The sequence below is a fragment of the Pseudoduganella sp. R-32 genome, from assembly GCF_049913245.1.
In the GTDB taxonomy this organism is placed as follows: Bacteria; Pseudomonadota; Gammaproteobacteria; order Burkholderiales; family Burkholderiaceae_D; genus Rugamonas.
Genome location: NZ_CP183987.1, coordinates 5,713,624 through 5,771,294 on the forward strand (window position 1 = coordinate 5,713,624; position 57,671 = coordinate 5,771,294).

Annotated in this window: 49 protein-coding genes and 1 other RNA gene (1 of these 50 running past the window's edge); 31 read left to right on the plus strand and 19 right to left on the minus strand. The window is 61.5% G+C overall.

Annotated features, from left to right (window positions below):
* The 5 genes from ACN9MU_RS26140 to ACN9MU_RS26160 all read right to left on the minus strand — a co-directional run.
* Nucleotides 1–232, minus strand: partial view of an EVE domain-containing protein gene (locus tag ACN9MU_RS26140; RefSeq protein WP_426343630.1) — the 5' end (the start) only. The gene continues 233 nt to the left of window position 1, outside the view; only the first 232 of its 465 coding nucleotides appear in the window; it begins with the start codon at nt 230–232; its stop codon lies off the left edge, out of view.
* 65 nt (nt 233–297) lie between these two features.
* Nucleotides 298–478, minus strand: a non-coding RNA gene (gene ssrS, locus ACN9MU_RS26145) — 6S RNA.
* Between the two features lie 57 nt (nt 479–535).
* Complete coding sequence (locus tag ACN9MU_RS26150) at nt 536–838, minus strand: cell division protein ZapA (protein ID WP_057260583.1); 303 nt, start codon at nt 836–838, stop codon at nt 536–538.
* A complete protein-coding gene (locus ACN9MU_RS26155; protein ID WP_426164108.1) occupies nt 835–1,056 on the minus strand; it encodes a hypothetical protein in 222 nt (73 codons plus the stop codon). The genes ACN9MU_RS26150 and ACN9MU_RS26155 overlap by 4 nt, the downstream gene beginning before the upstream one ends.
* Nucleotides 1,057–1,121: 65 nt before the next feature.
* Entirely contained in the window at nt 1,122–1,247 is a 126-nt protein-coding gene (locus ACN9MU_RS26160) for a hypothetical protein (protein ID WP_426164111.1), read from the minus strand.
* 133 nt (nt 1,248–1,380) lie between these two features.
* Between ACN9MU_RS26160 and ACN9MU_RS26165 the strand changes: the two genes are divergently transcribed.
* The 11 genes from ACN9MU_RS26165 to ACN9MU_RS26215 all read left to right on the plus strand — a co-directional run bounded on the left by ACN9MU_RS26165 (nt 1,381) and on the right by ACN9MU_RS26215 (nt 11,235).
* Nucleotides 1,381–2,061, plus strand: a complete 681-nt coding sequence (locus ACN9MU_RS26165) for a response regulator transcription factor (protein ID WP_426164113.1) — start codon at nt 1,381–1,383, stop codon at nt 2,059–2,061.
* The gene (locus tag ACN9MU_RS26170; protein ID WP_426319048.1) at nt 2,058–3,452 is read left to right on the plus strand and encodes a sensor histidine kinase; all 1,395 of its coding nucleotides are present in this window, start codon (nt 2,058–2,060) and stop codon (nt 3,450–3,452) included. The genes ACN9MU_RS26165 and ACN9MU_RS26170 overlap by 4 nt, the downstream gene beginning before the upstream one ends.
* A gap of 199 nt (nt 3,453–3,651) precedes the next feature.
* Nucleotides 3,652–4,392, plus strand: coding sequence for an N-acyl amino acid synthase FeeM domain-containing protein (locus ACN9MU_RS26175; RefSeq protein ID WP_426164118.1), 741 nt, complete (start codon nt 3,652–3,654; stop codon nt 4,390–4,392).
* Between the two features lie 5 nt (nt 4,393–4,397).
* On the plus strand, nt 4,398–5,291 hold the full coding sequence (locus ACN9MU_RS26180; protein ID WP_426319049.1) for a ThiF family adenylyltransferase: 894 nt from the start codon (nt 4,398–4,400) through the stop codon (nt 5,289–5,291).
* 324 nt (nt 5,292–5,615) lie between these two features.
* Nucleotides 5,616–6,428 (plus strand): flocculation-associated PEP-CTERM protein PepA, encoded by an 813-nt coding sequence (gene pepA, locus ACN9MU_RS26185; protein ID WP_426319050.1) that lies wholly within the window; start codon nt 5,616–5,618, stop codon nt 6,426–6,428.
* 247 nt (nt 6,429–6,675) lie between these two features.
* The gene (gene groES, locus ACN9MU_RS26190; RefSeq protein WP_028101749.1) at nt 6,676–6,966 is read left to right on the plus strand and encodes a co-chaperone GroES; all 291 of its coding nucleotides are present in this window, start codon (nt 6,676–6,678) and stop codon (nt 6,964–6,966) included.
* Nucleotides 6,967–7,004: 38 nt separating this feature from the next.
* Complete coding sequence (gene groL, locus ACN9MU_RS26195; protein WP_426164125.1) at nt 7,005–8,651, plus strand: chaperonin GroEL; 1,647 nt, start codon at nt 7,005–7,007, stop codon at nt 8,649–8,651.
* Nucleotides 8,652–8,815: 164 nt separating this feature from the next.
* A complete protein-coding gene (locus ACN9MU_RS26200) occupies nt 8,816–9,418 on the plus strand; it encodes a PEP-CTERM sorting domain-containing protein (RefSeq protein WP_426164128.1) in 603 nt (200 codons plus the stop codon).
* A gap of 102 nt (nt 9,419–9,520) precedes the next feature.
* Nucleotides 9,521–9,979: a hypothetical protein gene (locus tag ACN9MU_RS26205; RefSeq protein ID WP_426343631.1), complete on the plus strand. Its 459-nt coding sequence runs from the start codon at nt 9,521–9,523 to the stop codon at nt 9,977–9,979.
* Nucleotides 9,980–9,982: 3 nt separating this feature from the next.
* Nucleotides 9,983–10,612 (plus strand): glutathione S-transferase family protein, encoded by a 630-nt coding sequence (locus ACN9MU_RS26210; protein ID WP_426164134.1) that lies wholly within the window; start codon nt 9,983–9,985, stop codon nt 10,610–10,612.
* 2 nt (nt 10,613–10,614) lie between these two features.
* Nucleotides 10,615–11,235, plus strand: coding sequence for a hypothetical protein (locus ACN9MU_RS26215; RefSeq protein WP_426343632.1), 621 nt, complete (start codon nt 10,615–10,617; stop codon nt 11,233–11,235).
* Here ACN9MU_RS26215 and ACN9MU_RS26220 read toward each other — a convergent pair.
* Complete coding sequence (locus ACN9MU_RS26220; RefSeq protein ID WP_426343633.1) at nt 11,213–12,448, minus strand: MFS transporter; 1,236 nt, start codon at nt 12,446–12,448, stop codon at nt 11,213–11,215. The two genes, ACN9MU_RS26215 and ACN9MU_RS26220, sit on opposite strands and share 23 nt — an antisense overlap.
* Nucleotides 12,448–12,972 (minus strand): PadR family transcriptional regulator, encoded by a 525-nt coding sequence (locus tag ACN9MU_RS26225; protein WP_426164143.1) that lies wholly within the window; start codon nt 12,970–12,972, stop codon nt 12,448–12,450. The genes ACN9MU_RS26220 and ACN9MU_RS26225 overlap by 1 nt, the downstream gene beginning before the upstream one ends.
* 145 nt (nt 12,973–13,117) lie before the next feature.
* Between ACN9MU_RS26225 and ACN9MU_RS26230 the strand changes: the two genes are divergently transcribed.
* On the plus strand, nt 13,118–14,536 hold the full coding sequence (locus ACN9MU_RS26230) for a homospermidine synthase (protein WP_426343634.1): 1,419 nt from the start codon (nt 13,118–13,120) through the stop codon (nt 14,534–14,536).
* Between the two features lies 1 nt (nt 14,537).
* Nucleotides 14,538–15,845 carry an NAD(P)/FAD-dependent oxidoreductase gene (locus tag ACN9MU_RS26235; RefSeq protein ID WP_426343635.1) on the plus strand — a complete coding sequence of 436 codons (1,308 nt, stop codon included), beginning with the start codon at nt 14,538–14,540 and terminating at the stop codon, nt 15,843–15,845.
* Nucleotides 15,846–15,906: 61 nt separating this feature from the next.
* Here the strand turns inward: ACN9MU_RS26235 and ACN9MU_RS26240 are convergent, their stop codons facing one another.
* Together ACN9MU_RS26240 and ACN9MU_RS26245 are read right to left on the minus strand one after the other, a co-directional pair.
* The gene (locus ACN9MU_RS26240) at nt 15,907–17,781 is read right to left on the minus strand and encodes a glucokinase (protein ID WP_426319056.1); all 1,875 of its coding nucleotides are present in this window, start codon (nt 17,779–17,781) and stop codon (nt 15,907–15,909) included.
* 84 nt (nt 17,782–17,865) lie between these two features.
* A complete protein-coding gene (locus ACN9MU_RS26245) occupies nt 17,866–19,473 on the minus strand; it encodes an alpha-amylase family glycosyl hydrolase (protein WP_426336334.1) in 1,608 nt (535 codons plus the stop codon).
* A gap of 197 nt (nt 19,474–19,670) precedes the next feature.
* On the opposite strand from ACN9MU_RS26245, the gene ACN9MU_RS26250 reads away from it, so the two are divergent.
* The 14 genes from ACN9MU_RS26250 to ACN9MU_RS26315 all read left to right on the plus strand — a co-directional run bounded on the left by ACN9MU_RS26250 (nt 19,671) and on the right by ACN9MU_RS26315 (nt 34,391).
* A complete protein-coding gene (locus ACN9MU_RS26250) occupies nt 19,671–21,299 on the plus strand; it encodes an oligopeptide:H+ symporter (RefSeq protein WP_426164154.1) in 1,629 nt (542 codons plus the stop codon).
* A 102-nt stretch (nt 21,300–21,401) separates the two neighbouring features.
* Nucleotides 21,402–22,187 (plus strand): substrate-binding periplasmic protein, encoded by a 786-nt coding sequence (locus tag ACN9MU_RS26255; RefSeq protein ID WP_426319058.1) that lies wholly within the window; start codon nt 21,402–21,404, stop codon nt 22,185–22,187.
* A 180-nt stretch (nt 22,188–22,367) separates the two neighbouring features.
* Entirely contained in the window at nt 22,368–23,336 is a 969-nt protein-coding gene (locus ACN9MU_RS26260) for an ABC transporter substrate-binding protein (protein ID WP_426164159.1), read from the plus strand.
* A 13-nt stretch (nt 23,337–23,349) separates the two neighbouring features.
* A complete protein-coding gene (locus ACN9MU_RS26265) occupies nt 23,350–24,171 on the plus strand; it encodes an ABC transporter permease (RefSeq protein ID WP_426319059.1) in 822 nt (273 codons plus the stop codon).
* 1 nt (nt 24,172) lies between these two features.
* Nucleotides 24,173–24,970, plus strand: coding sequence for an ABC transporter ATP-binding protein (locus ACN9MU_RS26270; RefSeq protein ID WP_426319060.1), 798 nt, complete (start codon nt 24,173–24,175; stop codon nt 24,968–24,970).
* Between the two features lie 10 nt (nt 24,971–24,980).
* Nucleotides 24,981–26,672, plus strand: a complete 1,692-nt coding sequence (locus ACN9MU_RS26275) for a sensor histidine kinase (RefSeq protein ID WP_426164165.1) — start codon at nt 24,981–24,983, stop codon at nt 26,670–26,672.
* Nucleotides 26,669–28,210 (plus strand): sigma-54-dependent transcriptional regulator, encoded by a 1,542-nt coding sequence (locus tag ACN9MU_RS26280; RefSeq protein WP_426343636.1) that lies wholly within the window; start codon nt 26,669–26,671, stop codon nt 28,208–28,210. Before ACN9MU_RS26275 ends, ACN9MU_RS26280 begins: the two co-directional genes overlap by 4 nt.
* Nucleotides 28,211–28,272: 62 nt before the next feature.
* Nucleotides 28,273–31,008 carry an alpha-1,6-glucosidase domain-containing protein gene (locus ACN9MU_RS26285; protein ID WP_426343637.1) on the plus strand — a complete coding sequence of 912 codons (2,736 nt, stop codon included), beginning with the start codon at nt 28,273–28,275 and terminating at the stop codon, nt 31,006–31,008.
* A 26-nt stretch (nt 31,009–31,034) separates the two neighbouring features.
* Nucleotides 31,035–31,544 carry an O-acetyl-ADP-ribose deacetylase gene (locus tag ACN9MU_RS26290; protein ID WP_426164171.1) on the plus strand — a complete coding sequence of 170 codons (510 nt, stop codon included), beginning with the start codon at nt 31,035–31,037 and terminating at the stop codon, nt 31,542–31,544.
* A 42-nt stretch (nt 31,545–31,586) separates the two neighbouring features.
* Nucleotides 31,587–31,889, plus strand: coding sequence for a hypothetical protein (locus ACN9MU_RS26295; RefSeq protein ID WP_426343638.1), 303 nt, complete (start codon nt 31,587–31,589; stop codon nt 31,887–31,889).
* Nucleotides 31,890–31,909: 20 nt separating this feature from the next.
* A complete protein-coding gene (locus ACN9MU_RS26300) occupies nt 31,910–32,452 on the plus strand; it encodes a DUF488 family protein (RefSeq protein ID WP_426164175.1) in 543 nt (180 codons plus the stop codon).
* A 199-nt stretch (nt 32,453–32,651) separates the two neighbouring features.
* Nucleotides 32,652–33,113 (plus strand): GNAT family N-acetyltransferase, encoded by a 462-nt coding sequence (locus ACN9MU_RS26305; protein WP_426164177.1) that lies wholly within the window; start codon nt 32,652–32,654, stop codon nt 33,111–33,113.
* Nucleotides 33,110–33,562: an HAD domain-containing protein gene (locus ACN9MU_RS26310; protein ID WP_426164179.1), complete on the plus strand. Its 453-nt coding sequence runs from the start codon at nt 33,110–33,112 to the stop codon at nt 33,560–33,562. Before ACN9MU_RS26305 ends, ACN9MU_RS26310 begins: the two co-directional genes overlap by 4 nt.
* A 349-nt stretch (nt 33,563–33,911) precedes the next feature.
* Nucleotides 33,912–34,391 (plus strand): hypothetical protein, encoded by a 480-nt coding sequence (locus ACN9MU_RS26315; RefSeq protein ID WP_426164181.1) that lies wholly within the window; start codon nt 33,912–33,914, stop codon nt 34,389–34,391.
* Between the two features lie 300 nt (nt 34,392–34,691).
* Here the strand turns inward: ACN9MU_RS26315 and ACN9MU_RS26320 are convergent, their stop codons facing one another.
* The 5 genes from ACN9MU_RS26320 to ACN9MU_RS26340 form a co-directional block, all read right to left on the minus strand.
* Nucleotides 34,692–35,372: a hypothetical protein gene (locus tag ACN9MU_RS26320; protein ID WP_426343639.1), complete on the minus strand. Its 681-nt coding sequence runs from the start codon at nt 35,370–35,372 to the stop codon at nt 34,692–34,694.
* Between the two features lie 172 nt (nt 35,373–35,544).
* On the minus strand, nt 35,545–37,164 hold the full coding sequence (locus ACN9MU_RS26325; protein ID WP_426319068.1) for an alpha-amylase family glycosyl hydrolase: 1,620 nt from the start codon (nt 37,162–37,164) through the stop codon (nt 35,545–35,547).
* Nucleotides 37,165–37,174: 10 nt separating this feature from the next.
* Nucleotides 37,175–38,809 (minus strand): alpha-D-glucose phosphate-specific phosphoglucomutase, encoded by a 1,635-nt coding sequence (locus ACN9MU_RS26330; RefSeq protein WP_426343640.1) that lies wholly within the window; start codon nt 38,807–38,809, stop codon nt 37,175–37,177.
* 70 nt (nt 38,810–38,879) lie between these two features.
* Nucleotides 38,880–40,211, minus strand: coding sequence for an MFS transporter (locus tag ACN9MU_RS26335; RefSeq protein WP_426343641.1), 1,332 nt, complete (start codon nt 40,209–40,211; stop codon nt 38,880–38,882).
* A 104-nt stretch (nt 40,212–40,315) separates the two neighbouring features.
* Complete coding sequence (locus tag ACN9MU_RS26340; protein ID WP_426343642.1) at nt 40,316–42,649, minus strand: TIM-barrel domain-containing protein; 2,334 nt, start codon at nt 42,647–42,649, stop codon at nt 40,316–40,318.
* Between the two features lie 92 nt (nt 42,650–42,741).
* Here ACN9MU_RS26340 and ACN9MU_RS26345 point away from each other — a divergent pair, with 92 nt between their 5' ends.
* On the plus strand, nt 42,742–44,559 hold the full coding sequence (locus ACN9MU_RS26345; RefSeq protein ID WP_426343643.1) for a M2 family metallopeptidase: 1,818 nt from the start codon (nt 42,742–42,744) through the stop codon (nt 44,557–44,559).
* Between the two features lie 46 nt (nt 44,560–44,605).
* Here ACN9MU_RS26345 and ACN9MU_RS26350 read toward each other — a convergent pair whose 3' ends face one another.
* Nucleotides 44,606–47,341: a TonB-dependent receptor gene (locus ACN9MU_RS26350; protein WP_426343644.1), complete on the minus strand. Its 2,736-nt coding sequence runs from the start codon at nt 47,339–47,341 to the stop codon at nt 44,606–44,608.
* Between the two features lie 314 nt (nt 47,342–47,655).
* Here ACN9MU_RS26350 and ACN9MU_RS26355 point away from each other — a divergent pair, with 314 nt between their 5' ends.
* A complete protein-coding gene (locus ACN9MU_RS26355) occupies nt 47,656–49,479 on the plus strand; it encodes a glycoside hydrolase family 13 protein (RefSeq protein WP_426343645.1) in 1,824 nt (607 codons plus the stop codon).
* Nucleotides 49,479–52,652, plus strand: coding sequence for an alpha/beta hydrolase-fold protein (locus ACN9MU_RS26360; RefSeq protein WP_426343646.1), 3,174 nt, complete (start codon nt 49,479–49,481; stop codon nt 52,650–52,652). Before ACN9MU_RS26355 ends, ACN9MU_RS26360 begins: the two co-directional genes overlap by 1 nt.
* Here ACN9MU_RS26360 and ACN9MU_RS26365 read toward each other — a convergent pair.
* The 4 genes from ACN9MU_RS26365 to ACN9MU_RS26380 all read right to left on the minus strand — a co-directional run bounded on the left by ACN9MU_RS26365 (nt 52,649) and on the right by ACN9MU_RS26380 (nt 56,746).
* A complete protein-coding gene (locus ACN9MU_RS26365) occupies nt 52,649–54,280 on the minus strand; it encodes a methyl-accepting chemotaxis protein (protein WP_426164201.1) in 1,632 nt (543 codons plus the stop codon). The two genes, ACN9MU_RS26360 and ACN9MU_RS26365, sit on opposite strands and share 4 nt — an antisense overlap.
* A gap of 105 nt (nt 54,281–54,385) precedes the next feature.
* Nucleotides 54,386–54,892 carry a GNAT family N-acetyltransferase gene (locus ACN9MU_RS26370; protein WP_426343647.1) on the minus strand — a complete coding sequence of 169 codons (507 nt, stop codon included), beginning with the start codon at nt 54,890–54,892 and terminating at the stop codon, nt 54,386–54,388.
* Nucleotides 54,889–55,410, minus strand: a complete 522-nt coding sequence (locus ACN9MU_RS26375; protein ID WP_426343648.1) for a GNAT family N-acetyltransferase — start codon at nt 55,408–55,410, stop codon at nt 54,889–54,891. The genes ACN9MU_RS26370 and ACN9MU_RS26375 overlap by 4 nt, the downstream gene beginning before the upstream one ends.
* Before the next feature lie 34 nt (nt 55,411–55,444).
* Nucleotides 55,445–56,746 (minus strand): amidohydrolase family protein, encoded by a 1,302-nt coding sequence (locus tag ACN9MU_RS26380; protein WP_426343649.1) that lies wholly within the window; start codon nt 56,744–56,746, stop codon nt 55,445–55,447.
* Nucleotides 56,747–56,920: 174 nt separating this feature from the next.
* Between ACN9MU_RS26380 and phaP the strand changes: the two genes are divergently transcribed.
* A complete protein-coding gene (gene phaP / locus ACN9MU_RS26385; RefSeq protein ID WP_426343650.1) occupies nt 56,921–57,541 on the plus strand; it encodes a TIGR01841 family phasin in 621 nt (206 codons plus the stop codon).
* Nucleotides 57,542–57,671: the final 130 nt, after the last annotated feature.

Consider the following 57,671-nt stretch of genomic DNA (forward strand, 5'->3'; position numbering starts at 1 on the left):
GGGTCGCGTCGGGATAAGGCCCGCTGGCCACTTCCGCGATGCCGGCAATACCGGGCTCGGGACAGGAGGAATGGTAGAACAGGACACCGTCGCCAACTTTCATCGCATCGCGCATGAAATTGCGGGCCTGGTAATTGCGCACGCCGAACCACGGCACCGTCTTGCCCTTGGCAGACATCACATCATCGATGCTCACTTCGTCGGGCTCAGACTTCATCATCCAGTATTGCATGGCTCTCCTCTGGGCGTAAAAAAACGGTTGCGCACCCTTGGGTGCTGGCAACCGCTTTTATGGAATGAGGCCCCGCCTGTGCCGTTATGCCGGCATCCCGAACCTTACGGTTCAAGGTGGTTGCAGTTAGTTCAACTTCGGGTTCATCAGACTAGTGACGCTCACGCCCGTCGAACAAATTTCCGCAACCGATGCGTGTAAATGGTTCAAGGAATATATGGCAAATCTCGAACACCGCAGGGTGACACGAAGTTTACTCCTCAAACGTTTTGCGGGAAAGGCCTTTAAGACAATTTTTGGGAATTAGAAGAGATTCTCTTGCGGGGTCAGCGCGTTGTCGAGCACCTTGTGCATGGCGCCCAGCTTCTCCTGCACTTCCAGCATCGACGGGCCGCCGTTGGCAGTTTTCGATGCCAGGAATTCCGCCGCCATGCCCAGCGCCGCCATCACGGCGATGCGGTCATTGCCCTTGACTTTGCCGGCGTCGCGGATGGCACTCATCTTTTTGTCGAGCAGGTTGGCCGCTTCGCGCAGCGCGCGTTCTTCATCGGCCTTGCATGCCAGCTTGTAGGGCTGGCCCATGATGGTCACGTCGACATGGATCATTGCGCATCCTCAGGAGTGTCTGCTTCGGCAGCGGGGATTTTGTCCAGCAGCGCCATCACGCGGGCATGCGCTTCGCCCAGGCGGCGTTGGTATTCAAGATTATCGGCTACCAGGGCTGCATTTGCCTGGCGCAACTGAGCGTTCTCACGGCGCAAGGTGTGCGCGAGTTCCGCCAGGCGGTCGATTTTATCGGAAAGTTCTTGGAAGTCTGCGATCATCCCGAAACTATATGGCCGTACGGTTGCACGGTCAACTTGGTGTTAAACATTCTTACGATTGTAGCTCATTTGAAAGGATGGCCCGCAATCTTGCGCGCCGCCGCTGCGATGTCGATGCACACGTCCTTGAATGCGCCGCCGATGTCGGCCAGGTCATTGCCTAGCTCCCTGAACCAGATGCCAAGGCTCATGATCCGTCTCCCGTGATTGAACCCCGCCATTACACCAAACGAAAATGACAGCTGGCCCACGCTTTGATTACAAAGCTGTAATCGAGCGCCGTTCGCATTGACGGCGCTTTGGCATTTCCTGACAATGCTGGGCATGAAAGCCCTACTGGTAGAAGACGAACAGCGGATCGCGAGCTTTGTATGCAGCGGATTGCGCGAACAAGGCATCCTGGTGGACCATTGCGAAGATGGGAACCAGGGCTATGACTACGCGCTGTCACGCCAGTACGACATCATCCTGCTCGACATCATGGTGCCGGGCCGCGACGGCCTGGCGATCCTGAAAGCCCTGCGCCGCGACGGCCGCGATACGCCGGTGATCCTGCTCACCGCGCGCAATGAACTGGACGACCGGCTGGAAGGCCTGAACCTGGGCGCCGACGATTACCTGGCCAAGCCGTTCTATGTGGAAGAACTGATTGCCCGCATCCACGCCCTGCTGCGCCGCGTGAGCGGCGAGCGGCAGAACGTGCTGACCGCCGGCCCGCTCAAGCTGGACCGCCTGTCGCGCGTGGCGGAACTCGATGGCCGCGAAGTAGAACTGACCAGCCGCGAATTCAACCTGATGGAATACCTGATGCGCGCCCCGGGCCGGGTGTATACCCGCACCCAGATCCTCGAGCATGTTTGGGGCTACGATTTCGACCCGCAAACCAATATGGTCGACGTCTGCATCCAGCGCCTGCGCAAGAAGCTGGCCTTGCCCGAACACGTAGCCATCGAAGCAGTGCGCGGCGTCGGCTACCGCCTGCGCAAGCCCGACGGCGAAGCATGACGCCGTCGCACCGCCCCTTCATCCGTTCGTACCGGCTGCGGGTGGCGCTGACGACCGGCGGCCTGGTCACGGCGGTGGTGGCCGTGCTGTTTGTCGCCGCCGCCCTGACCTTGCTAAACCGGCGCGCAGCCATCATCGACCGCGTCATGCTGGCCCAACTGGCCGGGCCGGGCTTCGGCGCTTCGCCGGTCCCGCTCTGGAATGCCATCGACGCCCACCTGAACGCCAGCTTCAGCGGCTTTGCGCCGGAAGGAGACGACGAGAAATTCGCCATCCTGCGCGCGGCGGACGATGCGCGCGGCGTGATTTACCAAAGCCCCAACTGGCCCGCTTCGCTGCTGGTGCCGGAAGCGAACGACAGGCAGCTGCGCACTTACTACGGCGGCGGCAGCCAATGGCGCATCGGCCAGGTCCGGCGCGGCAGCGTGCTGGTGCAGATGGGCGTCAACACCACCCTGTCGGAAGCGCAGCTGGCCGTGTCGATCAAGCGCTTCGGCGCATTCGTGGTCGTGCTGTGCCTGATCGTATGCGGCGTGGCCTGGTACCTGGCCGGGCGCGCCATGCGTCCGATCGAGCACCTGAGCAGCGTGATGGAGCGCATTCGCGCCAGCGATTTGCGCCAGCGCGTGGCGGCCGACGAGGAGGTGCAGGAGTTCGAGCGCCTGGTCACGGTGTTCAACGACATGCTGGACCGGCTCGAGCGCAGCTTCCTGCAGTCGGCCCGCTTCTCCGGCGACGCCGCGCACGAACTGCGCACGCCGGTCTCGATCCTGCAGGGCGAGCTGGAACGGGCCTTCGAACGCGCCGCCGCCTATCCGGAACTGGAACAGTCGCTGGCCGACATGCTGGACGAAGTGCGCCGTCTCGACAACGTGGTGCGCAAGCTGCTGATGCTGTCGCGCGCGGACGCCGGCCAGCTCCAGATACCGATGCAGGCGCTCGACCTGGTGCCGGTCCTGCGCGAACTGGCCGACGACCTGGACCTGATGGCGCCCGAGCGCCCGCTGCGGCTTGACATGCCGCCGCGCATGCAGGCGCAAGGCGATGCGGACCTGCTGCGCCAGGTACTGCAAAACCTGGTCAGCAATGCCGTCAAATACGGCGTGCCGCAAGGCTGGATCGCCATCACCGGCCGCCGCACCGCCAGCGGCTGGCAGATCGACGTGGCCAACGCCTCCGCCGGCATCGCCATCGAGCAGCGCGACCGCCTGTTCGACCGCTTCTACCGCGCCGGCCATGCCTACAACCGCCGCGTGGCCGGCGTGGGACTGGGCCTGGCCCTGGCGCGCGAGATCGCCCGCGCCCACGGCGGCGAACTGCGCCTGTCCGACTGCACCTCCAGCGAGGTGACGTTCAGCCTGTCCCTGCCTGCAAGCGCAAGCGACAACTGACTAGCATTTCAGGCATATCAAGCTCCCAAGAAATATAGCCGTCCGGAAATGCCAAACACCCTTCGTTCATAGAGAGGACGTGCCGGCACGCCCTTCCCGCGCACGCTTGCATGAGCTCCCGTTGCGACAGCAAGCTGAACTTGTCATTATTTATTTACGAAAAGACCACAAATTCTGACAAGTTTTGCTGGGAGGGACTATGCAGTACAAGCAGGTCGAACGGGTCGACGCTGCGCTGGACGCAACACGCACCGACGACCCCTTTCGCGATGACCGCTTGCTGGCGGAAATGCAGGACATCGTCACCGGGGAGAACACCTTCGGCATCAGATTAGTCGACACGCCCGAAGGGCGTAGCAAGGCTAGCATGCTGATCCACAAGATGTACGCCTGGCGTGGCCTGGAGGGCACCCATGCACTGACCGATGACCCGAACCGCGTCACGCTCATGGCGCACAACCGCGACGAAGCAGTCGGCACGCTGACCCTGGGGCTGGACAGCCCATCCGGCATCCTGGCCGACCAGCTGTTCCGCGCCGAGATCGACGCCTTCCGGGCGCGCGGCAAACGTGTCTGCGAATTCATCAAGCTGGCCTTCGACATGGGGCCAAAATCGAAGAGCTACCTGGCAGCGCTGATCCACCTGGCCGTCATGTATGCCTACGACATCCACCGCTACGACGTGCTGTTCATCGAAGTCACGCCGCGCCATCGCCAGTTCTACCAGCGCATGCTCGGCTTTCGCCAGCTTGGCGAAGAGGTCGTCAATCCGCGCGTCAACGTGCGCGGGGTGCTGATGCACATCGAACTGTCGTACATGAAGGAGCAGATCCGCCTCCATGGCGGACAGCCCGATTCCGAGGAACGTTCCTTCTATCCCCTGTTCTTCTCGCAGCATGAAGAAGCGGGAATCATCAACCGCCTGCGGGAACAGGAATAATCGCCATGGCCGAATCCAACACCGAACGCCGCTTCGATTACGAGCAAGCCTTCTCGCGCAATATCGGCTGGGTCACCGAAGCGGAGCAGCAGGCACTGCGCAACAAATGCGTGGCGATCGCCGGCGTCGGCGGCGTGGGCGGCGTGCATTTGCTGGCCTTGGCGCGCATGGGCGTGGGCGCCTTCCACCTGGCCGACTTCGACACCTTCGACATCCCCAACTTCAACCGCCAGGCCGGCGCCTTCATGTCGACGCTGGGCCAGCCCAAGGTGGAGGTGATGGCGCGCATGGCGCGCGACATCAACCCCGAAGTCAAGATCCGCACCTTTCCGCAGGGCGTCAACCAGGGCAACCTGCGCGATTTCCTGCAGGGGGCGGACGTGTATGTCGACGGGCTCGACTTCTTCGCCTTCGAGGCGCGCAAGCAGACCTATGCCATGTGCGAGGCGCTGGGCGTGCCGGCCACTTGCGCGGCGCCGCTGGGCATGAGCGTGGCGGGCCTGAACTTCGTGCCGGGCGGGACGACCTTCGAAGAGTACTTCGGCTGGGGCGACCTGCCGGAGCTGGACATGGCAATCCGCTTCCTGGTCGGCCTAGCGCCGGCCGCCCTGCATCGCAGCTACCTGGTGCCGGGCGGTATCAACCTGGCGGAGCGGCGCGGCGCCTCGACCTCGATGGCTTGCCAGCTTTGCTCGGGCGTGGCCGCCACCCAGGCCGTCAAGATGATGCTCAAGCGCGGCAAGATCCTGGCCGCACCGCATGGCTTCCAGTACGACGCCTATCGCGACAAATTCGTCTACACCTGGCGACCGGGCGGCAATAGCCATCCCCTGAACTGGCTAGCAATTCAGTTAGCCAAGCGCAAATTCTCGGCAATGCTTGCCGCGCAGTCGAAATAAATGCAGTTTAATTTTAAATTAATACTCACGCCGAGCGCGGCATAAAAAGTCACACAAAATATCAAAACATGCGAATGCTCACCAAATATATCATCCAAGTCATTGAATTTGCTACTTAATCTTGAGAAGCTACATGTCGGAATATTTTACAGAGCAGGCCGCGCAGCGCAAACAACATGGTTTGAAAGTTAATACTAAGTTTTTGTTTTTCGGCCGCATTTTAAATGTGGCATATGTATTGCTTTGATAAAGATCATGACCTGAACAAATTTAATGCTCAGTCATCCCAAAACTGGTGCTTTATCCTCTCAACGGAGAAATGTAATGAAGATTCTCACACCTAGCGTTCGCGGCCTGGCCGCCAGCATGCTGCTAGCGTTTGGCGCTCTGGCAACTGGCAGCGCTGCCGCTGCACCCTCCTTCCAGGTGGACCCAACGGGACTGGCACCTGCCGGCAACATCTTCACCGCCGACGCCATCAACGGCGTGTCGTCCGCGCGCGTGGCCTATACCGGCGTGGGCAACAATTACGTGTCCAACGGCTACATCGTGTTCAGCGGCTTTTCGCTGAATTCGAACAACGTGTCGACTACGGATACCCGCGTCAACTTCGACTATGGCTTGTATGCCACGTTCCACCAGGACTTCTCTTGCAGCGGCATTCTTGGCCCGGGCGTTTCCTGCACCCCGACCGCGCTGTCGCTGCAGCTGTGGGCCGACGTCGGCAACGACAACACCTATAACCAGGCCGTGGTCGGAACCGATCCGTCCATTAACTTTGCCGGCGCCCAGACCCAGCTGGCCTGGTCCGACTTTGCCTACAATGGCGTAGGCGGCATCGACAACCTCGGCGGCGTGTTCCAGAACGTCACCATGAGCTGGTTCCTGACTGCGGAAGGCAAAGCCTACTTCTTCGACCCGGATCCGTTCTACACTGCCTCGTTCGCAGCATTCAACAACACCACGCAAGGCGTCGATTGCGATACCGTGGATTGCACCAACGCCCTCGACATTGCCATCACGCAGGAAGGCGGTATCCTCGATTTTGTCGCCCCCGTCCCTGAACCGGGCGTGCTGGGGTTGCTCGGCATCGGCCTGCTCGGCATGGCCGGCGTGCATCGCCGCAAACAGCATTGATCTGCGTGCGTGACCATGATGGGACCGGCGACGGTCCCATTTTTCTTTTATAACTGCCCCGCTTTACCCCCTCCCCGCCACTCGCGCGCCATGCCGTTGCATCTCTGGCATGATTGATATCAATTCAACGCTTGACCAAGCGCAAAGAAATTCCCTTGAAAAGGGAAAGTGTCGTCCCTATAATTGTTGGCACTCGTTAGCCGAGAGTGCTAACAACTGTCAATAAACCGAGTAAAAGGAGTTTTGTATGAACCTTCGCCCTTTGCATGACCGCGTCATCGTCAAACGCCTGGACCAGGAAACCAAGACCGCGTCCGGCCTGATCATCCCTGATGCAGCCGCTGAAAAGCCGGACCAGGGTGAAGTGCTGGCAGTTGGCAACGGCAAAGTTGCTGACAACGGCACCGTGCGTGCTCTGGAAGTGAAAGTGGGCGACCGCGTTCTGTTCGGCAAATACGCCGGCCAAGCCGTCAAGGTAGACGGCCAGGAACTGCTGGTAATGCGCGAAGAAGACATCATGGCCGTGGTACAGAAGTAATCACAGCCCCCTAGATACAGAATTCAGGAGAAACAAACATGGCAGCTAAAGAAGTCATTTTCGGCGATTCCGCACGTTCCAAGATGGTCGAAGGCGTGAACATCCTCGCCAACGCAGTGAAAGTCACCCTGGGCCCGAAAGGCCGCAACGTGGTGCTGGAGCGCTCCTTCGGCGCCCCAACCGTCACCAAGGACGGCGTTTCGGTCGCCAAAGAGATCGAACTGAAAGACAAGCTGATGAACATGGGCGCGCAGATGGTCAAGGAAGTCGCTTCCAAGACCTCCGACAACGCCGGTGACGGTACCACCACCGCAACCGTGCTGGCCCAGGCCATCGTCCGCGAAGGCATGAAATACGTTGCCGCCGGCATGAACCCGATGGACCTGAAGCGCGGCATCGACAAGGCAGTTGCTGCCACCGTCGAACAGCTGAAGTCCATCTCCAAGCCATGCACCACCTCCAAGGAAATCGCCCAGGTTGGCGCGATCTCCGCCAACTCCGACGCATCGATCGGCGAGCGCATCTCCGAAGCGATGGAAAAAGTGGGCAAGGAAGGCGTCATCACCGTTGAAGACGGCAAGTCCCTGCACGACGAGCTGGACATCGTGGAAGGCATGCAGTTCGACCGCGGCTACCTGTCCCCATACTTCATCAACAACCAGGAAAAGCAAGTTGCCGTCCTGGAGAACCCATTCGTCCTGCTGTGCGACAAGAAGATCTCCAACATCCGCGACCTGCTGCCAGTACTGGAGCAAGTAGCAAAAGCCGGCCGTCCACTGCTGATCATCGCTGAAGACATCGAAGGCGAAGCACTGGCGACCCTGGTGGTCAACAACATCCGCGGCATCCTGAAGACCTGCGCAGTGAAAGCTCCTGGCTTCGGCGACCGTCGCAAGGCCATGCTGGAAGACATCGCCATCCTGACCGGCGGCCAGGTAGTGGCTGAAGAAGTCGGCCTGACCCTGGAAAAAGCCACCCTGGCAGAACTGGGCCAAGCCAAGCGCATCGAAGTGGGCAAGGAAAACACCATCGTCATCGACGGCGCAGGCGAAGCTTCGGCCATCGAAGGCCGCGTGGCACAGATCCGCACCCAGATCGAAGGCGCGACCTCCGACTACGACCGCGAAAAACTGCAAGAGCGCGTGGCCAAGCTGGCCGGCGGCGTTGCCGTGATCAAGGTTGGCGCAGCCACCGAAGTCGAGATGAAAGAGAAGAAGGCCCGCGTTGAAGACGCACTGCACGCAACCCGCGCAGCTGTGGAAGAAGGCATTGTGCCAGGCGGCGGCGTAGCCCTGCTGCGTGCCCGCGCTTCGCTGAACGTGAAAGGCGACAACGCCGACCAGGACGCCGGCATCAAGATCGTGCTGCGCGCCATGGAAGAGCCACTGCGCATGATCGTCACCAACGCCGGCGAAGAAGCTTCGGTGGTTGTGAACGCCGTCCAAGCCGGCACCGGCAACTACGGCTACAACGCTGCCAACGGCACCTACGGCGACATGGTTGAAATGGGCGTGCTGGACCCAGCCAAGGTAACCCGTTCCGCTCTGCAGAACGCAGCCTCCATCGCTGGCCTGATGCTGACCACCGACTGCATGGTTGCCGAAGTCGTAGAAGACAAGCCAGCCGGCGGCATGGGTGGCATGGGCGGTATGGGCGGCATGGGTGGCATGGACGGCATGATGTAATCGCCGACAGCCTCACAGCTGACTAAAAAGCCTGCAAGGTTTGCGCCTTGCAGGCTTTTTCTTCATTGAGATACATCATTTCCCCTATGCGCAAAAAGAAGCCGGCAAATAACCGTGCTACAATCACAATAACTTTTACGCAACCTTCATTTAATTTCGACAATATGAAGAAACTTCTGACCGCCCTCCTGTTTGCCGTCGCAGGCACCGCCTATGCGGGCCCGATGGAATTGATCACCAATGGCAGCTTTGAAAAGAACGGCGTCGCCGCTGGTTCCTGGACCATCAAGTCCGCGCTGGACGGATGGAGCGTCGGCTCAAAAGGCGTTGAAGTGCGCAATAACGTGGCCGGTACGGCCCAGGACGGCGGCAACTTCCTGGAACTGGATTCCTCGGTCAATAGCTGGATCAGCCAGACCATCGACACCGTCGCCGGCGGCAGGTACAACCTGTCTTTCTACTACGCCCCGCGCGAACACACATCGGCCGCCACCAACGGCATCGACGTGCTGTGGAACGGCAATCTGCTGAAGCACGTCGAGCAGGACAACTTCACCTCGAAGACCAATTGGTTCAAGATTGAGTTGTCGATGTTTGCCGTCGGCAGCCTGTCGAACCTGAGCTTCCAGGCTTCCGGCATCAGCGACAGCATCGGCGGTTCGCTCGATAACGTCTCGCTGAAAGCCGTACCGGAGCCTGCAACCATCGCCTCGATGCTGCTCGGCCTGGGCATGATGGGCCTTGCCCTGCGCCGCCGCAAGCAGTAAGCGTCCACTCTGCGTATCCCGAAAGCCTGCCTGGTTCACGCCTCGCAGGCTTTTTAATTCTGTTAGTATTGGCGCACTTTCACCGCATGGTCGTGCCAAGCAATGTCTTCCTCCCGTAAATCCGCCATCGCCGGCGCCGTTGCCGGCCTGCTCCTTGCAGGTATCGGTGCCTGGTATGCAAGCAATCACAACATCCATGCAACTGCTGCGCCGATGGCCGCTGCGGCGCCTGTGGCCATGCCAGCAGCGAAAGCAAACCTGAGCCGCGACCAGGCGGTTGAAAAACTGATGGCGCTGCCGGAGCTGAAACGGCTGGCGGACGCCATCGAAAAGCGCAGCGGCGGCGAGCGCCATGGTGCGCTGCTTGAAACCGATCCGGCGCCGCGCGACGTGAACGGCAGCCCTTATTACCAGCTCATTTTCGTGGAGAACGGCGACGACATGGCGCAAGCTGTGGCCAGCTTTCTGGTCTCGCACGTGAACGGCGATATCCTGGTTGAAGACGATATCAGCGGCGAGCTGATGTCGCTCGATCAATGGGGCAAAGGCTTGAAGGACTAGACCATGTACACCCTCTATTACGGCAAAGGTGCAGCCAGCCTGGCGATCCACGCGGCGCTGAAAGAGATCGGCGTGCCTTACGAACTGGTGGCAATCGACCTTGAAGCGGGCCAGCAGCGCAGTCCTGAATACCTGCGCATCAACCCGCAAGGCAAGGTGCCTACCCTCCTCATCGACGGCAAGCCCTTCGCCGAATCGGCGGCCCTGATGCTGATGCTGGCCGAACGCCACCCGCAATCGAACCTGGCGCCGCCTGCCGGCTCGCTGGCACGGGCCGAATGGTACGAGTTGATGGTGACGCTGGCGAACAGCCTGGGCAACAATTTCCGCCTGTGGTTCTACCCGTCCGACCTTGGAAGCACGAATGACGACAGCGCGCTGCGCAGCGCAATCCGGCAGCGGATTGAAGCGACGTGGGCCACGCTCGATGCCCGCCTGGCCGATAATGGCCCCTACCTGCTGGGCGAAACGTTTTCCGGCGCGGACCTGATGCTGACCATGTACATGCGCTGGTCGCGCAACATGCCGCGTCCTGCAACTGCCTGGCCGGCATTGCAACAATATGCCGACATGATGCGCGCGCGCCCAAGCTGGCGCCACATTACGGAAGTTGAAGCATTAACTGGATGGTAAAGATGTTCAAGAAGTTGTTTGCGGCGTTCAGCGCCAAGTCAAAAGTCCGCGCTGACGCGCCGTACGGCACGGAAGAGTTAAACACCGTGCACAAGATGCTGTTCGCCGACGATGCCGGCCAGCTCTTTGGCGAAGCTCCCGACGCGCGCGTGGTGCAAGCCATCGCACAGGACGCAAGCGAAGAATCGCGCGTGCGGCTGCTGGCTGCGCACTGGCTGCGCGCCAACGGCCATGCCCCGGCCGCGCCGGAAGTGCTGGGCGTGGTGATCGAAGTGCCGCTGGACGGCAGCATGGACACCCTGGCGGCCTACGCCGACGGGCGCGTGCGCTACATCAACCAGACCGGGCGCACCGCTGTTTTCGAAGGCGCGCCGGCCGACGTGGCGGCGCAGGCGAAAACGCTGGTGGCAAGCGCCATCCCGGCCTTCATCAAGGCTTCGCCGCAAAGACCGGTGTATGCGCCGGGCCCGGGCCAGTTGCGCTTCACCTTCCTGTCGCAGGACGGCAATCGCGTCACCGACGGCTTCTTCAGCGACGTCGTGCGCGATGAACTGGCCAAGCCCGTGCTCGAGCAAGGCCAGCGGCTGCTGGACCTGGTGGTCAAGCAGGGGAACGCGCAGTAAGCGGGACGTGCGCGCTCTGCACGCGCCCGATCCACCACACCGAGAACACGATAAGCACCGAGGCAATGACGCCGATGGTGCCGTATCCCAGCAAGCGCCCTGTCGCATCGGTATGCACCAGCAGGCCGCCGGCAAAGGCGCCAATCCCCGTTCCCATCTGCTGGACCGCCGCGTTCGCGCTGAGGAAAGCGCCGCGCCGCTGCGGCTCGGGGATGGTGGTCAGCAGCGCCTGCAACGGCACGAAGCGGCCCGACATGGCGACCATGAAGAATGGGAAGAACAGCATGATCGCCAGCAGCGGGATGTGCGGCATATGCGTCATGAACAGCGTCGGCGCAATCGAGAACAGCGCTACCCAGCGGAATACGCGTTGCTTGCCGGCCTTGTCGGACCAGCCGCCAATCAGGCGTGAGCTGAACAGGGTCGCAATGCCGCCGCACAGGTAGACGTAGCTGATCTGCGCCGGTTCGATGCCCAGGTTCCCGACCAGCATGGGCGAAATGAAGGGGATCACCATCATGCCGCTGACCGTCACCACAAAGCACAGCAGGAAACCGCGCAAGTGGGCGCCCACCGTGAACAGGCCAAACAGCTCGGGCAGCACGCGCGCCAGCGGTACCGGCGCGTTGGCCAGGTGCGCAGTCATCGCAGGCAGGGTGCGCGCAGCGACCAGCCACACGACCATCGACAGTACTACCAGCAGATAGAACGGCGACTGCCAGCCGAAGTGCGCGCCAAGCATGACGCCGATCGGCACGCCCGCGATCGCGGCCATGCTGAAGGAAGTCATCACGACGCCGGTGGCGGCGCCGCGGCGTTCCTGCGGAATCAGGTCGGCGATGATGGACATGCTGATCGCCCCCAGCACGCCGCCGGTCATGCCGGCAAAAGCTCGCGACAGCACCAGAACATGGAAGTTCGGCGCCAGGGCGCAGGCCAGGTTCGACAGGTTGAACAGCATGAACACGGTCAGTTGCAGCTTCTTGCGGTCAAAGCGGTCGGCATAGGTTGCCGCCAGCAGGCCGGAAAGCCCGGCGCACCAGGCGTAGGCCGATACAGCGCCGGAAACCTGGGCGGCGCTGATGGTGAATGCCTTCATCAATTGCGGAGCAAGCGGCATCATGACCATGAAGTCCATGATGACGGTGAATTGTATGAACGCCAGCAGCCACAGGACTGTGCGTTCGCGTTGCGGAGTGAGTGTCTGGGTCATCAGCTGAGTTGGTTAATGTCGTTGATGGCGCGCTTGAGGATAGCGCGAATTGCGTCGACGTGCTCGCGGCTGGCACGCGGGCCGCGGCCGCGGGTGATGACGGCGTCTTTCAGGGCATGCATCAGGGTGCGCAAATCGCCCCCGTCTTCCCCCCTCGCGTTTTCCACCAGGCGCGCCATGTAGGCGTCCACCATATTGCGGTTCTCGTCGAGGAACTGCTGCCCTTCCGGCAAGACCGAATACAGCTTCTTGTTGCCATCCTTGACGATGTCCACATGGCCCATGTCGGCCATCATCGACAGCAGCGGGTAGATCGCGCCCGGGCTGGGCGAGTAGCTGCCGCCGGTCAGCGTTTCCAGTTCCTTGATGATTTCGTAGCCGTGGCGCGGCTTGTCGGCGATCAGTTGCAGCACGACGTAGCGCATGGCGCCAGCGTCAAACATCTTGGGCCCGCGGCCGCCGCCGCGCTGGTGATGGTGGTGTTCATGGTGCAGCCGGTGGTGGCCGCGGAAAAAATGGAACATGGCTTTCTCCGGGAAAGTTAAGATATATCTCAGTAAGACATATCTTAACTCATTTTTTGCAAAATGCAAGAAGCTTGAAATGTTAAATCCCGCATGGAAGCCAACCGGCATGCGCCCCACAATGGCCTCACTTAGGGGAGATAGGATGGAAAACCATAAACAACACGGCGTATTGCCAGGGCGCCTGCTCATGCTCGGCTTCGGCAGCATCGGCCAGGCCGTGGTGCCCTTGCTGTTTCGGCATTTCGGGCTGGAGCCGTCCCAGCTCACCGTCGTGTCGCGCGGCCCGGACAAGAGCGGCGTCGCCGAGGAATATGGCATCGACTACCAGGCTACGCCGCTGCAGGAGGGGAGTCTCGAGAGTATCCTCGATCCCCTGCTGCGCAAGGGCGACTTCCTGCTAAACCTTTCGGTCGACGTGTCGAGCCTGGACCTGATCCGCTATTGCTGGCGGCGCGGCGTCCTTTATCTCGACACATGCACGGAACCATGGAAGGGGTTTTACGATGACGAAGAGCTATCGTTGTCGCAGCGTTCGAACTACGCGCTGCGCGAGGCAGTGCTGGCCTTCCGCCTCGACAAGCGCCACGGCGCGACAGCCGTGGTGACGCAAGGCGCCAATCCGGGCCTGGCCTCCGTGCTCGTCAAACAGGCGCTGATGAATATGGCGCGCGACCAGCGCCTCGAAGTGGCGCGTCCCGACTGCTACGAAGACTGGGCCAGGCTGGCGCACCAGCTGGATATCAAAGTAATCCACATCGCCGAACGCGACACGCAAGTCTCCAGCCGCCGCAAGGCGCGCGACGAATTCGTCAACACCTGGTCGGTGGACGGCTTCGTCAGCGAGGGCTTGCAGCCGGCGGAGCTGGGCTGGGGAAGCCATGAGAAGCATTGGCCGGCCGATGCCGCCCGCCACGGCTACGGCAGCGACGCCGCCATTTATCTGAAGCGCCCCGGCATTGCCACGCGCGTGCGAAGCTGGACGCCGCTCGAGGGGCCTTATCACGGCTTCCTCGTCACGCACGCCGAGTCGATTTCGATCGCCGACCACCTGACGCTGCGAGAAAACAATGAAGTGGTATACCGCCCTACCGTACACTATGCCTACCATCCCTGCGACGACGCAGTGCTGTCGCTGCACGAAGTGGCCGGCAAGAACTGGCAGCAGCAAAGCGAACAGCGCATCATCGGCAAGGAAATCGAAAGCGGGATGGACGAACTGGGCGTGCTCCTGATGGGTAATTCGAAAGGCGCCTACTGGTTCGGTTCGCGCCTGGGCATCGAACAGGCGCGCGAACTGGCGCCGCATAACTCGGCGACTTCGATGCAGGTGGTGGCGGGCATCCTGGGCGGCATGGCGTGGGCCCTGCGCAATCCCGATAGCGGCGTGGTGGAGCCGGACGACATCGACGACCAGCTGGTCATGGAAATCGCCGCGCCCTACCTGGGCGAGCTGGTTGGCGTATATGGCGACTGGACGCCCCTCAAGGAGCGCAGCGGCCTGTTCGACGAGCCGCGCGACCTGGAGGATCCCTGGCAGTTCCTGAACTTCCGCGTCACCTGATATGGGCACGCTGCTGCGCAAAGAACTGGGCGTCATCGAGAACTCATACTATGAGGCGAGCGTGCAGCGCGCCGCTGCCCTGCCCCCGTTGGCAGGCAGCACCAGCGCGGACGTCTGCGTGATTGGCGGCGGCCTGGCCGGGCTGTCCGCCGCACTGGAGCTGGCGGAACGCGGCTATTCCGTGGTCTTGCTGGAAGCGCAGCGCCTGGGCTGGGGCGCGTCGGGCCGCAATGGCGGGCAGGTATTGCCCGGCTTCGGCAACGACGGCGAGTCCGCCATCGAGCGCCAGTTGCCGCGCGAGGATGCGCGCCGCGCATGGGACGCCTCGGTGGCAGGCGTGCAGCTGCTGCGCAAGCGCATCGACAAGTACGGCATCGATTGCGACTACAAGCCCGGCGCACTCAGCCTGGCCGTCAAGCCGGGCAAGATGCGCGCGCTGGAAGCCTGGGGGCGGCATGTGGAAAAAGCCTACGCTTATCCGCTGCACTGGATTTCGCCGCACGAGATCGGCCGATGGATCGACAGCCCGCGCTTCCATGCCGGCGTGGCCGACATGGGCGGCGGGCATGTGCATCCGCTCAAGTACACGCTGGGTCTTGGTCGCGCGGCGATGGCAGCCGGCGTGCGCGTCTTCGAGGATTCCCCGGTATTCCTGCTGGAGCGCGGCAATACGCCGCTTGTGCACACCGCCCAGGGACAGGTGGCCGCGCGCTTTGTTGTGCTGGGCGCGAACGTCTATCTCGCCGAGTATGGCAACCTGGTGCCGCAGGTGAGTGCGCGCATCATGCCGGTGGGGACGTATATCGTCGCCACTGAAGCACTCAGCAAGGAACATGCAGACAGCCTGCTGCCGCGCCGCAGTGCCGTGTCGGACACCAATTTCGTACTGGATTACTTCCGCTTCAGCGCCGACCACCGGCTGCTGTTCGGCGCCGGCGACAGCTACAGCGCCAAGACGCCGGCCAACCTGGTCGAACGCATCCGGCGCCGCATGGTCGCCGTGTTTCCGCAACTGGCGGACGTGGGCATCGATTACGCGTGGGGCGGCTTCATCGACATCAGCATGAACCGCGCCCCGGACCTGGGGCGGATCGGCCACAACATCTATTACATGCAAGGCTTCTCAGGCCACGGCTTGGCCTTCACCGGCATGGCCGGCCTGCTGGTGGCGGAAGCGATTGCAGGACAGGCCGAGCGCTTCGACATCTTCGCGCGCATCAAGCACGCCCCCTTCCCCGGCGGCACGCTGCTGCGCACGCCGGCGCTGGTCTTGGGCATGCTCTACTTCCAGATGCGAGATCTATTTTGAAAGTCGGGGTCAGGTCTGGCAATCCGCCAAAATGGCGGATTGCCAGACCTGACCCCGACTTTCAATTATCAAGGTGGGAGATTTGCAGGCGGCGGCTTTCCTGCACCACGCCGTTGGCTTTGTGCTCCAGCACCAGTTCGGCGTTTTGCTCGTCCAGCGAGATGCCGACTGACAGGATGTCGATCAGCAGCAGCTGCAGGATGCGCGAAATCATCGACAGGAAGGCGCTGCTGTCTTCCGTGTGGTCGACCGCCAGGCAAACCGTAGCCTTCTTGGCCAGCGGCGATTGGCTGCTGGTGATGGCGATGACGTCGGCCCCGGCGTTGCGGGCTGATTCCACCGCTTCAACCAGCTCCGGCAGCTTGCCGGAATTGGAAATCGCGATCACCACGTCCCCCGGCTTCAACAGTTCGGACGCAAGCTTGAACAGGTGGGAGTCGCCGTAGGCGGCGGTCGGAATGCGGAAGCGGAAGAACTTGTGCTGGCCATCCAGGGCTACCACGCGCGAGTTGCCCATGGCGTAGAACTCGACCTTCTTGGCCTTGGACAGCAGCTCGATCGCGCGGTCCAGCGAGTGCACGTCCATCTGGTCGCGGAACTTCAGGATCGCGGAGACGGTATTGTCGATCACCTTGGCGCTCAGGTCGTGCGTGCTGTCGGATACGCGCACCTGGCTGTGACGCACCGGAATGGCGCCGGTCAGGCTGGACGCAAACTTCAGCTTGAAGTCGGCCAGGCCCTGGAAGCCCAGCGAGCGGCAGAAGCGGATCACGGTCGGCTGCGATACTTCCGCCAGCCGTGCAATGTCGGCGATCGGTTCGTTCAGCACCAGGCGCGGTTGCTCGATCACCAGTTGCGCAACGCGCTGTTCGGCCGGGGTCAATTCCGACTTCAGCGACTGCACGCGTTCCATCAGGGTGTTGGCGCCGGTGCGGCCGCGCAGGTGTTCGGACAAGATCGTGGCGACGCCGTAGAACGCCGGGTTCGGCGTGGTGATGACATACGTCGGAATGTCGGCCAGGTAGGACGAGAAACGGCCCTTGGCTTCGAAGCGGCTGCGGAACGGCGACTCCTTGAACCATTCGCCCATGCGAGGCACGATGCCGCCGCCGATGAAGATGCCGCCAAACGAACCGAGCGTCACCGCCAGGTTGGCTGCGGCGCCGCCCAGCATGGCGCAGAAGCATTCCAGCACTTCGAGGCAGAGCGCATTCCTGTCTTTCAGCGCGCCGGCGATGATCTGCTGCGAGGTCAGGTCGCGCACGCTTAGGCCGTTGCGGCGCGCCAGCGCACGGTAGATGATTTCCATGCCGGGGCCGGAAATCAGGCGTTCGTTCGACACGTGCGGCCAGGTCTGCCAGGCGTATTGCAGGATCGCGTATTCACGTTCGTCGGCCGGCGCAAAGTTGGTATGGCCGCCTTCAGAACCAAGGGTCACGAAACCGTCGGTGGTCGGGATCACGCCAGAGCAGCCCAGGCCAGTACCGGGGCCGAGCACGCCGATCACCGAGTTCTGCGCCGGCGAGCCGCCGCCAACCTGCATCAGGTCTTCCGCCTTGAAGCCTGGGATCGCCATCGCCAGCGCCGTGAAGTCGTTCACCACCAACAGGGTATGCAGGCCCAGTTCACGCCGCACTTCGTCGGTGGAGAACTGCCAATCGCGGTTGGTCATGCGGATGTAATCGCCATGCACCGGGTTGGCCAGCGCCAGCGCGCCGTGATTGAGGTTGATGTCGCCGTGATCCGCCAGGTAGTTGCGCAATAGCGGGACGATGCCGGTGAAGTCGTCGCACTGCAGCACCCGCACTGCCTGGAACTCGCCAGGTGCGGTTTGCAGCGCCAGGCGCGCATGAGTGGCGCCGATGTCAGCCAGCAGGCGGGGGCCGTCCGCAAAAGCGGATCGGTTAGCTTTTGGGTCTGCCTCTATCTGTTTCATTGTCTTTTAAGTATTAGATAACGCCTTAAAGGCGGGAGGATACCCGAAAAACAAGGCCCCGTGCGTAGACGGGGCCTCTTATATTTATACTACGTAGCCAAACCAGGCGCCGTAGCCTGGCAACTGGACCTCTTCGCCGGCCACTTCGCCCGGAAGGCCCGGCTGCTCCAGCTTTTGCGCCCCCTTGGCTGCCGGCAGCGCGAAATTGACCGGCGCCGCGCCGAGGTTAAACAGCGCCAGCACGCTGCGCTGCCCTTCCAGGTCGCGCCGCAGTGCCAGCACCGGCTCCGGCGCGTCGTAGAACACGATGTCGCCGCGCGTCAGCTGCGGCATGGTCTTGCGCCAGGCGATCATTCGGCGCGCGAAGTTCAGCGGCGAATCCGGGTCTTCTTCCTGCACCGAGGCGGCGATGGCCCTGTGCTCCTCCGCCACCGGCAGCCACGGTGTGCCTGAAGTGAAACCGCCGTGCGCGCCAGTGGTCCAGGCAATCGGGGTGCGGCAACCGTCGCGCCCCTTGAACTCGGGCCAGAAAGTCTTGCCGTAAGGGTCCTGGATCAACTCGTACGGTACATCGGCTTCGCTGAACGCCAGCTCATCGCCCTGGTACAGGCAAGGCGTGCCTTTCAGCGACAGCTGCATGGCCAGCACCAGCTTGGCGAAAGCTGCCTGGTTGCTCATGCCGTTCCAGCGCGTCACCACGCGCACGGCGTCGTGATTGCCGACCGACCAGGATGGCTGGCCGTCCTTGACGCGCGCCTTGAAGTCTTCCACCTGCTTGCGGATATGGCCTGCGCTGCTGTCGGCAGTCAGCAGGTTGAAGCTGTAAGCCATGTGCAGCTTGTTGCCGCCGGCGGTGTATTCGGCCATCACGGCCAGCGAATCGTCGGCGCCCACTTCGCCGATCGCCACCGCGCCGTATTCGTCCAGCAGCAGGCGCAGCTTTTCCAGGAAGGCCACGTTTTCCGGCTGGCTCTTGTCGTGGATGTGCGCCTGCATGCCGTAGGGGTTGGCGTCGCTCACGGTGGAAGTGTCGCGCACCAGGGCCGGCGGGTTGCTGCGCAACTGGCGGTCGTGGAAGTGGAAGTTGCAGGCATCCATGCGCACGCCGTCGACGCCGCGCTTCAGCCAGAAGCGCAGCGCGTCGAGGTGGGCCTGTTGCACTTCCGGATTATGGAAGTTCAGGTCCGGCTGGCTGACCAGGAAATTGTGCATGTAATACTGCTTGCGGCGCGAGTCCCACTGCCACGACGAGCCGCCGAACACGGACAGCCAGTTGTTGGGCGGGTTACCGTCCGGCAGCGGATCGGCCCAGACATACCAGTCGGACTTGGGATTGTCGCGCGAGGAACGGCTCTCCTTGAACCATGGATGGTCTTCGGAAGTGTGCGACATGACCTGGTCGATCATGATCTTCAGGCCCAGGCTGTGGGCCTTGGCGATCATGCGGTCGAAGTCGGCCAGTGTGCCGAACATCGGGTCCACATCGCAGTAGTCGGCCACGTCGTAGCCGAAATCGCGCATCGGGGATTTGAAGAACGGCGAGATCCAGATGATGTCCACGCCCAGCTTGGCGATGTAGTCGAGGCGATCGGTAATGCCATTCAGGTCGCCGATGCCGTCACCGTTGGTGTCCAGGTAACTGCGCGGATAAACCTGATAAATGATTGCTTCTTTCCACCAAGGTGTGCTCATATTCCTCATCCCGAGTCAAAAACAGTTATGTAGATAATATACATGATGACTGCGGGAAGTTCAAATACTATGAATCCTTAAAAATCAATGACTTACAATTTTTCTCGTAGTTAAACTACATGTAAGTGAAACCTGTAGTTGCCAACACAGATGCGTTCGCATAGCATCGCGCCCATTATTTGAAATCGGGAGACCTCATGTCGACGCAAGAACTGGAACAGGGTAACGGGCCAATGCCCCGGCAAATCCCGTACATCATCACCAACGAGGCTTGCGAGCGTTTCAGTTTTTACGGCATGCGCAACATCCTGGTGCCGTTCCTGATCAGCACCCTGCTGCTGTTCATCCCTTCCGAGCATCGCGCCGGAGAAGCGAAGCATGTGTTCCACACCTTCGTGATCGGCGTGTACTTCTTCCCGCTGCTGGGCGGCTGGCTGTCGGACCGCTTCTTCGGCAAATACAATACGGTATTCTGGTTCTCGCTGATCTACTGCGCAGGGCACGCCTGCCTGGCGCTTTTCGAGAGCAACCTGAATGGCTTCTACTTTGGCCTGTTCCTGATTGCCTTCGGCTCGGGCGGCATCAAGCCGCTGGTAGTCTCCTTCGTCGGCGACCAGTTCGACCAGACCAACAAGAAGAAAGCCAAGGTGGTATTTGACGCCTTTTACTGGAGCATCAACTTCGGCTCCTTCTTTGCGTCCCTGCTGATGCCGATCTTCCTGAAGGACTTCGGCCCGGCCGTCGCGTTCGGCATCCCCGGCATCCTGATGTTCGTCGCCACCCTGGTGTTCTGGGCCGGCCGCAGGAAGTATGTCCACGTGCCGCCGTCGGAGCCAAGCAGCGAATCGTTTTCACGTGTCACCCGCACCGCGCTGATGTCGGCTGCACCGGGCCAGTCCCGTCCCGGCTTGACCGTCGCGGTCATTGGCGTCATTGCCGCGCTGGTGTCGCTGGCGATGACCCCATCCTGGGGCTTCGTGATCGCGGCCTGCACAGCGCTGGTGCTGCTGATCTCTTTCGGCGGCATCGGGACCTCGATGCAGCTCGAGCGCGCACGCGGCAAGCATAGCGATGAAGCGGTGGACGGCGTGCGCGCCGTGCTGCGCATTTTCATCGTGTTCGCCCTGGTGACCCCGTTCCACTCCCTGTTCGACCAGAAAGCGTCAACCTGGATCGTTCAGGCGAACGATATGGTGCACCCGACCTATGAACTGCTGGGCTGGTCCTTCAGCTTTGTGCCGGCGCAGATGCAGGCGCTAAATCCGCTGCTGGTCATGCTGCTGATTCCATTTAATAACATCGCGCTGTTCCCGCTGCTGCGCAAGCTGGGCATCGAACCGACGCCGCTGCGCCGGATGGGCGCCGGCATATTCTTCGCCGCACTGGCCTGGGTGGTGATCGGCACGCTGCAGGTGCTGATGGATGGCGGCTCGCCGGTGTCAATGGCCTGGCAGATCCTGCCTTATGCATTGCTGACCTTTGGCGAAGTACTGGTGTCCGCAACGGGCCTGGAGTTCGCGTATTCGCAGGCGCCCTCCTCGATGAAGGGTGTGATCATGGCACTGTGGTACCTGGCGATCACCGTGGGCAACCTGTGGGTGCTGATTGTGAACGCGGGCGTGAAGAACGACGCCGTGTCCGCCTACATCAAGACCACCGGCTTCTCGGTGATGGCCTTCCAGATGTACTTCTTCGCCGTCTTCGCGGCACTGGTGGCCGGCTGCTTCGCCCTTTACGCGATGCGCTACAAGATGGTGGATTTCTACCGCAAGGATACGGAACCGCAGGTCTGCTACGGCTCTGCGCCCGAACCGCAAAAGGCATGAGCAAAGGGGCGCAGCGCAGCGCCGTACTAGCCAGCAGTCTCTTTGCCTTGTATGCTGTCTGCTACAAATTGAAGGATGGTGGACTTTTACCGGCTGATACGGATGAGCATCCTGCGCGCCCTGGTTCTATGCCTGGCCATGACGGCCTCCCTCGCCCACGCACAGGTGGTCGAACTGCGCGTAGCCTTCGAGGATAAGGATACTTACGACCATACCGGCGCCGGCACGGCAATTCCTGATAATCCGGGAGTCGCAGTAGAAATGGTGGCAATGCTGCCTTCCCGCGTGCCTCGCCTGAAGATTCAATTTTCGCGCAAACCATGGGCACGCTGCCTGGCGGAACTTGAGGCCGGCGCCGTGGATGCCGTGTTCTCCAGCAGCTTCAAGCCAGAGCGAACGAAGATGGGCGTCTACCCGATGCGCGATGGCAAGGACGACAGGCGCTTTCGGATCGACACCAAGACGTACAGCCTGTACCGCCTGATCGATTCACCGCTCCATTGGGATGGCAAGCGCTTCTCGTTTCCACCAAGGCTGGTCGCCATGCGCGGCTACGCCATCGTTGACGACCTGCGCAAGATGGATATCCAGGTGAACGAAATCAGCAGCTCCGAGGACGCCTTCCGCATGCTGCTGGCCGGCCGTGCCGACGGCTTGGCGCAGTTGAGCGACGTGGGCGACTACGTGCTGCGCAAGAATCCCGTGTTCGCGCGCATTGTCAAAGTCTCCCCGCCGCTGGCCAGCAAGGATTACTACTTGCAGTTCAGCCACCAGTTCCAGCAAAAATATCCTGAGCTGGTCACCGAGGCCTGGAAGGCACTGGCCGATATCCGCCAGGGTGAACATGAACGGCTGACGGCGAAGTACCTGAAGCAGTACGCCGACTAAGCATTGGCGAAAATCCGCACAAGGCGCGGATGGAATTCCGGAATTCCGCCACGCCACAGCGGGCCCGCGCCAGCCGCCAAGGGCTGCGCACCAATAAAATCAAGCACTTGCCGAATTCCAATTTTCTGGCACGGAAGCTGCTATTAGCTGGTCAAAACACCCCTTATCCAGGAGACCAGCATGACCAAGCTTAAACTCGCATCCCTCTTCGTGGCCGCAGCATTCGCTTCCGCCGCCAACGCCCAGGAAGTTGTCCGCCTCGGCAACCTGAAATTCGCCCACTACGGCGCCGTCTCGTACATCAAGGAAATCGCACCGAAGTGCGGCATCAAGGTCGAAGAACACGTCTTCGCCAAGGGTCCTGACGTGATGCAGGCGATCCTGGCAGGCGAGCTCGATGTCGGCGCCACCGCATCGGAGGCCGCCATCCAGGGCCGCGCCAATGGCGCCCCGATCTATGTCGTCGCCGGTTTCGCCAAAGGTGGCGCGCGCCTGGTCGCGCGCCCCGACAGCGGCATCAAGGCGATCAAGGATTTGAAGGGCAAGAAAGTCGGCGTGACCCGTGGCGGCATCCACGAAGTGCTGCTGGCTGCCGAACTGGCGCAAGCCGGACTGACCTTCTCCGACCAGCCGGGCAAGGACGTGCAACTGGTGTTCCTGGCCTTCGCGGACCTGAACCAGGCCCTGCTCGGCAAGAACCTGGACGCGATCATGCAATCCGAACCGCAATCCTCGCAAGCCATCAACAAGGGCTTTGGCGTGGAAGTCATGAAGCCGTATGACACCCCGATCGGCGAACCAGTCCGCACCATGGTCATGAGCGAGAAGTTCTACTCGACCCGCCGCGCTACCGCCGCCAAGTTCATGAACTGCTTCGTACAGGCCACCAAGACCTTCATCGACGACAAGCCAACCGCAGAAAAATACGTGCGCAACGTGATCTTCAAAGGCCAGATCACTTCCGACGACTTCCAGGACGCGATTGCCAACTCGCCGTACACCTACGACATCTCCCCGCAGCACATCCAGGTCACCACCGATGTGATGAACAAGACCGGCGTGGGCAAGATGCGCAAGGCGCCCGTGGCTTCCGAGTGGGTCAAGACGGACCTGCTGGACGAAGCCAAGAAGAGCCTGAACATCAAGTAAGGCGAGGCACATCATGGCAAAACTGAATTTGCGCCAGATCGCAGCGGGCTCCGTGGTGCCCGTGCTGGTGATCGCATTGTGGCAGGCTAGCGCATCGCTGGAGTGGATCAACCCGCAAGTGCTGCCCTCGCCATGGGCAGTGGTCACCAAGTGGGTGGAATACCTGCTGCCGCTGCAGCCTTACGACCCGGCTGCCAGCTCCTGGTTCGCCTGGGCGCTGTCCGGCGAGCTGATTGGCGACACCATCAGCAGCATGTACCGCGTGCTGGTCGGCTTCGCTGTCGGCGCCGGCCTGGCCTTGCCTTTCGGCCTGGTGATGGGCTCGAGCAAACGGATGTACGACTGGCTCAATCCCCTGCTGCAGGTGCTGCGTCCGATTCCGCCCATCGCCTACATCCCGCTGGCGATCCTGTGGTTCGGGCTGGGTAACGCGCCAGCTGTGTTCCTGATTGCGCTGGGCGCCTTCTTCCCGGTGCTGATGAACACCATCGCCGGCGTGCGCCACGTGGACGGCATTTACATCCGCGCCGCCCGCAACCTGGGCGTCAGCCAAAGCACCATGTTCATGCGCGTGATGCTGCCGGCAGCCGTGCCTTACATCCTGTCCGGCGTGCGCATCGGCATCGGTACCGCCTTCATTGTGGTGATCGTTTCCGAGATGATCGCCGTGAACAACGGCCTGGGCTTCCGTATCCTCGAAGCACGCGAGTACTTCTGGTCGGACAAGATCATCGCCGGCATGATCAGCATCGGCCTGCTTGGCCTGGCGATCGACATTGGCATGAACAAGCTGAATAACCATCTGCTGCGCTGGCACCGCGGCCTGGAGAACTGAGATGAGCGCAACCCATATCGACGTCAAGGGCGTCAACAAGGTATTCAAGACCGACAACCGCGAAGTGGTGGCGCTGCGCGACATCAACCTGCAGATCCCGCAAGGCCAGTTCGTCTGCCTGCTGGGCCCATCGGGCTGCGGCAAGTCGACCCTGCTGAACGCCATCGCCGGCTTCTCGCTGCCGTCGAGCGGCGAGATCACCGCCGACGGCCAGTTGATCACCGGCCCGGGCCCGGAGCGCGGCATGGTGTTCCAGGAATACGCCCTCTTTCCATGGATGACGGTGGAAAAGAACATCGCCTTCGGCCTGGAAGTCAAAGGCATGGCGCAGGCGCAAATCAAGCAGCGCGTGGACCAGCTGCTGCAGATGCTGTCGCTGTCCGACTTCCGCAACCGCTATCCGAAAGACCTGTCGGGCGGCATGCGCCAACGCGTGGCGATTGCGCGCGTGCTGGCACTGGACTCCCCGATCATGCTGATGGACGAGCCTTTCGGCGCACTGGATGCACTGACCCGCCGCAACCTGCAGGACGAGCTGCTGCGCATCTGGTCGGAGCTGAAAAAGACCATCATCTTCGTTACCCACAGTATCGAAGAAGCGATCTACCTGGCCGACCGGATCGTGGTCATGACCTATCGCCCTGGCACCGTCAAGCGCGACATGATCGTGGAGCTGTCGCGCCTGCGCGATCCCGCATCGGCCGACTTCAATGCCTTGAAGCGTGAACTGGGCGCGCTGGTGATGGAAGAACAGCAGCGCCACCACAGCGACGAACTGCGCATGGCTGCGGTGGACTAGAATTGCGCTTATGCGCAAACCTTTCCTCTTGCTGTTAACCCCGGCGGCCGCGATTATCGTGGCCGCCTACCTGCTCGGCGCCTATCGTGCCGGCAACGAACAGTTGGCGCAGGGCCAGCGCCAGCTGCAGCTCATGGCGCCGGAACTGCAGTCGGTGCTGGAACGCTTTGAAACCCTTCCCTTCGTCCTGGCGCAGCAACCCGACCTCACCAACGCCCTCGCCAACCCGAAAGATCCTGAAGCGATCGCCCGGCTGAACGAAACGCTGCAAACCATCCAGCAGCAAGCCAAGGTCGGTGCGCTGTACCTGATGGACCGCAACGGCCTCACGCTGGGCGCCAGCAACTGGGACCAGCCGCGCGGCTTCGCCGGCAAGAATTTTTCCTACCGTCCGTATTTCCAGGCCGCGCTGCGCGGCGATGCGGGCCGCTTCTACGGCATCGGCACCAGCACCAGCGAAGCGGGCTACTTCATCGCGCAGCCGGTGCGCCGCCACGGCGAGATCGACGGCGTAATCGCCGTCAAGATCAGCCTCGCCGAACTGGAACGCAACTGGAACAGCAGCGAAGATCCGATCCTGCTGGCCGATCGCCATGGCGTGATCTTCCTCAGCAACCGTCCGAATTGGCGCTACCACAGCCTGGAGCCGCTGCCGGCCAGCGCGCTGGCCGAACTGGCCCGCACGCAGCAATATATCGGCCGCGACGTCACGCCGCTGGCCCGCAATCCCGGCCCGCGCGTCACGCAGGAGGTGGGACGGCTTGGCTGGCAGCTGATGATCTTCCCGAGCCAGTTGCGCGTGGTCCGCAGCGGCATCAACTGGGCGCTGGCAACTGCCCTGCTGCTGGCCTGCGGCGGCGTATCGTATTGGGCCATGCACCAGCGCCGCCGGCGGCGCGAGGAGCGCCTGGCCTTCGACCGCGAACTGGAGTCGCGCATCGCCCAGCGCACGCAGCAGCTGAGCGAAACCAACCGCATCCTGCGCACGACGCAAAACGAACTGGTGCAGGCCGGCAAACTGGCCATGCTGGGTCAGATGGCGGCTGGCATGACGCATGAACTGAACCAGCCCCTGGCAGCGATCCGTGCCTTTGCCGACAACGCCCGCACCTTCCTGGAGCGCGGCCAGCCGGAACAGGCGGCCAGCAACCTTGGCCACATCGGCGATGCCAGTGCGCGCATGGGCGCCATCATCAGCCAGCTGAAAGGTTTCGCGCGCAAGGACGAAACCGTCGGCCCGGTGGATTTTGGGCGCGCCGTGCGCAGTTCGGCCTTCCTGCTGGAGAGCGAGAGCAAGCGCCGCAACGTGGCGATGGAGATCGATACCGGCGCCGCACCGTTGATGGTGGCGGGCGATACGGTGCGCATCGAACAAGTGCTGATCAACCTGCTGCGCAATGCCCTCGATGCTGTCGAGAGCACCGCGCAGCCGCGCGTCTCCGTCGTGCTGTCGCGTGAAGGCGGCGACGGCGTGGCACGCATCAGCGACAACGGCCCAGGCATCCCGCAGGAAGTGGCAGCGCACCTGTTCGAGCCCTTCTTCACGACCAAGCCTGCCGGGAAAGGGCTGGGCCTGGGGCTGGCGATTTCCTCGTCGATCGCGCAGGCAATGAACGGCCGCCTGTCGGCCCGCAACCTGGACGGCGGCGGCGCGCAGTTTGAGTTACGCTTACCGCTTATCAAGGAAGGAGCCGCCCCATGAAGGCGCTATTGGTTGAAGACGAGGCCGCGCTGCGGCTGGCCACCTCGCAAACGCTGGAACTGGGCGGTTTTGCGGTGCAGGCTTGCGCAAGCGCCGAGGAAGCACTGCCGTTGTTGCTGGCGAACTTCGCGGGCGTGGTGGTGACCGACGTGCGCCTGCCGGGGCTTTCAGGCCTGGACTTGCTGGCGCGCGTGGCCGCTCTGGACGCCGAGCTGCCGGTCATCGTCGTCACCGGCCATGGCGACGTCAGCATGGCCGTCGAAGCCATGCGCGCCGGCGCTTACGACTTCATTGAAAAGCCGTTCGCCTCCGAACGCCTGATGGATGCCGTCAAGCGCGCCCAGGAGCGCCGCAACCTGGTGCTGGAAAACCGCCGCCTGCGTTCCGAGCGCGCGCAGCATCCCGACATGCCGGACCTTATCGGGCGCTCCGAGGCCATCGAACACCTGAAGGTCGTGGTGCGCAACGTGGCGCCGACCGGCGTCGATATCCTGGTCAATGGCCAGACCGGTACCGGCAAGGAAGTGATGGCACGGCTGATTCACGCGGCCAGCGGGCGCAAGGGGAATTTCGTCGCGATCAACTGCGGCGCCTTGCCGGAGTCGGTATTCGAGAGCGAGATCTTTGGCCACGAAGCGGGGGCCTTCACAGGCGCGCAAAAGCGGCGCATCGGGAAGCTGGAATTTGCCAACGGCGGCACGGTTTTCCTCGACGAGATCGAGAGCATGCCGATGGCCTTGCAGGTCAAGCTCCTGCGCGTGCTGCAGGAGCGACGCCTTGAGCGGCTGGGCGGGAACGAGTCGGTCGCGCTGGATTGCCGGGTAGTCGCCGCCAGCAAGGCCGACTTGCTGGCGCTGTCGGCGCAGGGCCTGTTCCGCGAGGACCTGTATTACCGGATCGGCGTGATCAGCATCGACTTGCCGCGCTTGCGCGACCGGCGCGAGGATATTCCGCTGCTGCTGGCGCACTTCGTCGCCGAGGCAGCACAGCGCTACCAGCGGGCGATGCCGATGTGGACGCCGGAGCAGATGGCTGCGTGGCAAGCTGCGGATTGGCCGGGCAATGTGCGTGAACTGCGCAACTTCGCGGAACGCCTGACGCTTGGGCTGGTACCTACTGCGCCGGTCGCAGCGCCGCACAGCATCCCGGCTGGTGTCGCCGCCCCAGCCACGCCCGGCAGCACTGCCGGCCCGGCTTTTGCCACTGGTGCGGGCATTTCGTCGCCAGCGGGCGCCGCGACGGGTGCCGGCATGGAATGGGCCGCCGGCGCTGGAGCATCCGGCAGCGCCGCGATGAGCGCCGGCGCTGCGTCGGCTGCCGGCGTCGTGATGGCGGCCGGCGTTCCCGCCGCGGGCGCTGCGGGGACGGAGGCCGAGCAGCCCTCCCTGCCGCAGCAAGTCGACGCTTTCGAGCGCGACCTGATCCTGCGCGCCCTGGCAGCGGCCGATAATAATGTGGCACTGGCCGCCGACCGCCTGCTCCTGCCCCGCAAAACGCTGTACGACAAGCTGAAAAAGCACCAGATCCAGCGCGACTGAAATGTAGTAAAGCTACAGATTTTGCGGTAAGATTTTCGTAGCATCACTACTACGGAGACAAAATGAAGCAGCGCACCCTGGTCGCGGCCCTGCCGGTGGTTTTTGCGGCAGTTTCCGCCGCGGCAGCACCAACCACCGCCCTCACCGCAGCGCCAACTGCTGCGACATCGCACACGCTGGCCTCTTGCGAAGGCCCGCACGAAACCGTGCTGGCCCGTACGCAAGGCTTCGACGCCCGCGCCCTGTGGCTGGATGGCAGGCTGGCGAAATGGACCGGCGCCCAGGCCGAAGGCAGCTTCAAGCTCTATTACGCAACCGCAGCCGGCATCAGCGCCCCGCAAGGCGCCACCGTGAGCGGAGCCGATGGTGCGCTGCAGCTCAGCGCAACGACAGAAGCGCTGCCCCCGCAACTGGCCGAGCGCTTCAGATATACCGGAGACGGCGTGCTGCTCGCGCTGTCCGCCGCCGACCGCGCCCGCCTGCCGGCGCTGCTGCCGAAACAACTCGTGCTGGTGCAGGAGAACGCCGACGGCACCGTGCGCGACGCCACGGCTTTGCAAGTCCCGGGCGTGCTGGATGACGTCTACGCCGCTGCAGAACAAACGACCGACCTTGGCGCTAGCATCGCCAAAGGCGGCACCACATTCAAGCTGTGGGCGCCGACCGCGCAACGCGTCTCCGTCTGCGTCTTCGACTCCGGCAGCAGCAAGCCGAAATCCATCACCACCATGCATGCCGATGCGAAAACCGGCATCTGGTCCGCCAGCGCGCGCAGCGACCTGTCCGGCCGCTACTACAAGTACGTGGTGGACGTGGTCGCGCCGAAAACTGGCCTGGTGCGCAACGCCGTTACCGACCCGTATTCCGTCAGCCTGACCGCCGATTCCGCCCGCAGCTACATCGCCGACCTGGCCGACCCGCGCCTGGCGCCCGCCGGCTGGAACAAGGACCAGCCGCCTGCCACAGTGAAGGCGCAGCCGGACATGTCGATCTACGAGCTGCATGTGCGCGACTTCTCGATCAACGACCTGTCGGTCAGCACCATGAACCGCGGCAAATACGCAGCTTTCCGCGAGACCGGTTCCAACGGCATGAAGCATCTTGCCATGCTGGCCAAGGCCGGACTGACCGACGTGCACCTGCTGCCGGTATATGACCTGGGCAGCGTGCCGGAAAAAGGCTGCATTGCCCCCGTCGTGCACGGCGCGCCGGACAGCGACCAGCAGCAGAGAATCGTCAGCGACAACGCGCTGAAGGACTGCTACAACTGGGGTTACGACCCTTGGCATTACAACGCACCTGAAGGCAGCTACAGCACCGATGCCGCCGACGGCGCGCGCCGGATTATCGAGCTGCGCGAAATGGTGATGGCGCTGCACAAGACCGGTTTGCGGGTCGGCACCGACGTGGTCTACAACCACACCTACCGCGGCGGACAGCATGAGCGTTCGGTGCTGGACCGCATCGTACCCGGCTATTACCAGCGCCTGAACCTGAAAGGCGAGATCGAGAACTCCACCTGCTGCTTCAACACCGCCACCGAGAACCGCATGGTGGCCAAGCTGATGATCGACTCGGCCGAACTGTGGACCAAGCACTACCACATCGACTCCTTCCGCTTCGACCTGATGGGACACCAGCCGCGCGCCGCAATGGAAGCGCTGCAGGCGCGCGTCAATAAAGCGGCCAGGCGACACGTGAACCTGATCGGCGAGGGCTGGAACTTCGGCGAAGTAGCCGACGGTGCACGCTTCGTGCAGGCTTCGCAACTGTCGCTGAACGGCAGCGGCATCGGCACATTCAGCGACCGCGCGCGCGATGCGGTACGCGGCGGCGGCGCTGGAGATTCGGGTGCGCAAATGGTCGCGCAGCAGGGGTTCGTCAATGGCCTGGTGTACGACCCGAACGCCGGCGCCGGCCTGCGTCCCGTGACGGACCTGATGAAGGCATCCGACCTCGTGAAGGTCGGCCTGGCAGGCTCGATCCGCAGCTACCGCATGCAGACCTTTACCGGTGAAACCAAGGAACTGCAGGCCATCGTGTACGGAGGCAACCAGCCGGCCGGCTATGTGAGCCAGCCCAGCGAAGTAGTCAACTACGTGGAGAACCACGATAACCAGACGCTGTACGACATCAATGCCCTCAAGCTGCCCATATCCACGACCAGCGCCGACCGCGCACGCGTGCAGATGCTGGCGGCTGCAATCAACGCCTTCTCGCAGGGCGTGGCGTATTACCACGCCGGGTTTGAAATCCTGCGTTCGAAATCGATGGACCGCAACAGCTTTGAATCGGGCGACTGGTTCAATCGCCTCGACTGGACCTACCAGACCAACTATTTCGGTTCCGGCCTGCCGCCTGCTGCGGACAATGGCAAGGACTACGCATTGCTCCAGCCCTTGCTGGCCAATCGCGCGCTGCAGCCAACGCCCGTCGATATCGCATTCGCACGAGACACCTTCCGCGACCTGCTGCGCATTCGTGCCAGCAGCACCCTGTTCCGGATGCGGACCGCGGACGACATCAGGAAACGCCTGCACTTCCTGAACACCGGGCCGGAACAGGTAGCAACCGTCGTCGCGGCACGCCTGGACGGCGCTGGCTACGAAGGCGCGGGGTTCAAGACGGTGGCTTATTTTATCAACGTGGACAAGGTGGAGCAGACTATCGTCGCCGCTGGAGAAGCCGGCAAGGCTTATCGCCTGCATCCCGTCCAAGCTGGCGCGGCGGCTCGCTACGACGCAGCAACGGGCAGCTTCACCATTCCGGCGAGGACGGCTATAGTGTTCGTTGAATAAACTCAAAGGCCGCCGGCCGCCCAGCCATGACAATCACCCTTCGCGCGATTCAAGGCGATATCACCACACTTTCGGTCGACGCAATCGTCAACGCTGCAAACTCCTCGCTCCTGGGCGGTGGCGGCGTTGACGGCGCAATCCATCGTGCTGCCGGGCCGGAGCTGGTCCACGAATGCCGGCTTCTCGGCGGCTGCAAGACTGGCCAGTCGAAGCTGACCAAGGGCTATCGGCTTCCGGCCAAGTACATCATCCATACCGTAGGACCGGTTTGGCGCGGCGGCAACAGCGGCGAGCCGGAGCTTTTGGCGGCCTGCTATCGCGGCAGCATGGCGCTGGCGGCCGAGCATGGCGTAGCCACGCTGGCATTCCCCAGCATCAGCACCGGCATCTATGGCTACCCGATCGACTTGGCCGCAACACTCGCCGTCGCGACAGTCCGCGCTGCGGCCGAACAATTTCAAGGAATTAAAGAAATCATCTTCTGCTGCTTCTCCCAAGCCGACCTGGCTGTCTACGAAGAGGTCCTTACTCAGTGACTCTTCCAGGAAAAAAATTGCCGACGCATCGAAGTGGGGCAAGTGCGCTATCGCTACATCATTTCAACATCGGCAGCAGGTCGCGACGGCGATATTGCGTTGAACGTGACGATTCAGGCCGAAAGTGGCAGTGGCTGCATCCTTAAGATAGCGGGGCTGAGCACCCGCGATCCCTGGCTTGATTTTCCCCAGCCCGAATCGGCGGACAAATACCTGAAATTGAGGCCACGACACGTGGCCTCACTTATCAAGCATGCACTTGCAAATGGATGGAGTGCTCAACAGGCTGGGGCGCCATTTCATCTGGACGCAAATGAATGTGCGTTCATGCCAGAATGTGAGTAACGCCACCGCGAAAGCTGAGCATGACGCCGGAACTCGTCTGCACCATCGGCCATTCGAACCGCACAATCGAAGAGTTCATCGGATTGCTGCGCCAGAACGGCATCGAATGCCTGCTCGACATCAGGACAGTGCCCAAGTCGCGCCATAATCCGCAGTTTGGACAGGACCAGCTAGCAGCGTCGCTCAGCGCAGCAGGGATAGAATACCGCTACATGCGCGGGCTTGGGGGGCTGCGCCATCCGCGCAAGGACTCTGAAAATTCTGGGTGGCGTAACCTGTCCTTTCGCGGCTATGCCGACTATATGCAGACGGAGGAGTTTGCGGAGAACGTCGATGCAGTGGTTGAACTTGGACGCAACAAGTGCTGTGCGCTGATGTGCGCCGAAGCAGTGCCGTGGCGCTGTCACCGCTCACTGGTAGCCGATGCTTTGCTGGTCCGCGGCGTGCACGTGGACGACATCATCGACGCGCGACAACGGCGACCACACAAGATGACGCCATTTGCCAGCGTTGAAGGGGTACGCATTACTTATCCCGGCGAAGAAAAGCGTGGAGATCGGTGAGCTTTTGGGTCAGCGCGTGATGATATCCTGCTCCAATTTTGGTCTCCGCCATGAAGCGAACTTCACACGCGCTGTTCGTCGCAGCCATAAGCGGCTCGTTGCACTAGGCCAATGAGGTTTATCTACCCAAATCCGCAACAAGACGAGTGTGAACTATGCCAACCGCCTGGTTCGGATCTCAAATAGGAACAGCTTAGTAATGACCGTGCGCAAATTCAAAGCAGCAGACTTCCCTGCAGTCTGCCGCATCTATCTCGAAGCCAAGCGGGAAGAGCTCAAGTTCGAGCCCTACCCTCTTGACGTCACGCCACTGGAACAGGACGACGACATCCTGGCGGCCTTTAACGAGTCCGCAGTTACTGTGTTCGACGATGGCGCGGTACGCGGGTTCGCGGCGACTTTTGCCGACCAATTGAGGGCGCTGTTTGTGGATGGCGAGGTGCGCGGAAAAGGTATCGGACAGGCATTGCTGGATGCCGTGGTGGCGAAAGGAACACAAGGCGTTTCTCTGAACGTCGCAAAGTCCAACGTGGATGCCTTGCGGTTTTACATTCGGAACGGATTTTCGATTGCTGGTGAAACGGTGCGCCAGTACTCCGGATTAGAAATCATGTACGTCCAAATGCAGCGAGCGGCCAAGTCTGGGGAAGCCATCACATGATTTTGTTTCTGGATTTCGATGGCGTACTTCATCCTTTTCCGATGAGGCCGACCGACAAGCATTTTTCACAGATGTCGTCGCTGTGGAAGGTGTTAGACAATATTCCCGAAATCTCTGTCGTCATCACCTCCACGTGGAGAGAACAGTATCCGTTCACAGAATTGATCGAACTGCTGAAGGCCCAGGGAGGTGATCGCTTCGCCGCGCGATTCGTGGGTGTCACCCCGATTCTGGAGGGAACCGCAAACTACGTGCCAGGAATTCGCCAGCGCGAAGTCGAAACGTGGTTGGCCGAAAACAAGGTCGAGCACGAGCCCTACATAATCCTGGATGACATTGAAGAGTATTTCAATTCGACCTGCAAGAACTTATATCTTGTTGATGGCGTGACGGGACTTACTGATGACGATGTCAAAGCCATTGCCCTGTGGTTGAAACCAGCGGCATGACAAAATAAACCGGCAGCCCGGGAACCGACCAGAGGCCGGCCCGAGCGGTGTCAGTGGGGAGGTGGCTTACGCCCATAACGTTTCATTGCTGGCTTGTCTGCCCACCTCACATCCACTATATCAAGTAGCTCTGCCCCTTGGTACCCGAAACCGGTTTCGGGTCTCATTCAGTCTAATAGGAGCATTCTGGGTCTAATTCGGGATAGGAACCAGGGGGATACGTCTAACACAGCCCAAGAACTCATAGGGCAAGTCCAATTCGATCTACACTTTTGACGTCAAAATCTAAAAGGAACCATTATTCAGTTCCGTGATCCAACCTTTAGACCATTTTCGAAAGGATTGAATCATGGCCTACGAAGCGAAACAAGCAGTCTATCTTCCAGTCGCCGACTTTCTTCAACTAGAGCTCTACCTGATGGATGCACGCCCAGGCGTCAAGCCAGAAGAGTTTGTCACGGACATGTTGAATCATTGGCTGGCGATAGAATTGGAGCGGCAATCATTGCGCGAGCGGGGTCATGCAATGCGCGGTTTTCAATGGAAGAATGTGTTCCTGCCCGATGGAACTGCTCTTCGAACCAGCCACTGCAACGCCATCGAATATGCCAAAGTGGTGGGCGATCATATCTTAGCCGATGACGGCGTACGGTTGACGCCGTCTCAATTTTCCAATCGACGAGCCAAGGGCCGCAACGCGTGGCGATTCGTCTGGTTGCGCTTTCCTGGTGACGATTTCTGGATGCGAGCTGCCACGTGCAGAATGCGGCATCACGAGCAGCAGTCCAGACAGTCTAAAATCAAAATTGACCAGTCTAACGCGGTCTAGCCTTGAAGGACCGAGGGTCCAAATCGGTCGATGAATTTCCCTGAAGGGGCGATTTCGGTCTAGCGCCCCCGCCCCACCCTATATAACTAGCCCGCTTTAGACCAAATCGTCACGATTTAGTGTGGATTAGACCGTAGATTGAAAAAACACCGCAAACGCCATGCTCTCGTATCGTCTTGGAACCGATCAAAGGACTGACTCTCGTGCTTGGATTTTTGTTGGAGTAGCTGGATGCAACGACACATTGGGCGCGACTGAACATCGCTCTTTGGCCGAGCTCACGCAACTACCTCGCGAACTCTAATTCAATTTCTTCGGGTTCGCTTCCGCGGCTTCCATTTGAAGGCGGAGTGCGCGCAGGCCGACCCGCTGGATACGGGCAAGCGGCCGCTGGGGTGCTGGCCGTGCTTCCTTATCTCTCGTTGCGCCGTACATCATCAGCTGAACCTTCTCCAACTCGGTGAGCGAAAATGGTAAAGGCGCTTCCGACGCCTCGAAGAAGTTGATCCCAATGTGGATTGGAACCGAAGTACGTGGTGGCGAGTTGGCGGAGTAGACCAGCGTGATCGGCTCCACTTTCGGTGCTGAGTTCGAAGTGGATTCTATCCACAGCTTGGCGCGGCAAACCTTAGTGTAGTTTATTCCACCCTCAGTCCTGTCCGGGAGCTTCTCGTGGTCAGTCAGCCTCACCTTGATCTCGCTTCTAAGCTCCCTGAAGTTGCTCTTTCTTAGGTAAGCGCCAAGGCCAATTTTCTGCCACCCTTCCGGCATCCGCGCGTAAAGCCGGGGCAAGAGCCACATGACGTCGTGGTCAACCGCGAGGAACGGCTGGTAGGCGTCAATCATCGCCTGGTGCCGGGGCGGCACAGGAATAGCCGCAGGAAACGCCTTCTGCGACGCGCTTTGCACTGCCTTCTGCAATGCGCGTTGCGATACATCGTCGAAAGCCCTTGATACTATCGTGTAAACGTGTGCCTCCATCTCGTCCTCCGCGCGCCCACTGTCGCAGTCTGGAACGCCAGAACACCCACTCAGGAAAAGCAGGCATGACAAAACGGAGGCAATTACTCGTAACATCGCTGAATTGATTTTTTTACAATCCGGTAGTTTGCCGCAAACTGCGCGCTTCTGGCAAGCCGGACCCAAGCCGGCCTTACGGCGAGAGCAGGATTGTGGAGTTTTTGCCGTTGGTGCGAACGACGCCGTCCTTCACGGTATAGGCGACGCCGGCGTAGGCATCTTTTACTTTGGTGCCGTCTGCAAATACGCTGCCGACCGCGATATCCACTGGCTGGCCGGTCTTCACATCCAGCGCCACGACTACCTTGTCCTCGCCACGTACGCGGCTGAAGGTGTACGGCAGGTCCGCCAGCTTCTTATGCTCGCCGGCGCCGACCGCAGGATGCGCCTGGCGGAATTTCCCCAGCTTTGCCCAGTGCGTCCTCACTTTGGCATTTGTTTTCAAGTCGCCCCAATTCATGAAGGAGCGCAGCTTCGCATCGCCCTTCGCTTCGGCCACGTCAAGTCGCCGTGAGATTTCGTCGCCGTAGTAGATCTGTGCGGCGCCGGGGGCAAGCAGCAGCTTGTTGGCTGTCTCGAACGGCTTCTGGCGCGCCGGGTCGAAGGGATTGCCGTCGTCGTGCGAATCCATATAGTTCATGACCGAATGCCCTTTCAGCGGACCCGCGAGTTGCGTCGCGTATTTGCTGAACAGGGATTCGTAGTCGCCCTTCGCGTCATGCACCATGCCGAAGTTGATCAGGCCATCAAAGCCATTGGCGAAGTAATTGGCTTTCTCGCCGCCGCCCATATCGAAGTCCTGTCCATGGACGATGTTGTAGTTGTAGACCTCCGCCAGCATGTAGAAGCGGCCATCGCCCAGCACTTTCCTGGGGTTCAGGCTTTTCCATTCGTCGTGCGCGGCCAGGGCGACCTTGCGCAGCTCGGCCCATACCGCAGGTTCAACGTGCTTGGCCGTATCCGCGCGGAAGCCGTCAACGCCGTACTTGCGAACCCAGTCCGCGTGCCATTTCATCAGGTAGTAGCGCGGGGCGCGTGGATAGCCGGTGCGGGTAAAGAAGCCATCGAGCTCTTTCACTTCGCGTTCGTAGCGGCCTTCGGCTTTCCACTTGGCTGCCAGCGCTGGCGGCAGTTCCACCGGCGCATCGCTCTCGGTGCGGAAGTCCGGCAGGTTCTTTACCAAGGTGCAGCTTACGGTGGACGGCACGTCCTTGTACTGGCATTGCGGCTCGGTGCGTACCCAGCCTTCGGGCCAGACAGGATCGGCCTCGGTTACAGGGCCGGTATGGTTCATCACTACGTCCAGCAGCACGCGAATGCCGCGTGCATGGGCGGCCTCAACGAAGTCGCGGAAGTCTTTTTCCGTGCCAAGGTTGGCGTCCATCGCAGTAAAGTCGCGCGCCCAATAGCCGTGGAAGCCGTAGGACTTGCCAGTGCCTTCGTCCGTGCCGGCATGGATTTGTTCGACAGGCGGCGTGGTCCAGATCACGTCCACTCCCAGGTCATCGAAATAGCCGGACTTGATCTTTTCTGTCAGCCCCTTGAAATCGCCGCCCATGAAGCCGCGCAGTGGTGCAGCGTCTGCCTTGCGGCCGTAGGCCAGGTCGTTTGCCTTGTCGCCATTGGCGAAACGGTCGGTCACCAGGAAGTAGACAGTCGCATTCTCCCAAAGGAAGGGCTTGGGCGGCGCCGCGGATGCGCTGTTGGCGCCAGCGGCAAGTAGCAAGGACAATGCGAGGGATGAAAGTTTCATTCAGCTTTTCCTATGTAATGACTGTTGGATTACTGCGGCCTGTGTGCATGGCGATGCTCGCCACGCTGTCTGCGATTGCAATCAGCCCTGCGAGGGCTTGCTGCGTTGGGATATGGTGCTGCTCCGGATCGGCCTCGTAGCGTTCCAGGTAGACGCGCAAGGTGGCGCCCTCGGTGCCAGTACCGGACAGGCGGTACACAATGCGCGAGCCGTCCGTCATCATGATGCGGACGCCCTGCTGGCTGGCGTGCGAGCCGTCCACCGGGTCGGTATATTCGAAATCGTCGGCGGCCTGCACTTCGTAATGGTTCAACTTCTGCCCCGGCAAGTTGGGCAGCTTGATGCGCAAGTCCTGCATCAGCAGCTGCGCCGCATCGCTTGCGATGGCTTCGTAATCGTGGCGCGAGTAGTAATGGCGGCCAAAGCGCTGCCAATGCGCCGTGACGATGTCCTGCACCGAGCCGCCGCGCACGGCCAGCAGGTTCAGCCAGAACAGCACGGCCCACAGGCCGTCCTTTTCGCGGATGTGGCGCGAACCGGTGCCGTAGCTCTCTTCGCCGCACAAGGTAGCCTTGCCGGCGTCGAGCAGCGTGCCGAAGTACTTCCACCCGGTTGGCGTCTCATAGCAAGGCACGCCAAATTCCGCAGCCACCCTGTCGGCGGCACGCGAGGTGGGCATGGAACGGGCAATGCCGGCGATACCGTCTGCATAGCCTGGCGCAACGGTCGCATTCGCAGCCAATACGGCCAGGCTGTCCGAAGGTGTGACGACGAATTCGCGGCCGACGATCATATTGCGGTCGGCGTCGCCGTCGGAGGCGGCACCAAAGTCCGGCGCGGCGTTGGCGCACATGATGTCGATCAGTTCTTCGGCGTTCACCGGATTGGGATCGGGATGCAGGCCGCCAAAGTCCGCCAGCGGCGTGCCATTGATCACCGTGCCCTCCGGTGCGCCCAGCATTCCCTCCAGGATGGCGTGGGCGTAAGGGCCGGAAACGGCATTCATGGCGTCGAACCGCATGGTAAAGCCGCCGGCAAACAGGCGGCGAATGGCGTCGAAGTCGAACAGCTTCGCCATCAGCTCCGCATAGTCGGCGACGGGGTCGATGACTTCGACCGCCATGGCTTCGACGGGCGTGCGCGCGCCGGGTGAATCGATGTCGATATCGGGTGCATCGCTGATGCGGTATTGCGCCAGCGCCAGCGTGCGTTCGTAGATTGCTTCGGTCAGCGCTTCAGGCGCCGGGCCGCCGTTGGCGGCGTTGTACTTGATGCCGAAATCGCCGTCCGGGCCGCCGGGATTGTGGCTGGCCGAGAGGATGATGCCGCCCAGTGCGCCATGCTTGCGGATTACACAGCTCGCGGCGGGCGTGGACAGGATGCCGCCCCTCCCCAGCAACACGCGTGCAAAGCCGTGCGCAGCGGCCATCTTCAGGATTACCTGGATTGCCTCACGATTGTGGAAGCGGCCATCGCCGCCCAGCACCAGCGTCTTGCCGGCGGCGGAGCCGAGCGTGTCGAACACGCCCTGCACGAAATTCTCGAGATAGTGATGCTGCTGGAAAACTGCGACTTTCTTGCGCAGCCCCGAAGTCCCCGGGCGTTGCCCGGGGATAGGAGTAGTTGTCACCGTCTGGATTGCCATATTCGCTCCTCCTGGATGAGAGGATAGTTTTACCGCGAATGGCGCGATCGGTGCGCGCCGCTGGATGGCTTTAAGCTTCCTTCTTGGCCGAGTCGCTGACGATCAGGCAAACGATGCCGCCGATTGCCATCGAGACGCCGCCCAGCACCAGCACATTCACCGAGTGGCCGTTGAACAGGTGCTTGATGACAGGGCCCAGAACCAGGTTGGCGACAATCTGCGGCAGCACCACGAAATAGTTGAACACGCCCATGAAGTAACCCATGCGCTTGGCCGGCAGCGCGCCAGCCAGGATCGCGTACGGCATGGTCAGGATGCTGGCCCATGCAATACCCACGCCGATCATCGGCAGCATCAGCATATTCTTGTCATGGATGAAGGCGATGCTGATCAGGCTCAGGCCACCAATCACGAGGCAAAGCATGTGCACCACTTTGCGGCTGGTGACGTGTGCCAGCTTAGGCAGCAGGAAAGCCACCAGCGCGGACACGCCGCCGTAGATCGCGAACAGGTTGCCGACCCAGTTGCCCGCCTCCTGGAAGATGGCCGACTTGCCATCGGTGGTGCCGAACACGTTTTCAGCAACTGCCGGGGTAGTGAAGACCCACATGCCCATCAGCGCAAACCAGGTGAAGAACTGCACCAGAGCCAATTGCACCATGGTTTTCGGCATGTGCACGAAGCCGCCAAACACTTCCTTCAGCGAGAACAGGAAGCCGCGGCGCTGCGCCTTCTCCATGCGGAACTTCTCGACATCTTCCGGAGGCAGTTCGTCGGCGGTCAACACGGTCCACAGCACCGACAGGAAGTATGCAGTACCGCCAGCATAGAACGAGTAGCGCACGGAGTCCGGGATCGCGCCGTTGACCACTTCATTGCTGACGTGAAGGAAATTGGTGAAGATCATTGGCAGCAGCGAAGCAATCACGCCGCCCAGGCCAATGAAGAAAGTCTGCATCGCAAAACCGGCGGTCTGCTGCGATTCATCCAGCTTGTCGCCGACGAAGGCGCGGAACGGCTCCATCGAGATGTTGATCGATGCATCCATCAGCCACAGCACAAGGATCGCCATCCACAGCGCGCTCGAATTCGGCATCAGGAACAGTGCAATGCTCGCCAACAGGGCGCCGATGAAGAAGAAAGGACGACGGCGTCCCCACTTCGCGTGCCAGGTGTTGTCGCTCAGGTAGCCGATGATCGGCTGCACCAGCAGGCCGGTGACCGGAGCAGCAAGCCAGAACAGCGGCAGTTCGTCCGGGGTCGCGCCCAGGGTCGAGAAAATGCGGCTGGTATTGGTGTTCTGCAGTGCGAAACCGAACTGGATGCCGAAGAAGCCGAAGCTCATGTTCCACAACTGCCAAAAGGTCAGCCGCGGCTTGCTGATGATGGAATGCATTTGCATCACTGTCCCGAGTAATTTTGTAGCAAAATAACATGGCAAATTCAGGCTGTCAATCCACAGACAGCCCGCAAATGCGCCATTTTTTCGACGCCTTTGTAGTCAAGCTACAAAGCAACAGACAATTTTACCTTCATTGCACTACCTATCGGCAGCGCCAGTCGCAGGGTGTGGCTGCGGGCATCCCAGCGGGCCTCGACAGCCTTGCCATCCAGCTTCACGCTGCGCGGACGGCTCGCTATATTGTGGACCTTGAGCGCGTAGACGCGGCTGACCGGCTGCCATGCTTTGCCCACTTCGGTCTCAATGCCGATTTCGAAACCGCTTGCCGATGCTGCGCCGGCAAAATGAGCGATTTCGTACTGTCCCTGCTCGTAGGCGTTGGCGGTCGCGCCGTCGTCGTCGTACAGCTTGCCGCTGGAGGCGCCGGCTGTGGCGTGGTAGTAGTAATTCAACTCGATCTGCTTCGTGTTGTAGTCGCGCGTGGTCTGCACCACCTTAGCCAGCGGCACGAATGCGCCGGCGCGCACGAATACCGGGATATGTTCGGCAGCCACCGGCACCACCTCGTTGATGCCACCCTTGTGCGCGGCATCGCTATGGAAGTCGAACCAGATCCTGGCCGATGCCGGGAAATTGACTTCTTTGCGTTGCGCTCCGGGCTCGGTAACAGGCGCCACCAGGAAGTCCCTGCCCCACAGGTAGGTCGATGCCACGGCGTTGTCGCCGCCCTCGAACATGACCGGGCGCATCAGCGGCAGGCCGGTCTGGCTGTTATCGAAGGCTGCACTGTAGTTATAAGGCAGCATGGCGTAGCGCAGGCGGATCGCGTCGCGGGCCAGCGCTTTGGTGCGTTCGGTGCGGAACACCGGTTCGGCCGGAACTTCCTCCTGCGCGTGCGGGCGGAACACCGGCTGGAATACGCCGTACTGCAACCAGCGCACATACAGCTCGTCGTCCAGCATCGGCGAGGCAAAGCCGCCGAGGTCGGAATGCATATAGGCCAGGCCCTGCATGCCCATCTGCAGCGCGATTTCCATCTGCGACTGCAGGCCACCCCAGCTACGCTGCACGTCGCCCGACCATGGGACCATGCCGAAGCGCTGCGAGCCGGAGTAGCCCGCCCGCATCAGGATGAAGGGACGTTCGTTCGGGTAGTCTTTCTTATAGCCTTCCGCGATCAGGCGCGCCCAATCGTGGCCGTAGATATTGTGGACCTGGTCTGCGCCGAGTTGGCCATGACTGCCGTGGCGCAGCGCGGATGGGTGCACTTCGGGCTCGCCGAGGTCACCCCACCAGCCGGCAACGCCGCCCTCTTTCAGCTCCTTGTAGATATTCCAGAACCAGTCGCGCCCTTCCGGGCGGTACAGGTCGACCAGGCCGGTATTGCCGAAGTAGAAGTCGTATTTATATGGCTCCCCCTGCGTATCCGTGGCCAGCACGCGGCGCTCGACCGCCTCTTGCCAACGGGTGGAAGTGGTCAGCACAAATGGTTCGGTAATAACGACGGTCTTCACGCCCTTTGCCGCCAGGTCGGCCATCATGCCTTTCGGATTGGGGAAGCTCTCCTTGTCCCAGGCCAGGTTGCCCATGGTGCCTTTGACGGTCTTGCCGAACCAGTACAGGTCCAGCACCACCGCATCGACCGGGATCTTGTCGGCGATGAACTTGTCGACCACGGCGCGCGTCTCCGCCTCCGTGTGGTAGCCGAAGCGGCTGGCGAAGTTGCCGAAGGCCCAGCGCGGCGGCAAGGGCTGGCGGCCGGTCAGGCTGGTGTAGTTGGCGACTACGTCTTCCCACTGCTCGCCGGCGATCACCTGGTAAGTCTTGCGGCCGCCAATGGTTTCGTAGGACAGCGTACCGTCTTTCCTGCTATCGAAATCCAGGTAGCCGATCTGCGGGTTATCGAAGTGGATGGCGTACTTCTTCGAGGACAGCGCCATCGGAATGGTGAAATTCAGCAGCTGCGAGCGCGCTTCATAGCCGTAGTGGGCACGGTTGTACAACTGGAAGCGGTTGCCGCGGCGGTTCATGCCTGTAGCCCGTGCGCCGGCGCCATACAGGGCTTCATCGCCGTCCAGCGCAAATTCGATCGCTTCCAGGCCACCTTCGCGGCGATACCCGCGCTTCTCGGCGACCAGCGGCTGGCCTTTATACAAATAGCTGATGCGGAACGGCTGCTTTTCCACACGCACCGTGATGCCCGGCGTGGCGAGTTCCAGTGCGCCGCCCTCGTCGCGCAGCGTGCTGGCCACAACGGCAGGCGGCAGCACTACCGCGTGCGACACCGCGTCCGCCACTTCCCCCTTTGGAACAAAGGTGGTCTCCACAACGGCCGCGGAGTAAGGCTTGATGATGTATTTGCCATCGTTTGCGCCGATTTCCAGGACATTGCCGCTTTTCGCGGCAGATAAGAAATGGCGATCCGCGTTCTGCGCCATGGCAGCCTGGCTAATAAGGGCCAATATTGCAAATTTAATTAGTTTCATGGGGTGATATATTAGCGGGCAGTTTTATCTGAGAGGAGAATGAATTGAATAAAACGACTATGAAAAAACCGATGGTCCTGGCCCTCGGCCTGGCCCTGGCAGCGGGCTTCGCCAACGCCGCGCCAGCCGCGAAAAAAGCCAAAGGCACTCCTGCCGAAGCGAAGAAGTTCATCGCGCAGACTGAAGAGAAATTCGACAAGCTGGGCAACGATGCCAACAAGGCCGCCTGGGTTGCGCAGAACTTCATTACCGACGATACCGAAGCGCTGACCGCCTACTTCGGCGAACAGCAACTGGACGCGTCCGGCCAGGCTGCCCTGGAAGCGCGCCGCTTTAACGGCGTCAAGCTGGCGGACGACGAAGCGCGCAAGATCAAGCTGCTGCAGCTGACGCTGATGCTGCCCGATCCGAAGGAGCGCCAGGCTTACGCCGACGCCAACGCCAAGCTGAATGGCGCGTACGGCAAGGCCAAGTACTGCCCGACACCGGACAACTGCAAGGCCCTGGGCGAACTGGAAAAGACCCTGGCCACCAGCCGCGATCCTAAGGTCCTGCTGGACGCCTGGAACGGTTGGCACATGCAATCGCCGTCCTACAAGAAGCTGTACACCGACTACGTTGAACTGTCCAACAAGGGCGCGCGCGAAATGGGCTATGCCGACACCGGCACCCTGTGGCGCTCGGGCTACGACATGAAGCCGGAGGAATTCTCGGCCGAGATGGAACGCATCTGGCAGCAAGTGAAGCCGCTGTACGATTCGCTGCACACCTACGCCCGCTACAAGCTGCGCGAAACCTACGGTCCGGACCAGGTTCCGCTGACCGGTCCAATCCCGGCCCACCTGTTCGGCAATATGTGGAGCCAGAGCTGGGAAAACATCTACCCGCTGCTGATGCCTGCCACCGGCGCTTCCAAGTTCGACCTGACCAATGTGCTGGAAGAGAAAAAGACCAGCGCCAAGGAAATGGTGCAATACGGCGAGCGTTTCTACACCTCGCTGGGCATGCCCAAGCTGCCGGAGACCTTCTACCAGCGCTCGCTGCTGGAAAAACCGCGCGACCGCGACGTGGTGTGCCACGCTTCGGCATGGCAGCTGGATGGCAAGGACGACGTGCGCATCAAGATGTGCATCCGTCCGACCGAAGAAGAATTCGCCGTCATCCACCATGAGCTGGGACATATCTATTACGACCTGGCTTACAAGAATCAGTCCAACCTGTTCCGCACCGGCGCCAACGACGGCTTCCACGAAGCGATCGGCGACACCATTGCGCTGTCGATCACCCCGAGCTACCTGAAGAAGGTCGGCCTGATGAACGAAAACCCGGACCCGAACGCCGACATCGGCGTGCTGCTGAAGCGCGCCCTGGCCAAGGTTGCCTTCCTGCCGTTCGGCTACTCGGTCGACAAATGGCGCTGGGACGTCTACAGCGGCAAGACCAAGCCTGCGGACTACGACAAGAGCTGGTGGCAGCTGCGCGAGCAGTACATGGGCGTGAAACGCCCGCTGCCGATGCTGGCTGACGGCTTCGACGCCGGCGCCAAGTACCACGTTGCAGCCGACGTACCTTACGCCCGCTACTTCCTGGCCCACCTGCTGCAATTCCAGTTCCATCGCGCCCTGTGCAAGGAAGCCGGCTACACCGGCCCGCTCCACCAGTGCTCGATCTACGGCAGCGAAAAAGCCGGCAAGAAGCTGTGGAGCATGCTGGAGATGGGTACCTCCAAGCCATGGCCTGAAGCGCTGAAAGCAGCTACCGGCGAAGACCGCATCGACGGCCAGGCCCTGCTCGACTACTTCGCCCCGCTGAAAGTCTGGCTGGACGAGCAGAACAAGCAATTGGCCGCCAAGGCCAAGTAATACAAAAACGGGGGCCTCGGCCCCCGTTTTTTCTACCCCTGGATGCTTAGAACTTGTAGTTCGCGCCCAGCAGGATGGTGCGGCCATACTTCTGGTATTCCAGTTGCTGGTTGCGGTTGCCGTTGTAGGTCTCGTAGGCCTCGTTACGCAGGTTGTTCACCTGCAGCACCAGTCCCATGCCCTTGAACATGCCTTCGTTGAAGCTATAGCCGATCTGGAAGTCGAGGATGTTCTCGCCAACCACATAGCGCAGCGAACGCTCGCCGGCGAAGTTGCCGATCTCACCCACGAAGTCCGAACGCTTGCGCTGGCTCAGGCGAGTCTCGAAGCCGGCCTTCTCGTAATACACGGTCAGGTTGCTGGTGTGCTTCGACAGGCCTGGCAGCATGATGGTCTGGCCCAGGTTGGCGCTAGGCTCCTTGATGGTGATCGCACTGTCGTTGTACGAGTAGCTGCCGCTCACGCCGAAGCCGTCCAGTACCGGGGTCACCATGTTCAGCGGCAGGGAAGCAGTCAGCTCCAGGCCTTTCATGTTGCCGCCCTTGCCATTGTACGGAGCGGTGTAGTTGCCGAACGGGGTAATCGCGTTGGTGCCAGGGATCTGCTGCGAGAAGTCGTGGGTACGGGTCTCGGTAAAGATGTAGGTATCCAGCTTCTTGTAGAAGAATGCCAGTGCTGCGTAGGCTTTCTTGCCGAAGTATTTTTCATACGACAGGTCGAAGGCCTTGGCGCGCCACGGATCCAGCTGGGCGTTGCCGCCGCTGCCGCCTGGTTTGAAGTCGTTGGTGCCGACGTTGAAGTCCAACGCGGAACGCAACTGGTCAACACGTGGGCGGGCGATCTGCTTGGCCAGGGCCATGCGCACGGTATGGTCGTTCGGCAGTTGGAACGCCAGGTTCAGGCTTGGCAGCACGTCGGTATAGGTCTTGCCGTCGTGGACCGGCTTGACTTCCTGGCCGGCAGGTGCTGTGCCGTCCCAGTACTTGGAGTCGGACGACTGGTCGGTGCGCTGCACTTGCACGCCGACGTTACCGCGCAGACTGACATTGCCCAGTTCGTGCTCGATGTTGGCCTTGGCAAAGGTCGTGGTGATCTTCTCATTCACGGTCCAAGCCTTGGCGATCAGGTAGCTCTTGTCTTCGGTCGGTGCAAAGGTCATGTACTTGGCCACGACGCCCGGTACGTTCCATGCAGGGATGGTGCCCGTTCCGGCAAAGCCCAGGTCGACCGAGTTGTACATCAGGTCCGACGAAATGGTCGAAGGCGCACCTGCCAGGTTAATGCTTGCTTCCGGCTGGTGCTTCTCCTTGCTGCGGTCAGAGTAGTGCACGCCGATATCGAAGCTCGAGAAGTACTTCTCGAGGGCGCCGGACGATTGGATGTTGGCTGCCAGCTTGAAGCCGTTCAGCTCGTCTTCCACGTGCGGGGTCTTGCCGTAGCCGGAACCGTAGATGGTGTTACGCACGTACAGGTTGGCCGGGTTGCTGTAGTCGAGGCCCGGTTTCAGAGTCGGGAAACCGCCGGTGCCCAGCGACAGGGCGACGGAATCCAGGAATGGATTGCCGGCCGCGTTACTGATCTGCAGGTTGTTTTCCAGGCTCAGTTCATCGCGCTTGGCGGTCGAGCGGCTCAGGTCAGCCACCAGGGACCAGCCATCCATCTTCCATTCGTTGTTCCAGCCGATGGCGCGGATATCGTCCTTGCGCTTGGTGTACATGCCGCGCACCAGCGGATACGCATTGTTTGCGGTGCCGGTGGCGAACGAACCATTGTTGGTGGTGACGCCCGTAAACGACATAGGCGTGGTGGTGCCATTGTAGCCGCTGATGTTTACTTCGAACTGATTGGCAGTGTCTTCGTGCTTGAAGCGCGAAGCATACACGTCGATCATCGAAGTGAAGTTCTTGTTTGGACGGTATTGCAACACGCCCATCAGGCCATCGCGCTTGTTGTAGCCGCTGCGTGCCAGGGACTTGAGGCCGTCGGTGACGTTGGTACCGGCAGGCACGCCTGGACGGGACTCTTTCTTCCACGGCTCGTACAGGCCGGTTTCCTGCGCCAGCACTGGGGAGTCCAGGTGCGCGAAGCCGATCGCCACGCCAATGGTACGGTTGGCAAACTGGTCGATGTAGCTGGCGCTGAAGCGGCCGCCGCGCGAATCGGTGTCGGCGATGCTGCCCAGCGAATTCTTCTCCATGCGGGCGTTCATGGACACGGTACGGCCGCCGAAGGCCAGCGGACGCACGGTCTGCAGGTCCAGGGTGCCGGACAGGCCCTGGCCAACCATGCCGGCGTCAGGGGTCTTGTAAATGGTCACGCCGCTGATCAGCTCAGACGGGTACTGGTCGAATTCCACGCTGCGATTGTCGCCGGTGGAGACTTGCTCACGGCCGTTCAGCAGGGTGGTGGCAAAGTCCGGGGACAAGCCGCGGACCGCGATGTTTTGCGCACGGCCGGCAACGCGCTGGGCGGCCAGGCCTGGCAGGCGGGCGATGGATTCGGCGATGGAGGTATCAGGCAGCTTGCCGATGTCCTCCGCGGAGATGGCCTCGACGATGGAAGTCGCGTTTTTCTTGACGGAGATCGCGTCCTCAATACCGCGGCGAATGCCGGACACGGTCACAGTTTGCATCGGCGCGTCAGCTGCCTGGCCGGCGGCGGTGGCGGTTGCGGTCTGCGCGTACGCGGAGCCCGCGAAGGCGGATACAAATACAGCACACCCAGCCGCAACCGGACTCAGTCGGAAAGCGGTATTGCCTCGCTTGTTGGCGAAGATAGTCATCAAAGTCCCCTCACTCATTAAACATTCTTTCCCGCAACCTACACAGACCGGTTTATTTCGACTACACGGGAATCCTTGGAAAGCGAACGCTCTTACGGACGCTCTGAGGCGGATTCTGTACTAAAACTAGATTTGGTGTCAATGAATGACCATCATCATTCCTGTGTATTTCTGCCTTTCCCAGCGGCTTCTCTCTGCCATTCGGAGCCAGCACGTTGTATTTCAGCTACAAATTTAGACATATTCACGTGTAGTAGAACTACAGTCAATTTCGGTGTATTGTCGGGCCCATAAGACGCCCAACCGGAGATTTCATGAAGAAGACCGCTTTCGCCGCCCTGCTTGGTATTGCCTTACTGCAAGCCACTTATGCAGCCCAGCCAACTGTCCAGCACATGGAACCGCCTTTCTGGTGGGCCGGCATGCAGAGCGCCAAACTGCAATTGATGGTGAATGCACCCAAGCTTGCGGACCTGGAGCCGTCCATCGATTACCCAGGTGTGCGGATCGCGAGCGTGAGCCGCGTAGCCAACCGCAACTACCTGTTCATCGACCTGGTGCTGGCGCCGGACGTGGCGCCGGGGCGCTTCGACATCCGCTTTGCTGCGCCAGGCAAGCAAAGCCTGACTTACAGCTATCAGTTACTGGCCCGCTCCGCCGGGTCGGCACAGCGCCAGGGCTTCAACAGTTCCGACGCGATCTACCAGGTCATGCCGGACCGCTTCGCCAACGGCAATCCAGCCAACGACAATATGGCCGGCATGCCGGACAAGGCCAACCGCGCCGAGGGCAACGGACGCCACGGCGGCGACCTGGCAGGCATGGCCGCGCACCTGGACTATATAAAGGACATGGGTTTCACGCAGGTGTGGCCAACGCCGCTGGTGGAGAACAACCAGGACATCCATTCCTACCACGGCTATGCGGCAACCGACCATTACAAGATCGACGCGCGCTACGGCAGCAATGAGGATTACCGCAATTTTGTGGCACAGGCGCGCACGCGCGGCATCGGCGTGATCCAGGACGTGGTGCTGAGCCACATCGGCAGCCGCCACTGGTGGATGAAAGACATGCCGATGCAGGATTGGCTCAGCTACGACGGCAAGTACACGCCGACTGCGCACCACCGCGTTGCCAGCGTCGATCCGTACGGCAGCAAGGAAGACGCGCGCAACTTCACCCAGGGCTGGTTCGGGCCGCATATGCCGGACATGAACCAGACCAATCCGTTTGTGGCGAACTATCTTATCCAGAACAATATCTGGTGGATCGAGTACGCCGGCCTGTCCGGCCTGCGCGTGGATACCTACGGCTACTCCGATACCGCCTTCCTGACTGAATGGTCGAAGCGCGTGCGGGCGGAATATCCGAACCTGAATATGGTGGGCGAGGAATGGAGCACCCGGATTCCTATCGTGGCCCGCTGGCAGGCCCTGAACGCGTCCAGCATGATGGACTTCCCGCTCAACGACGTGCTGCGCAAGGCATTGGGCGACACGGACGGCACCTACCGCCTGTACGACGTCTATGAGACGCTGGCGCAGGATTATCTCTATCCCAACCCATCCAATCTGGTGCTGTTCGAGGGTAATCACGACCTGGCGCGCAGCTTCAGCATGGTGAACAGCGACCCTGCCCTGCTGCGCATGGCGCTGGCCTTTACGCTGACCGTGCCGCGCATCCCGCAGTTCTACTACGGGACTGAAATCCTGATGCCGAGCACCGTGAAAGGCCGCGACGACCCATCCTATCGCCACGATATGCCAGGCGGCTGGGCCGGCGACAAAGTGAATGCCTTTACAGGCGAAGGCCTGAGCGCGGAGCAGCGCGAGATGCAGTCCTTTGTGAAAAAGCTGGCCAACTGGCGCAAGACTTCGAGCGCAGTCCAGCACGGGAAGATGATGCAATACGGGCCGGAACAGGATACGTATGTCTACTTCCGTCATGACGGCAAGCAGAAGGTCATGGTCGCGCTGAACAAGAATGCAAAGGATGTGACGCTGGATGCGGGCCGTTTCCGTGAAATGCTGGACGGCGTGCGCAGTGGCACGGACATCATCACTGGCCGTAGCATTCCGCTGGCGGGCAGGTTCACGCTTCCAGCCCGTTCCGTCCTCGTGATGGAGGTCCAGTGATGCTGAGCCGCCCGCTGCCTGCCGCTGCCATCGCGGCCGCCTTCGCAACTGCAGGCGCGCTGGCGGGCGGCCCGGTGCTGGCACATACCAGCATCGAACTCCCATTCGGCAGCTACAAGGCCAGCTTTGCAACGCCGGATGCGCAAGCGGCGCTGCGCAGTTACACGCAGTCCACCAACATGCCCCTGCGCGACAGTGCGCCCCAGTCAATCGCCTTCAGCGAACAGGCTGGCTCGCCCAAAGTCCGCAGCGGCAACCTGGCCTTCGACGCATTGTTCGCGCTGGCGATGACGGAGATGAAGCAGGACTCGGTGCAGGCCATCCGCGATGGCAGCTACAACGGCGGCCAGCCGATAGCATGCGAGTGCTTCGAAACCGGCGAAAAGTGGCACTACGTGTGGACGCGCGACTTGTCCTACGCTGCCAACCTGGGCCTGGCGATGCTCGATCCTCAACGCACCCGCGACTCCCTGCTGTTCAAGCTTTCCGGCTACCGTAACGGCAAGCCGCCGCTGGCGGCCGGCAGCGAAGACGGCCTGCAGATCGTGCAAGACACGGGCAGTGGCGGAAGCTGGCCAGTCAGTACGGACCGCGTCAGCTGGGCCTTCGGCGCCGAGCAAACGCTCAAGTCGCTGCCGGAGGGAGAACGCGCGAAGTTCGCCGCCACTGCCTTGCAGGCGCTGCGCAACACGATCGAGAACGACCGCATCGCCGCTTACGATCCCGCCAGCGGCTTGTACAACGGCGAGCAGTCCTTCCTCGACTGGCGCGAACAGTCGTATGCAGCCTGGATTCCCAACGACCTGTCCAGCATGGCCACGTCCAAGTCGCTGTCGACCAATGTCGCCCACTATAAGGCGCTCACACTGGCGGCAGAACTGGCGCAGCAGGCCGGCGACAACGACGGGGCGCTGCGTTACGCGCGTTGGGCGTCAGGCTTGAAGATTGCGATCAACGACCGGCTTTGGCTCAAGGACGCTGGCATGTACAGCAGCCTGGCCGCCGGTCACTTCGACAGCGCCGCCATGCACAAGTTTGACTGGCTTGGCCAGTCGCTCGCCATCATCACCGGCGTGGCAGATGCCGGGCAGGCGCAGTCGATACTGGCCCGTTATCCGCACGGACCATTGGGCGCGCCGGTCATCTGGCCGCAGCAGCCAGGCGTGCCGGTGTACCACAACCGCGCCTTGTGGCCTTTCGTTACAGCTTATGGCTTAAGGGCCGCTGCGCAGTATGCAAACGTGGCCGTTGCCGATGCCGCCTATGCCAGCTTGCTGCAGGGCGCGGCGCTCAACCTGTCGAATATGGAGAACATGGAGTGGCAAGGCGGCGATCCTTCCGCGCCGGCCATCAATTCACGCCGCCAGCTTTGGTCTGTGGGCGGCTTTCTTGGGATGGTGGTGCAGCAGGTGTTTGGCGTCGGCGCCGATGCCGAGCGGCTTCACCTCAATCCCTTCATTACCGCCCGGCTGCGGCGTGAGTGGTTCGCGGGCAGCGATGCGATCGAGCTGTCCGGCCTGGTCTTGCACGGCAAGCGGCTGCATATCAGGATCAAGCTCCCCCCGCCTGTTGCGCTCGAGGGCTATTACATGCCGGCAGGCGGCAAGCTGAATGGCAAGAATGCGCGCGGCCCGGTTGCATGGAACGAACTGGCCGGCGATAACCTGATTGAAATAGAAATGGGCACGCTGGTGCCCGGGCGGCAGCAGATCACCTTCGCAGGCAGCGAGGCCGCTTCGACTGCACCGCCAGAACCGTTCGTCCGGCAAGCAGAATCCGGCATCCTTCGCATCGCGCCGGGAGCGGGATCGCAAGAAGGCACGCGCTTCAACGTGTACCGCGACGGACAACTGGTCGCCGCGGAGCTCACCGCCGGCAGTTGGCCGCCTGGCCCTGCTGCCGCAACATCGTCCTGCCATGCGGTGGAAGCGGTCTACCCGGCCACCGGCTTGCGAAGCCATCACTCGCAGCCGCTCTGCCCCACCCCAGCCGGCGGCACGGCCGGGCCAAGTGCCGTGACGGACAGCGTGACCGCAACAAAAGACGGTCGCTACTACGTCCAGCTTCGCTACAACAACCACGCCCACCAGATCAACCTCGGCATCACCAACGCCGTGCAGTTCCTGCGCCTGCGCGACAAACACGGTGCGGTCGCAGCGGAAGGCGTCATCCAGATGCCGCACAACGCTGCTGCCAACGGCCCGGCATGGTCGACTCCCCTGCCCGCCACGCTGAAGCAAGGCAGCTACCGGCTCGAACTGCAGCCCTTCTACAATATGAGCAGCCTGCAAGCCAACGCCGGCTACGCCGACGCGGGCGGCAGCAACGGCGCACGCAACGATGCCGACGTGCTGGGGGCACGCCTCCTGCCAGCACCGGCAGCAAGCAAACCGCCGCTGCACGGCACCTTGCAGCTGGTGGAAAAGTTCAAATCGCCCCAGTTGGGCAACGAACGCACGCTACGCATCTATCTGCCGCCAAGCTACGGCAGCGACACCAGGCGGCGCTATCCTGTACTTTACATGCACGACGGCCAGAACCTATTCGACGCCACAACCGCCAGCTACGGCACCGAATGGAACATCGACGAGGTGGCGGACCGCCTGGTGCGCCAGGGCGACATGGAGGAAGTAATCGTGGTCGGCATCGACAACACCACCGACCGCATCGCCGAATACACCCCTTGTTGCGACCCCAAGCATGGCGGAGGAAAGCTGAACGCCTACGCCGACTTCGTGGCGAAAACAGTCAAGCCATGGGTGGACAAGCAATACCGCACCAAACCCGGCCGCATGCACACGGCGGTGATGGGTTCATCGCTGGGCGGGCTGGCATCGATCGGCATCGCGCAGCGCTATCCGCAAATATTCTCGATGGCAGGCGGCGTCTCCAGCTCTTTCTGGTGGAACAACCAGGAAGAAGTGAAGCATCCGCCGAAGAAGATGCCGGTCCGGTTCTACATCGACGTGGGAACGGTCTATGACGGCCAGGAAGACAGCGAAGCATTCCGCCGGGCCATGCTGAAGAACGGCTACCGCGAAGGCCGGGACCTGCGATTCCTCGTCGACGAAGGGGGGCGCCATAACGAGCAATCGTGGGCCGGCCGCGTGCATGCTGCGCTGGCCTGGTTCTTCGGCAAACCAGGCCGCGCCGCGCCGCAGAAGGCGCCTTAAGCCGGCAAGGCGCGCAAGCTGCGGCTTGCCGACAGTTTCATGTGCGAGCCGCCTGCCGTCTCGCGCACCTTGAACACCGACACCGCTTCCTCCAGGCTTGCGGCCTGCTGCTGTAAGGCCTCGGCAGCTGCGGCGGCTTCCTCGACCAGCGCCGCATTCTGCTGCGTCACGCTGTCCATCTGGGTAATGGCATCGCTGATCTGCTCGATCCCGTCGCGCTGCTCCCCGGTTGCCACGGCGATCTCGCCGATGATCGAGGTGACACGGCGCACGCTGTTGACCACTTCCTCCATCGTGACGCCGGCCTCGCCCACCAGGCGGCTGCCCTCTTCCACGCGTTCGACGGAATTGCCAATCAGTTCCTTGATCTCCTTCGCGGCCGCAGCGGAGCGGTGCGCCAGGTTGCGCACCTCGCCCGCCACCACGGCAAAGCCACGGCCTTGCTCGCCGGCGCGCGCAGCTTCCACCGCCGCATTCAGCGCCAGGATATTGGTCTGGAAAGCAATGCCATCGATCACGCCGATGATGTCGACAATCTTGCGCGAAGATTCGTTGATCGCGCCCATGGTCTGCACCACTTCCGAAACGGTCGCACCGCCGCGCACGGCGACATTGGAAGCCTCGTCGGCCAGCTTGCGCGCCTGGGTCGCATTCTCATTGTTCTGGCGCACGGTGCTGGTCAGTTCCGTCATCGACGACGCGGTTTCTTCGAGCGAACTGGCTTGCTGCTCGGTGCGCGTCGACAAGTCCATGCTGCCGGTCGCCACCTCGCTCGATGCGCTGGCAATCGTCTGGGTGCCGGTGCGCACACGGCTCACGATATCGGACAGGTTGCCGCTCATTTGCTTCAATGCCGACAGCAGTTCGCCCACTTCATCCTTGGTGCGCACGTCCACGTCGACGCTCAGGTCGCCCGCCGCGACCGTCTTGGCGATATCGATCGCCTGGTCCAGCGGACGCGTGATGCCCTTCACGATCCACCATACGATGACCGCACCGATCACCGTCGTGACCACCAGCACTACCAGCAGGGTAACGGTAGCAGAGCGGTTGGCCGCTTCCGCCGTCGCCACCGCTTCTTCCGCATTCTTCTTGGACTGCGCATCGATGAACGCCACGATTTCGTCGATCTTCTTGGTTGGCGCGCGGTCCATGCCGGCAACGGCCTTGTCGAGAATCTTGTAGCTTTCCGGGTTGGCCGCATCGAACTGCTTGAGCGCGGCCATATAGCTCTTGCCAAGGTCCTCGTGCATCTTGATCGCTTCGTCATCCAGCGTGGTCTGCAGGTTCAGCTTTTTCAGCATGGCCGACAGCTTCTGCAGCTCCGCGTTGGTAGCCTGGCCGCTCTTGACGAAGGCTGCGGAATATTTTTCGAGCTGCGCAGGATCGTGGCCGCGCACCAGGATGTTCTTCCACTCCTGCACCTGGATCTTGAATTCAACCTGCGCGCCGCGCGCAGTATCGACGGCCTGGGTCAGGTCAACCGAGCGCTGCATGCTCTGGGCATTGCTGGATTTGATGAAGCTGATGGCGCTCCAGCCCTGGTAGCCGACCGTCAATAGAGCCAGCATGAAGAAAGCGCCCAGCAAGGCCAGGCGCACTCCGATCTTTAGATTGCCGAAGTTCATGATTAGTTTCCCCTTGGTAAAAAGGCGACATTATGCCTTCAGGACTGCAATCGTCATCATGCGCCCTAAAGTACCAAAAGCCAAGAAACCTGTTTTCGCAACAACCTAGCTGTGGCGCGGGGGAAACTCCATGCGGTAAAGATCCGTCTTTCCCGCATCAAGCCGCTCGACAAAGTGCATGCCAAGCTTCATCAGCAACGCTGACGACGCCGTATTGCCGGGCGACACGATGCCTAGCAAGCGCGGCAAGCCAACGACATCGCGGCCGTAGGCCATGGCCGCCGCTGCCGCTTCCCACGCATAGCCCTGGCCCCAATAGGCTGGCAGGTAGGCATAGCCTATATCGGTATCGGGCAAGGTGTCGCGCTTGATCAAGCCGCACATGCCGATGGCGGCGCCATCTTCCTTGCGCACCACCATCCACAAGGAATAGCCCAACCGGGCCTGCATGGCGACGGGGCCGGCGAGCAAGGCGGCGCGCGCGCCTTCAAGGTCGCGCACGCCCTTGTCGCCAATGTTTTCGAGGAAGGAAGGCTCGTTCACCAGGCGCAGGTAGAACGCAGCATCATCAACAGTTGCGGGACGCAGGGTCAGTCGTCTGGTATCGATCATTGCTCCGGCCAATCGTTGGGGTCGGCCAGGAACTTGTACATCACATACACGTCGACAAAACCGAGCTGCTTGTGGCGATAGGCGCGCGGCAGCGTGCCTATGACTGAAAAGCCGAGCCGCTTCCACAGCAGCACGGCAGAAACATTGGTACTGACCACATAATTGAACTGCATGGCGAGGAAGCCATCGCGCCGCGCCTGTTCCAGGCAATGGCGGCCCAGCATCTTGCCGATGCCCACGCCTTGCGCAGCGGGGCTGACCATGAAGGAAGCGTTGGCCACATGCGAACCCCGGTCGAGCTGGTTGGGCAGCAGGCGGTACATGCCAAGCAGGCGGCCGGTATTCAACACCGCCACCCAGCTCTTGATGCCGCGCCCGAACCAGTACGCGTGGCAGTCGTCGCGGCTGGTCTCCGCGGCGAAGTAATAGGTATCACCGCTGGCGATCAACTCCTGGAAAATCGTCCACATGGAGTCGAAATCGGCCTCAGTAGCCGGGCGGATGACGATGTCTTTCAAAGCTGCTCCCAACGGCAGGAATGATGCTGAATTTTCATGCATTTTCCCTTGCAAGTCCAGCATGCCCGGACAGGCGGAAATCGACTTGCTGCGGCCGGCCCGGCAAGGCCAGGCGCGCCGCCGCCCGCGGCGATTCAGCCACCACCTGCCCGCGCCGCAGCACCAGCCGCCGCGCAGCGCGCAGGCGGATTGCCTCCACCGGATCGCGGGCATCGAGCAGCACCAGGTCGGCGTGGCAGCCGGGTTGCAGGCCGTAGCCATCCAGGCCGAGGATCTTTGCCGGTGTTTCCGTCACCGCCGCAAAGCAGGCGCGCATTGCATCCTGCCCGGTCATCTGCGCCACGTGCAAGCCCATGTGGGCCACTTCCAGCATGTCGCCCGAGCCCAGGCTGTACCACGGATCCATCACGCAATCGTGGCCGAAGGCGACGTCGATGCCGTGCGCCAGCAGCTCCGGCACACGCGTCATGCCGCGCCGCTTGGGATAGCTGTCGTGGCGCCCCTGCAAGGTGATGTTGATCAGCGGGTTGGCGATGGCGGCCACGCCGGCTTCACGGATCAGCGGCAGGAGCTTGCTGGCGTAGTAGTTGTCCATCGAATGCATGGACGTCAGGTGCGAGCCGGCCACGCGGCCCTGCAAGCCAAGACGCTGCGTGTGGAAGGCCAGGGTTTCGATATGGCGCGACAGCGGATCGTCCGATTCATCGCAGTGCATATCGACGCGCAAGCCCTTCCCGGCCGCGAATTCGCACAGCACGCGCACAGACTCGGCGCCATCGGCCATGGTGCGTTCGAAATGCGGAATGCCGCCGACCACGTCGACGCCCATGGCAATTGCGCGCTTCAGGTTGTCCAGCGCACCTGGGCAGCGCAGCACGCCATCCTGCGGGAAAGCCACCAGTTGCAAGTCAAGGTAAGGGGCCACGCGGCGTTTCACCTCCAGCAGCGCTTCCACGGCGAGCAAGCGCTCGTCGCATACATCAACGTGGCTGCGAATGGCGAGCAGGCCGCGCGCCACGGCCCAATCGCAATACTGCAAGGCGCGCTCCATCAGCGCTTCCTGCGTCAGCTCCGGCTTCAGCTCGCCCCACAGCGCGATGCCTTCCAACAGTGTGCCCGACTGGTTCACACGCGGCAGGCCGTAGCTTAGCGTCGCGTCCAGATGGAAATGCGCATCGACGAAAGGCGGCGTGACCAGGTCGCCTTCCGCATCGATCTCGCGAGCCCCCTTGGCTTGCAAAGCAGGAGCGACATCGACGATGCGTCCCTGCGCGATGGCGATATCGATGCCCTGGCGGCCATCGGGCAAACTGGCATTGCGGATTACAAGATCCATCGCTTAGCTCCACAGGTGGGGATGGCCGATTGTAGGCAGGCTGGCCAGGGCACGCAATGTTGCACTGCATAACTTCTGCTTCAATAGTCGGCAAAAATGTCTTTCCATTACCATATTTCGTCGCTAGAATGGGTTTATTGCAGCGCACCATTTCCCATCGATCCAGGAGAAAATATGTTTTCGATTCCCGAGCAATTTTCCGCAGCCACCAAGTCGCAGCTGGAAGCGCAGCTGAAAATCCTCAACAACTTCGCCACCACTGCCTTCGAAGGCGCGCAAAAGGTGATTGCGCTCAACCTGAGCACCACCAAGGCCTCCGTCGAAAAAAGTTCCGCCGCTGCGCGCGAGCTGCTGGAAGCGAAAGACCCGCAAGAATTCTTCGCCAGGAGCACTGCCCGCGTGCCGAATCTCGACGGCCTGTTTGCCTACAACCGCGAGCTGTTCAGCATTGCCAGCAAAACCCAGGCAGACTTGTTCCAGGCAGCGCAGGAGCAATTGAAGGAAGCCGGCCAGCAAGCCGCGATCGCGCCCAAGCTGTCCGCCCCGATTGCGGCGCCAGCGCCAGTGGCGGTCCCTGCTCCGGCACCAGCCCCTGCTCCGGCACCAGCTCCCGCACCGAAGGCAGCCAAAACCGAAGCCAAGCCAGTCCCCAAAACTGACGCCAAGGTAGAAGCCAAGCCCGAGGCAGCAGAAAGCAAGCCGGAAGTAAAAGCTGACGCCAAAGCAGCCAAGCCAGCCGCCAGCTTCCCCGACGCAAAAGCCGCCCACGCCAACGCCGCCAAAGCCCACAAGTGATTTAAAAGTCGGGGTCAGGTCTGGCAATCCGCCAATTTGGCGGATTGCCAGACCTGACCCCGACTTTCATCTTGGCGCGCTCGGCGAAAAATTCTGCCCTGAGGTATCCTTGCAGGCTCTTGGCAGCATT

Bases quoted from the DNA above. Each gene is read 5' to 3' on its own strand.
- ACN9MU_RS26150 (WP_057260583.1), bottom strand. From the start codon at position 838: ATGATCCATGTCGACGTGACCATCATGGGCCAGCCCTACAAGCTGGCA.
- ACN9MU_RS26155 (WP_426164108.1), bottom strand. From the start codon at position 1,056: ATGATCGCAGACTTCCAAGAACTTTCCGATAAAATCGACCGCCTGGCG.
- ACN9MU_RS26160 (WP_426164111.1), bottom strand. From the start codon at position 1,247: ATGAGCCTTGGCATCTGGTTCAGGGAGCTAGGCAATGACCTGGCCGAC.
- ACN9MU_RS26165 (WP_426164113.1), top strand. From the start codon at position 1,381: ATGAAAGCCCTACTGGTAGAAGACGAACAGCGGATCGCGAGCTTTGTA.
- ACN9MU_RS26170 (WP_426319048.1), top strand. From the start codon at position 2,058: ATGACGCCGTCGCACCGCCCCTTCATCCGTTCGTACCGGCTGCGGGTG.
- ACN9MU_RS26175 (WP_426164118.1), top strand. From the start codon at position 3,652: ATGCAGTACAAGCAGGTCGAACGGGTCGACGCTGCGCTGGACGCAACA.
- ACN9MU_RS26180 (WP_426319049.1), top strand. From the start codon at position 4,398: ATGGCCGAATCCAACACCGAACGCCGCTTCGATTACGAGCAAGCCTTC.
- pepA (WP_426319050.1), top strand. From the start codon at position 5,616: ATGAAGATTCTCACACCTAGCGTTCGCGGCCTGGCCGCCAGCATGCTG.
- groES (WP_028101749.1), top strand. From the start codon at position 6,676: ATGAACCTTCGCCCTTTGCATGACCGCGTCATCGTCAAACGCCTGGAC.
- groL (WP_426164125.1), top strand. From the start codon at position 7,005: ATGGCAGCTAAAGAAGTCATTTTCGGCGATTCCGCACGTTCCAAGATG.
- ACN9MU_RS26200 (WP_426164128.1), top strand. From the start codon at position 8,816: ATGAAGAAACTTCTGACCGCCCTCCTGTTTGCCGTCGCAGGCACCGCC.
- ACN9MU_RS26205 (WP_426343631.1), top strand. From the start codon at position 9,521: ATGTCTTCCTCCCGTAAATCCGCCATCGCCGGCGCCGTTGCCGGCCTG.
- ACN9MU_RS26210 (WP_426164134.1), top strand. From the start codon at position 9,983: ATGTACACCCTCTATTACGGCAAAGGTGCAGCCAGCCTGGCGATCCAC.
- ACN9MU_RS26215 (WP_426343632.1), top strand. From the start codon at position 10,615: ATGTTCAAGAAGTTGTTTGCGGCGTTCAGCGCCAAGTCAAAAGTCCGC.
- ACN9MU_RS26220 (WP_426343633.1), bottom strand. From the start codon at position 12,448: ATGACCCAGACACTCACTCCGCAACGCGAACGCACAGTCCTGTGGCTG.
- ACN9MU_RS26225 (WP_426164143.1), bottom strand. From the start codon at position 12,972: ATGTTCCATTTTTTCCGCGGCCACCACCGGCTGCACCATGAACACCAC.
- ACN9MU_RS26230 (WP_426343634.1), top strand. From the start codon at position 13,118: ATGGAAAACCATAAACAACACGGCGTATTGCCAGGGCGCCTGCTCATG.
- ACN9MU_RS26235 (WP_426343635.1), top strand. From the start codon at position 14,538: ATGGGCACGCTGCTGCGCAAAGAACTGGGCGTCATCGAGAACTCATAC.
- ACN9MU_RS26240 (WP_426319056.1), bottom strand. From the start codon at position 17,781: ATGAAACAGATAGAGGCAGACCCAAAAGCTAACCGATCCGCTTTTGCG.
- ACN9MU_RS26245 (WP_426336334.1), bottom strand. From the start codon at position 19,473: ATGAGCACACCTTGGTGGAAAGAAGCAATCATTTATCAGGTTTATCCG.
- ACN9MU_RS26250 (WP_426164154.1), top strand. From the start codon at position 19,671: ATGTCGACGCAAGAACTGGAACAGGGTAACGGGCCAATGCCCCGGCAA.
- ACN9MU_RS26255 (WP_426319058.1), top strand. From the start codon at position 21,402: ATGAGCATCCTGCGCGCCCTGGTTCTATGCCTGGCCATGACGGCCTCC.
- ACN9MU_RS26260 (WP_426164159.1), top strand. From the start codon at position 22,368: ATGACCAAGCTTAAACTCGCATCCCTCTTCGTGGCCGCAGCATTCGCT.
- ACN9MU_RS26265 (WP_426319059.1), top strand. From the start codon at position 23,350: ATGGCAAAACTGAATTTGCGCCAGATCGCAGCGGGCTCCGTGGTGCCC.
- ACN9MU_RS26270 (WP_426319060.1), top strand. From the start codon at position 24,173: ATGAGCGCAACCCATATCGACGTCAAGGGCGTCAACAAGGTATTCAAG.
- ACN9MU_RS26275 (WP_426164165.1), top strand. From the start codon at position 24,981: ATGCGCAAACCTTTCCTCTTGCTGTTAACCCCGGCGGCCGCGATTATC.
- ACN9MU_RS26280 (WP_426343636.1), top strand. From the start codon at position 26,669: ATGAAGGCGCTATTGGTTGAAGACGAGGCCGCGCTGCGGCTGGCCACC.
- ACN9MU_RS26285 (WP_426343637.1), top strand. From the start codon at position 28,273: ATGAAGCAGCGCACCCTGGTCGCGGCCCTGCCGGTGGTTTTTGCGGCA.
- ACN9MU_RS26290 (WP_426164171.1), top strand. From the start codon at position 31,035: ATGACAATCACCCTTCGCGCGATTCAAGGCGATATCACCACACTTTCG.
- ACN9MU_RS26300 (WP_426164175.1), top strand. From the start codon at position 31,910: ATGACGCCGGAACTCGTCTGCACCATCGGCCATTCGAACCGCACAATC.
- ACN9MU_RS26305 (WP_426164177.1), top strand. From the start codon at position 32,652: ATGACCGTGCGCAAATTCAAAGCAGCAGACTTCCCTGCAGTCTGCCGC.
- ACN9MU_RS26310 (WP_426164179.1), top strand. From the start codon at position 33,110: ATGATTTTGTTTCTGGATTTCGATGGCGTACTTCATCCTTTTCCGATG.
- ACN9MU_RS26315 (WP_426164181.1), top strand. From the start codon at position 33,912: ATGGCCTACGAAGCGAAACAAGCAGTCTATCTTCCAGTCGCCGACTTT.
- ACN9MU_RS26320 (WP_426343639.1), bottom strand. From the start codon at position 35,372: ATGGAGGCACACGTTTACACGATAGTATCAAGGGCTTTCGACGATGTA.
- ACN9MU_RS26325 (WP_426319068.1), bottom strand. From the start codon at position 37,164: ATGAAACTTTCATCCCTCGCATTGTCCTTGCTACTTGCCGCTGGCGCC.
- ACN9MU_RS26330 (WP_426343640.1), bottom strand. From the start codon at position 38,809: ATGGCAATCCAGACGGTGACAACTACTCCTATCCCCGGGCAACGCCCG.
- ACN9MU_RS26335 (WP_426343641.1), bottom strand. From the start codon at position 40,211: ATGCAAATGCATTCCATCATCAGCAAGCCGCGGCTGACCTTTTGGCAG.
- ACN9MU_RS26340 (WP_426343642.1), bottom strand. From the start codon at position 42,649: ATGGCGCAGAACGCGGATCGCCATTTCTTATCTGCCGCGAAAAGCGGC.
- ACN9MU_RS26350 (WP_426343644.1), bottom strand. From the start codon at position 47,341: ATGACTATCTTCGCCAACAAGCGAGGCAATACCGCTTTCCGACTGAGT.
- ACN9MU_RS26355 (WP_426343645.1), top strand. From the start codon at position 47,656: ATGAAGAAGACCGCTTTCGCCGCCCTGCTTGGTATTGCCTTACTGCAA.
- ACN9MU_RS26360 (WP_426343646.1), top strand. From the start codon at position 49,479: ATGCTGAGCCGCCCGCTGCCTGCCGCTGCCATCGCGGCCGCCTTCGCA.
- ACN9MU_RS26365 (WP_426164201.1), bottom strand. From the start codon at position 54,280: ATGAACTTCGGCAATCTAAAGATCGGAGTGCGCCTGGCCTTGCTGGGC.
- ACN9MU_RS26370 (WP_426343647.1), bottom strand. From the start codon at position 54,892: ATGATCGATACCAGACGACTGACCCTGCGTCCCGCAACTGTTGATGAT.
- ACN9MU_RS26380 (WP_426343649.1), bottom strand. From the start codon at position 56,746: ATGGATCTTGTAATCCGCAATGCCAGTTTGCCCGATGGCCGCCAGGGC.
- phaP (WP_426343650.1), top strand. From the start codon at position 56,921: ATGTTTTCGATTCCCGAGCAATTTTCCGCAGCCACCAAGTCGCAGCTG.